At 51.4% G+C, this 57,671-nt stretch carries 44 protein-coding genes, 2 tRNA genes and 1 pseudogene (1 of these 47 only partly in view); 26 read left to right on the top strand and 21 right to left on the bottom strand.

What is annotated here, in order from left to right:
- Positions 1-43: 43 nt before the first annotated feature.
- On the bottom strand, positions 44-952 hold the full coding sequence (locus C2M34_RS05405; RefSeq protein WP_105215095.1) for a LysR family transcriptional regulator: 909 nt from the start codon (positions 950-952) through the stop codon (positions 44-46).
- 106 nt (positions 953-1,058) lie between these two features.
- Here C2M34_RS05405 and C2M34_RS05410 point away from each other — a divergent pair, with 106 nt between their 5' ends.
- From C2M34_RS05410 to C2M34_RS05425, 4 genes are all read left to right on the top strand, one after another.
- Entirely contained in the window at positions 1,059-1,913 is an 855-nt protein-coding gene (locus C2M34_RS05410; protein WP_105258260.1) for a type 1 glutamine amidotransferase domain-containing protein, read from the top strand.
- A gap of 15 nt (positions 1,914-1,928) precedes the next feature.
- Positions 1,929-3,083 (top strand): iron-containing alcohol dehydrogenase, encoded by a 1,155-nt coding sequence (locus C2M34_RS05415; protein WP_105258261.1) that lies wholly within the window; start codon positions 1,929-1,931, stop codon positions 3,081-3,083.
- Between the two features lie 100 nt (positions 3,084-3,183).
- On the top strand, positions 3,184-6,786 hold the full coding sequence (locus tag C2M34_RS05420) for an SNF2-related protein (RefSeq protein ID WP_105258262.1): 3,603 nt from the start codon (positions 3,184-3,186) through the stop codon (positions 6,784-6,786).
- A 5-nt stretch (positions 6,787-6,791) separates the two neighbouring features.
- Positions 6,792-7,361, top strand: coding sequence for a DEAD/DEAH box helicase (locus C2M34_RS05425; RefSeq protein WP_158681395.1), 570 nt, complete (start codon positions 6,792-6,794; stop codon positions 7,359-7,361).
- 69 nt (positions 7,362-7,430) lie between these two features.
- On the opposite strand, the gene C2M34_RS05430 is transcribed toward C2M34_RS05425, so the two are convergent.
- From C2M34_RS05430 to C2M34_RS05445, 4 genes are all read right to left on the bottom strand, one after another.
- Entirely contained in the window at positions 7,431-8,831 is a 1,401-nt protein-coding gene (locus C2M34_RS05430) for a fasciclin domain-containing protein (protein ID WP_105258264.1), read from the bottom strand.
- Positions 8,832-9,109: 278 nt separating this feature from the next.
- Positions 9,110-10,039 carry an SPFH domain-containing protein gene (locus tag C2M34_RS05435; protein WP_105201125.1) on the bottom strand — a complete coding sequence of 310 codons (930 nt, stop codon included), beginning with the start codon at positions 10,037-10,039 and terminating at the stop codon, positions 9,110-9,112.
- Between the two features lie 72 nt (positions 10,040-10,111).
- Complete coding sequence (locus tag C2M34_RS05440) at positions 10,112-10,966, bottom strand: MBL fold metallo-hydrolase (RefSeq protein ID WP_234398773.1); 855 nt, start codon at positions 10,964-10,966, stop codon at positions 10,112-10,114.
- Positions 10,967-11,096: 130 nt separating this feature from the next.
- Entirely contained in the window at positions 11,097-13,355 is a 2,259-nt protein-coding gene (locus C2M34_RS05445) for a penicillin acylase family protein (protein ID WP_105258266.1), read from the bottom strand.
- A 282-nt stretch (positions 13,356-13,637) separates the two neighbouring features.
- Between C2M34_RS05445 and nadE the strand changes: the two genes are divergently transcribed.
- The 4 genes from nadE to folX all read left to right on the top strand — a co-directional run bounded on the left by nadE (position 13,638) and on the right by folX (position 16,271).
- On the top strand, positions 13,638-14,471 hold the full coding sequence (gene nadE / locus C2M34_RS05450; RefSeq protein ID WP_105258267.1) for an ammonia-dependent NAD(+) synthetase: 834 nt from the start codon (positions 13,638-13,640) through the stop codon (positions 14,469-14,471).
- 164 nt (positions 14,472-14,635) lie between these two features.
- Entirely contained in the window at positions 14,636-15,343 is a 708-nt protein-coding gene (gene folM / locus C2M34_RS05455; protein ID WP_105201129.1) for a dihydromonapterin reductase, read from the top strand.
- An 11-nt stretch (positions 15,344-15,354) separates the two neighbouring features.
- A complete protein-coding gene (gene folE, locus C2M34_RS05460) occupies positions 15,355-15,909 on the top strand; it encodes a GTP cyclohydrolase I FolE (RefSeq protein WP_105201130.1) in 555 nt (184 codons plus the stop codon).
- Positions 15,909-16,271, top strand: a complete 363-nt coding sequence (folX, locus tag C2M34_RS05465; RefSeq protein ID WP_105201131.1) for a dihydroneopterin triphosphate 2'-epimerase — start codon at positions 15,909-15,911, stop codon at positions 16,269-16,271. The genes folE and folX overlap by 1 nt, the downstream gene beginning before the upstream one ends.
- A gap of 7 nt (positions 16,272-16,278) precedes the next feature.
- Here the strand turns inward: folX and C2M34_RS05470 are convergent, their stop codons facing one another.
- The gene (locus C2M34_RS05470; RefSeq protein WP_105201132.1) at positions 16,279-16,713 is read right to left on the bottom strand and encodes a YqaA family protein; all 435 of its coding nucleotides are present in this window, start codon (positions 16,711-16,713) and stop codon (positions 16,279-16,281) included.
- A 375-nt stretch (positions 16,714-17,088) separates the two neighbouring features.
- Entirely contained in the window at positions 17,089-17,460 is a 372-nt protein-coding gene (locus C2M34_RS05475) for a DUF4870 domain-containing protein (RefSeq protein ID WP_105201133.1), read from the bottom strand.
- Positions 17,461-17,604: 144 nt separating this feature from the next.
- On the opposite strand from C2M34_RS05475, the gene C2M34_RS05480 reads away from it, so the two are divergent.
- Together C2M34_RS05480 and C2M34_RS05485 are read left to right on the top strand one after the other, a co-directional pair.
- Positions 17,605-18,075 carry a DUF2721 domain-containing protein gene (locus tag C2M34_RS05480; RefSeq protein ID WP_105201134.1) on the top strand — a complete coding sequence of 157 codons (471 nt, stop codon included), beginning with the start codon at positions 17,605-17,607 and terminating at the stop codon, positions 18,073-18,075.
- Between the two features lie 115 nt (positions 18,076-18,190).
- Entirely contained in the window at positions 18,191-18,643 is a 453-nt protein-coding gene (locus tag C2M34_RS05485; protein WP_105201135.1) for a c-type cytochrome, read from the top strand.
- A gap of 60 nt (positions 18,644-18,703) precedes the next feature.
- Here C2M34_RS05485 and C2M34_RS05490 read toward each other — a convergent pair whose 3' ends face one another.
- On the bottom strand, positions 18,704-22,087 hold the full coding sequence (locus tag C2M34_RS05490; protein ID WP_105258268.1) for a S8 family serine peptidase: 3,384 nt from the start codon (positions 22,085-22,087) through the stop codon (positions 18,704-18,706).
- A gap of 197 nt (positions 22,088-22,284) precedes the next feature.
- Positions 22,285-22,920 (bottom strand): cytochrome b/b6 domain-containing protein, encoded by a 636-nt coding sequence (locus tag C2M34_RS05495; RefSeq protein ID WP_105258269.1) that lies wholly within the window; start codon positions 22,918-22,920, stop codon positions 22,285-22,287.
- A gap of 82 nt (positions 22,921-23,002) precedes the next feature.
- Here C2M34_RS05495 and C2M34_RS05500 point away from each other — a divergent pair, with 82 nt between their 5' ends.
- Entirely contained in the window at positions 23,003-23,722 is a 720-nt protein-coding gene (locus C2M34_RS05500; RefSeq protein WP_105258270.1) for an AzlC family ABC transporter permease, read from the top strand.
- The gene (locus C2M34_RS05505) at positions 23,719-24,018 is read left to right on the top strand and encodes an AzlD domain-containing protein (RefSeq protein WP_105201138.1); all 300 of its coding nucleotides are present in this window, start codon (positions 23,719-23,721) and stop codon (positions 24,016-24,018) included. The genes C2M34_RS05500 and C2M34_RS05505 overlap by 4 nt, the downstream gene beginning before the upstream one ends.
- 146 nt (positions 24,019-24,164) lie before the next feature.
- Here the strand turns inward: C2M34_RS05505 and C2M34_RS05510 are convergent, their stop codons facing one another.
- Positions 24,165-24,353 (bottom strand): PA3496 family putative envelope integrity protein, encoded by a 189-nt coding sequence (locus C2M34_RS05510; protein ID WP_105201139.1) that lies wholly within the window; start codon positions 24,351-24,353, stop codon positions 24,165-24,167.
- 480 nt (positions 24,354-24,833) lie between these two features.
- Between C2M34_RS05510 and C2M34_RS05515 the strand changes: the two genes are divergently transcribed.
- Positions 24,834-25,616 (top strand): YggN family protein, encoded by a 783-nt coding sequence (locus tag C2M34_RS05515; protein WP_105258271.1) that lies wholly within the window; start codon positions 24,834-24,836, stop codon positions 25,614-25,616.
- On the opposite strand, the gene C2M34_RS05520 is transcribed toward C2M34_RS05515, so the two are convergent.
- Positions 25,613-27,076: an aminotransferase-like domain-containing protein gene (locus tag C2M34_RS05520; RefSeq protein WP_105258272.1), complete on the bottom strand. Its 1,464-nt coding sequence runs from the start codon at positions 27,074-27,076 to the stop codon at positions 25,613-25,615. The two genes, C2M34_RS05515 and C2M34_RS05520, sit on opposite strands and share 4 nt — an antisense overlap.
- Before the next feature lie 97 nt (positions 27,077-27,173).
- Here C2M34_RS05520 and C2M34_RS05525 point away from each other — a divergent pair, with 97 nt between their 5' ends.
- Positions 27,174-28,088, top strand: a complete 915-nt coding sequence (locus tag C2M34_RS05525) for a DMT family transporter (RefSeq protein WP_105201142.1) — start codon at positions 27,174-27,176, stop codon at positions 28,086-28,088.
- Here the strand turns inward: C2M34_RS05525 and C2M34_RS05530 are convergent.
- On the bottom strand, positions 28,085-28,945 hold the full coding sequence (locus C2M34_RS05530) for a diacylglycerol/lipid kinase family protein (protein WP_158681396.1): 861 nt from the start codon (positions 28,943-28,945) through the stop codon (positions 28,085-28,087). The genes C2M34_RS05525 and C2M34_RS05530 overlap by 4 nt on opposite strands.
- A gap of 276 nt (positions 28,946-29,221) precedes the next feature.
- On the opposite strand from C2M34_RS05530, the gene C2M34_RS15750 reads away from it, so the two are divergent.
- From C2M34_RS15750 to C2M34_RS05545, 4 genes are all read left to right on the top strand, one after another.
- Positions 29,222-29,362, top strand: a complete 141-nt coding sequence (locus tag C2M34_RS15750) for a hypothetical protein (protein WP_199774431.1) — start codon at positions 29,222-29,224, stop codon at positions 29,360-29,362.
- A 181-nt stretch (positions 29,363-29,543) separates the two neighbouring features.
- A tRNA-Ser gene (locus C2M34_RS05535) sits at positions 29,544-29,634 on the top strand.
- Between the two features lie 23 nt (positions 29,635-29,657).
- Positions 29,658-29,750: transfer RNA gene (locus C2M34_RS05540), tRNA-Ser, on the top strand.
- Positions 29,751-30,547: 797 nt separating this feature from the next.
- Complete coding sequence (locus tag C2M34_RS05545; RefSeq protein WP_105258273.1) at positions 30,548-31,057, top strand: DUF4124 domain-containing protein; 510 nt, start codon at positions 30,548-30,550, stop codon at positions 31,055-31,057.
- On the opposite strand, the gene C2M34_RS05550 is transcribed toward C2M34_RS05545, so the two are convergent.
- The gene (locus tag C2M34_RS05550; RefSeq protein WP_105258274.1) at positions 31,040-32,149 is read right to left on the bottom strand and encodes an aminotransferase class V-fold PLP-dependent enzyme; all 1,110 of its coding nucleotides are present in this window, start codon (positions 32,147-32,149) and stop codon (positions 31,040-31,042) included. The two genes, C2M34_RS05545 and C2M34_RS05550, sit on opposite strands and share 18 nt — an antisense overlap.
- A gap of 3 nt (positions 32,150-32,152) precedes the next feature.
- A complete protein-coding gene (locus tag C2M34_RS05555; RefSeq protein WP_105258275.1) occupies positions 32,153-33,325 on the bottom strand; it encodes a PrnB family protein in 1,173 nt (390 codons plus the stop codon).
- 317 nt (positions 33,326-33,642) lie between these two features.
- On the opposite strand from C2M34_RS05555, the gene C2M34_RS05560 reads away from it, so the two are divergent.
- Positions 33,643-34,983, top strand: a complete 1,341-nt coding sequence (locus C2M34_RS05560; protein ID WP_105258316.1) for an alpha/beta hydrolase — start codon at positions 33,643-33,645, stop codon at positions 34,981-34,983.
- On the top strand, positions 34,976-36,124 hold the full coding sequence (locus tag C2M34_RS05565) for a GNAT family N-acetyltransferase (RefSeq protein ID WP_105258276.1): 1,149 nt from the start codon (positions 34,976-34,978) through the stop codon (positions 36,122-36,124). Before C2M34_RS05560 ends, C2M34_RS05565 begins: the two co-directional genes overlap by 8 nt.
- On the opposite strand, the gene C2M34_RS05570 is transcribed toward C2M34_RS05565, so the two are convergent.
- The 5 genes from C2M34_RS05570 to C2M34_RS05590 all read right to left on the bottom strand — a co-directional run bounded on the left by C2M34_RS05570 (position 36,101) and on the right by C2M34_RS05590 (position 44,187).
- Positions 36,101-36,694 carry a DUF938 domain-containing protein gene (locus tag C2M34_RS05570; RefSeq protein ID WP_105258277.1) on the bottom strand — a complete coding sequence of 198 codons (594 nt, stop codon included), beginning with the start codon at positions 36,692-36,694 and terminating at the stop codon, positions 36,101-36,103. The genes C2M34_RS05565 and C2M34_RS05570 overlap by 24 nt on opposite strands.
- Positions 36,684-38,750, bottom strand: a complete 2,067-nt coding sequence (locus C2M34_RS05575) for a S9 family peptidase (RefSeq protein ID WP_234398770.1) — start codon at positions 38,748-38,750, stop codon at positions 36,684-36,686. Before C2M34_RS05575 ends, C2M34_RS05570 begins: the two co-directional genes overlap by 11 nt.
- 123 nt (positions 38,751-38,873) lie before the next feature.
- Positions 38,874-39,479, bottom strand: coding sequence for a chitin-binding protein (locus C2M34_RS05580; RefSeq protein WP_158677980.1), 606 nt, complete (start codon positions 39,477-39,479; stop codon positions 38,874-38,876).
- Positions 39,480-39,879: 400 nt separating this feature from the next.
- Positions 39,880-43,020 (bottom strand): efflux RND transporter permease subunit, encoded by a 3,141-nt coding sequence (locus tag C2M34_RS05585; protein ID WP_105215129.1) that lies wholly within the window; start codon positions 43,018-43,020, stop codon positions 39,880-39,882.
- 9 nt (positions 43,021-43,029) lie between these two features.
- The gene (locus C2M34_RS05590) at positions 43,030-44,187 is read right to left on the bottom strand and encodes an efflux RND transporter periplasmic adaptor subunit (RefSeq protein ID WP_105201151.1); all 1,158 of its coding nucleotides are present in this window, start codon (positions 44,185-44,187) and stop codon (positions 43,030-43,032) included.
- Positions 44,188-44,574: 387 nt separating this feature from the next.
- Between C2M34_RS05590 and C2M34_RS05595 the strand changes: the two genes are divergently transcribed.
- Complete coding sequence (locus C2M34_RS05595; RefSeq protein WP_105258279.1) at positions 44,575-47,097, top strand: zinc-dependent metalloprotease; 2,523 nt, start codon at positions 44,575-44,577, stop codon at positions 47,095-47,097.
- Positions 47,098-47,159: 62 nt separating this feature from the next.
- Here C2M34_RS05595 and C2M34_RS05600 read toward each other — a convergent pair whose 3' ends face one another.
- Both C2M34_RS05600 and C2M34_RS05605 read right to left on the bottom strand, forming a co-directional pair.
- Positions 47,160-47,774, bottom strand: coding sequence for a PQ-loop domain-containing transporter (locus C2M34_RS05600; protein ID WP_105258280.1), 615 nt, complete (start codon positions 47,772-47,774; stop codon positions 47,160-47,162).
- A 286-nt stretch (positions 47,775-48,060) separates the two neighbouring features.
- Positions 48,061-48,915 (bottom strand): D-hexose-6-phosphate mutarotase, encoded by an 855-nt coding sequence (locus C2M34_RS05605; protein ID WP_105258281.1) that lies wholly within the window; start codon positions 48,913-48,915, stop codon positions 48,061-48,063.
- A 207-nt stretch (positions 48,916-49,122) separates the two neighbouring features.
- On the opposite strand from C2M34_RS05605, the gene C2M34_RS05610 reads away from it, so the two are divergent.
- The 5 genes and pseudogenes from C2M34_RS05610 to C2M34_RS16040 form a co-directional block, all read left to right on the top strand.
- A complete protein-coding gene (locus C2M34_RS05610; protein ID WP_105258282.1) occupies positions 49,123-49,617 on the top strand; it encodes a MarR family winged helix-turn-helix transcriptional regulator in 495 nt (164 codons plus the stop codon).
- Between the two features lie 227 nt (positions 49,618-49,844).
- A complete protein-coding gene (locus C2M34_RS05615; protein ID WP_105258283.1) occupies positions 49,845-51,164 on the top strand; it encodes a porin in 1,320 nt (439 codons plus the stop codon).
- A gap of 118 nt (positions 51,165-51,282) precedes the next feature.
- A pseudogene (locus C2M34_RS05620) lies at positions 51,283-51,675 on the top strand (YbaN family protein); the annotation flags it as partial.
- 276 nt (positions 51,676-51,951) lie between these two features.
- Positions 51,952-54,294, top strand: coding sequence for a hypothetical protein (locus tag C2M34_RS05625; protein WP_199878775.1), 2,343 nt, complete (start codon positions 51,952-51,954; stop codon positions 54,292-54,294).
- 18 nt (positions 54,295-54,312) lie between these two features.
- A protein-coding gene (locus C2M34_RS16040; protein WP_105258286.1) for a S8 family peptidase crosses the window boundary here: on the top strand, positions 54,313-57,671 show its 5' portion. Its footprint extends 376 nt past the window's final position; only the first 3,359 of its 3,735 coding nucleotides appear in the window; its start codon is at positions 54,313-54,315; the stop codon falls past the right edge of the window.

Genomic DNA, 57,671 nt, shown 5'->3' on the forward strand with positions numbered 1-57,671 from the left:
ACTATTGTGGTGATAATCTCACCAAAACGAAAGGGTTAACTCCTTATTCGCGATGAAATGCATAGCGATTGATATTGGAAAACGCCATCAAAATATCGCGGGCATAATTCACCCTGGGATGAGCCAGGGCGCCCTTGCGCCAGGCCAGGTAAATATTATTCTCCGGCCCTTCGGGACCCAGGCTGACCAGGCGCCCGCTGCGCAGGTCGTCATAACATAAATAATCGGGCAATACCGAATAGCCCACGCCGGTGCGCACTATGCCGGCCAAGGCGCGAATATCCGGACAAGTAGCAATAATCTGCGAGCGGCAATGGGCCTTGAACACCACATCAAAATACTCGCGGATCAACGGCAACTGGGGACTGTAAGCGACTACCGGCAAGGTGTTGAGCAAATTGGCATCCATCTCCTGAGTCGGCAATGAGTCGGCCAGCAGTTTATGCGTCACTAACATCAACCGTTCCGAGTCCAGCACCTGATAGTCATACATGCTGCTATCGGGCAAGGAGGCGGTAATGGCCAAATCCGCGACGCCGTTATCCAGGGCCGAATAAATCTGCTCCCTATTACCGGGCAAAATGCTGACATCGACATGGCCACCCTGCAGCAGGTTGGCCAACTGGGCCGAGGCCACATAGCTGATGTATTCCGCCGGCCCGGCCAGGGTTATAGTGCCTCTCACCTCACTGGAGCGGCTGCGGGTGGAGGCCATTTTCTGCTCTATGGCATCAAAATGACCGCCGATTTGCGCCGCCAGCTCATGGGCTAGGTTGGTCGGCTCAACACCACGATGACGCCGGGTGAACAGGGTCTTGCCCACGGTGGACTCGACGCTTTGGATATGCGCGGTTGCCGCCGGTTGAGACAAACCAAGGTTTTTCGCCGCCCGGGAAATATTCAGGCAACGATACACCTCAACAAAGGTACGAAGCTGGACAAAGTAAGACATCAGATATTTTATACCTAACCCAAATTAAACTGAATTCTACTTATTATAGAGCTTAACTATACTGGATACATCTTTCACCTAACTTGGTTATCAACCAGAGGCACAGATGAGCTTTAAAAAAATTGCCGCGGTCTTCGCAACCGCTCTGTCACTGACGGCCACCAGCGCCGCACAAGCACAAGAAAATAGCGAACAGATACTGGTGCTCTTATCCAGCGAAACCCAGATGCAGCTTGCCGATGGCAGCAGCTATGAAACCGGTTATTACCTCAATGAATTCGGGGTGCCAGCGGACGAATTACTTAAGGCCGGTTATGAACTGGTTCTCGCCACACCCAAAGGCAACGCGCCGGCGGTTGATAAAAATTCGGTGCAGGCCATGTATTTTGGCGATGACGAGGCCGAAATGGCACGCATTCAAGAGGTGATCGCCAACCTTGAGGGGATTAACGACACTCACACGTTGAAGGAAGTGATCGAACAAGGCCTGGATCAATACAGCGGTGTCTTTATTCCCGGCGGCCATGCGCCGCTAATCGATTTAGCCAACAATGAAGATGTTCGCACCATATTGCAGCACTTTCATGAGCAAAGTAAGCCAACAGCGGCTATCTGCCACGGCCCCATTGCCTTGCTATCGGCCCAGCAAAGCCCAGCGGAGTACGAGCAAAACATTGCTCAAGGTGCCGAGGCACAAGCAACTGACTGGCTGTATGAGGGTTATAGCATGACCATCTTCTCTAACCCTGAAGAAGCGACTTTTGAAGCCTCATTAAATGGTAAGAAGCTACGTTATTACCCGGCAAAAGCCATGGCCACCGCGGGCGGCAAGATGCAATTTGCCGCCGATTGGCAACCCAATGTGGTGATCGATCGCGAGTTAATAACCGGACAAAACCCGTTTTCAGACAAGCAACTGGCTAGCGCATTGATTTCTGCTTTGCAGCAGCGCAGTAAATAAGAAGTAGGAGTTACCATGTTAAATTTTGAGTTTAAGAACACCACGGAAATTCTTTTTGGCCAGGGCCAAGCCAAGCAAATCACTGCGCGCCTGGCACCCAGCGACAAGATTTTATTCTTATATGGTGGCGGTTCGATTAAGAAAAATGGCGTGTATGACGATGTTGTCAACGCCCTGGAGGGGTTCGATTTTGTTGAGTTTGCCGGAGTCGAACCCAACCCCACCTATGAAACCCTGAGCGAAGCATTAGCCGTGGTAAAGGAGCACAAGATCACCTTTATTCTCGCGGTAGGCGGCGGCAGCGTTATCGACGGCGCCAAATACATCGCCGCCGCGGCGCACTATGAGGGCGATGGCTGGGATATTCTCGTCAATGGCGCCGAGGTAAAAAGCGCGCTGCCCATAGGCGCGGTACTCACCCTGCCGGCAACCGGCTCGGAAAGTAATGGCAACTCAGTGGTTACCAAGAAGGCGACGCAACAAAAACGCGCCTTCGGCACACCCATAGTGCAGCCACAATTTGCCGTGCTCGACCCCACCTACACCTATTCGCTGCCGCCTCGTCAGGTAGCCAACGGTGTGGTCGATGCCTTTGTGCACGTGATTGAGCAATACCTCACCTACCCGGTCAATGCGCCGCTGCAGGACCGCTTTGCCGAGGGCATTTTATCGACCTTGATCGAGCAAGGCCCTCTGGCACTGGCCGAGCCACAAAACTATGATGTGCGCGCCAATGTGATGTGGTCCGCCACCATGGCACTCAATGGCTTAATTGGTCAAGGCGTCCCGCACGACTGGGCCACCCATATGATAGGTCATGAACTCACCGCGCTGTACAACCTGGATCACGCACAAACTCTGGCCATAGTGCTACCGGCGCTGATGTTCGAGAAAAAAGCGCAAAAACGCGAGAAGATCCTACAACTGGGTCGTCGTGTATTTGCCCTTGAAAATGCCGACGAAGAGGCCTTGATTGATGCCACGATCAAAGCAGTTCAGGACTTTTTCGAACAAATGGGCGTTAAAACACGCTTAAGCGATTACGGCCTTCAGGAGCAGGCTGTGAGCGAGGCGGTAGACAATCTGCGCCGCAATGGCCTGACAGCACTCGGTGAACACGGTGATATTACCCCAGAAGTGGCCACCAAGATCCTGACGTTAGCGCTTTAAAATCTTGTCTTCAAAGGCCGCCTAGCGGCCTTTTCTCTTGCCCATCCCCCATCGCTTTGTTAGCGTGTTCGCTACTTAATCAGTACCTTCTAACCCCTTAATGCGCTTTATTACCATCACCGCCGAACTCAACGAGGCCATCGCCTCCCTGTTACACCGTTTTAATGAGTGTGGCTCAGCCCATCAACATGTGGCGCAAGCGCTGGCGGTGATCTACAAGCCCATAGAACTGCATGCCCTGGGACGCATTTTAGCGCACAGTGAATTACGCGCCCTTGAGGAAATTACCGATAAGGCACTCAAACATATCATCGCCGATTTATGCACCCTGGAGCTAGTACAACAAAGCCGTCACGGTTACATCATCAATCGCCTGATTGCCAATGCCCTAGTAAAACGCTGTATAGGCAAAAATCTATTTGTGACTCTGCTTAGCGCCGCCGAGCAGGTGGCTCCCGTACTTAACAGCTACCAATGGCAAGACAACACCACGGATAAACGCCGCTTGCTGCGCGATATGTATTTCCTTGGTGAGCAAGGGCGAGTGAAGGAACTGATGGAGCTGACGAAAAATCCCATGCAGCTTGATTGGCAACGCACGCCGGCGCTATGCAGCCTGGTGTTTTACCCTTTTAATCTTGATGAATTTAAGACCCTGGATGAACGCCTGCAGTATCAGGCCTTTGCCACCTTGCTGGCGGCACACAGGCAAAAAGGGCAAAGTACGGCGCAGCTTTTACATTGGCTGCATCAGGCCTGCGACGCCTTGCCAAAAAACCGCTGGCTACACTACCTAAAGGCCGAGCAATACCTGCTCGCGGGGCAACTGGACAAACTAAACGCACATCTCGATGAGCAAGACAATTCTCTCTACAGCCTGTTGTTGCGTGCCAGCTTGGCATTTTTGCAGCAGCAGTATGCCAAGGCGATGCGCCTGTTTACCCAGGCTGAGCTGGAAAAAGGTCGCTATCAAAAACGTAAAAAGCCCTATATCGAGGGGCTGTATGGCCTCTTCTATCAGCTCACCTTGCTGGCATTGGGCAACGGTCAGCAAGGTGATACCTCATCCTGGCAGACGCTGCAAACCCAACTCGACAACCAACAGCAAGATAAACAACGTGGCGAGTTTGCACTGACCATTGATTTGGTGCTGCGACGCCTGTTACTGCACCTGCGAGGGCGCGATAACTACCTGTTTCGCCAAGAATATCTTAGCTACTGCCAAAAGGGTGAGCTTAACTATTACCTCTACGTGTGTTTTGCTTTAGCGGCTTACACCTGGAGTATGCGCACACCCGAGCCCTGGCTACTGGCATTAAAAGCCGAGGCCGAACGCTTTTTTGAGCATATTCAATGGCCGCTATTTACGTACTTTTTACGACAAATTTCCGGCGATTCGCCGAATTTTACGTTCAATATAACGCAATTAATGCGTTCTCAGGAAAGCTGGGATATTGCCCTTGAACAATTATTGGCACTGGATACCCCGGCGGCACAAAACAGCGAAGAGCCAAGCCGCGTCGTCTGGCAGCTGGATATTGGTCGTTTCGAGTCAAGCCTCAAAGCAAAAGAGCAAAAACGCACCAAGCAGGGCTGGAGCAAAGGCAAGGCGCTGAGCTTAAAACGCTTGGTCAATGAGCCCGATCACTTTCATCTAAGCGAGCAGGACAAGGCCATTTGCGCCCATATTGAAACCAGCACGGGCAAGGATTATTACCGCAGCAAAGAGTATCGTCTCAACCTCAGTAGCGCCCTCCCCATTGTTGTTGGCGCCGATAACTTGGTCGATGGTGAAGGCCGGCCCCTGGAGTTGGTACAGCGCGAACCGACCATTCGTATCGTCGCCCATGGTCCTGATTTAAGCGTAAGTATCGCTCATCTTCCCGCGTTAACCGCGCACTCGGAGCCCCCCGTGGTCAGCCTAAAACACGTCCGTGACGGCTTAGCAGAATTTAGCATTTTCAACGCCAATCACCTTAAGGTCGCCAAAATTATCGGCGAATCCGGGTTAGTGATTCCGGCACATGCAAAACAAAAAGCCATAGACAGCATTCGCGCCATAGCGCCACTGATCAATCTCGAGTCGGATATCGAGGGGATTGGCGAAACCCTCACCCAAACCGAGCCAGATAAACACCTGGTGGTCAACATCACGCCACTGAAAACCGGGCTGAACTTCGACTGTGTGGTGATGCCTTTTGGCGAGCATGGTCCGACGATGAAGCCTGGGCTGGGCAGTCGCCATGTCAGCGCCCATATCAAGGGCAAACGCATCGCTCTGGAGCGCGATCTCGCCTATGAGCAGAGGTTACTGGAGCAGCTGGATAATCAATGCCCGGATTTTCAGGCCATGCAGGACACCTGTTTAGCTCAGACGGATTGGCAACTGGCACTGGCCACCCTGGAGCAGCTACAACTGGCCCTTAGCAAACCCAACGTAGAGCTGCCAATCAAGCTACGCTGGCCGCGGGGCAAAACGCTGCATATGACCAAGCCGCTGAAAAGTGAAAATATTCAGTTAAGTATCAACCAACATAATGAGTGGTTCGATATTAGCGGCAGTGCCACCTTGGACGATGGCAAGATCTTGGAGTTACGCCAGCTCCTCGATGCCCTGGCCACCAGCGGCGGGCGTTTTATTACCTTGGAAGACAACCGCATTCTCGCCCTCAGTGAGCAGTTAAAAACCCAGCTTGATGTGCTCAACGGCGCCGCCGACCAAGGCTTCTATCATCCGCTGAGCAGTCGCCTTATTCGTGACCACACCACAGGCATGCGCATGCAAACCGTGCCCGGCTGGGAGCAATTACATCAACGCATGAGCGAAGCTAACGCCTTAACCCTGACCCTGCCCAATACCCTGCAGGCGCAACTGCGCGACTATCAGGTCGACGGCTTTGATTGGGCCATGCGCCTGGCCCATTGGGGTGCGGGCGGCTGTTTGGCGGACGACATGGGCCTTGGCAAAACCCTGCAGGCGCTGGCGGTACTGGTGGCACGCGCGGCAAAAGGGCCGACACTGATCATCGCCCCCACCTCGGTCTGTTTTAATTGGCAAAAGGAAGCGGCGAAATTTGCCCCGACCCTCAGGGTGCAGCTCTTTAGTGAGTTAAAAACTGCCGAGGCGCAACAAGCAGCCATAGAGCAAAGCGCCGCCTTCGATTGTTTGGTGATCAGTTACCAGCAAATGCAGCGTCATATTGAAACGCTGGAAAAAATTCGCTGGTGTACCATTGTCGCCGATGAGGCTCAGGCCCTGAAAAATCCGCTGGCCAAGCGTACTAGAGCCGCCTATGCCCTCAAGGGCGATTTCCGCCTGATCACCACGGGCACACCCATAGAGAATAACATCACCGAGTTGTGGAGCCTGTTTCGATTTATCAATCCTGGGCTGCTCGGCAACTTAAAACGTTTTGGCCGGCGCTTTGTGCTGCCCATCGATAATCAGCAGCAGGAGCCCGCCAAGGCACTCAAAGCCAAGCGCATACTTAAAGAGCTGATCAAACCCTTTATTCTGCGCCGCCTGAAGTCCGAGGTGCTAACCGAACTGCCCGAACGCACGGATATCGATCAATTGATCACCCTCAGCGAGGATGAGCAGCACCTTTACGAAGCCCTGAGACAAAATGCCCTGGAACAATTAACGCAATTACAGCAGCTAGATAACCCGGGGGAGAACGCATTCAACTGCTGGCCCAGTTAACCAAGTTGCGCCAGGCCTGCTGTCATCCACAATTGGTGGCCGAGCAAAGCACGCTAACCAGCAGCAAGCTTTCGGCCCTGGGGCACCTACTCGAGGAACTGCGCGACAACCATCATAAGGCGCTGATATTCAGCCAATTTGTTGGTCACTTGCAATTGATCCGCGAGTACCTGGAAGAACAGGGGATTGGCTATCAGTATCTTGATGGTTCGACGCCTGCGGCGGCCAGACAAACCCGCATTGACGCCTTTCAAAATGGCGCTGGCGAGGTGTTTTTGATCAGCCTTAAGGCCGGTGGTTCGGGGCTCAATCTCACCGCCGCCGACTATGTCATTCATATGGACCCTTGGTGGAACCCGGCGGTGGAGCAGCAGGCCTCGGATCGCGCTCATCGCCTCGGGCAAACCCGCCCGGTTACCGTCTATCGCCTGATTGCCAAGGGCACCATAGAAGAGAAGATCCTCGCCCTGCACCAACATAAACGGGCGCTTGCCGACAGCCTGCTGAGCGATTACGACACGCCGCAATCCCTCTCGGTTGAGGAAATGATGGCGACCTTAAAGGAAGTGTTTTAAAGGCGGTTCCCATCCATAAAAAAGGCCCGCATACAGAGCGGGCCAAAGGTGCTCACAATAATTACTGAACTAAGGTGTGGGCGTCAACACGGTATCGATCACATGGATCACGCCATTGTCTGCGGCAACATTCGCCGTGGTTACCTGCGACTGGTCGATATACAGCATGTTGTCTTGAATTGACAAGGTGGCCACATCGCCATTGGCCATGGTGATATCCGGATTGTCCGAGTTGGCTAGGGCAATCGCCGCATCCGATTGCACGGTTGCATCCGGGAACACATGGTATAAAAGCAGATCCGACAAGGCTTCGGCGTCGGCAAACAAGGCCTCTACGGTCGCTTCGTCTAACTTATCAAAAGCCGCGTCGTTGGGTGCAAATACGGTGAATTCGCGCTCCATATCGGCCAGTACTAGGTCCAATCCAGTGGTTTGCAGTGCCGCAACCAGGGTGGTGAAGTTGCCATCGGCAACGGCAATATCAACAATTGACTGAGCGGGGGCCGGTACTTGCACATCACCCACGACCACAGTGTCTAATACATGGATAATGCCGTTGGTTGTCATGATATCCGTCATGGTCACGGTAGCGTCACCAAATTTAAGGGTGTCGGATTCGGGGTCGATCATAATATCAATCATGTTGCCGGACAGGGTTTCGGCTTGCGTGCCATTCAGGCTGAAGGCGGTCACTGCATCAACCTCGCCGCTGACCACATGCTGAAGCAAAATTTCGCTCAGCACCTCGGTATTGTTTAACAGGGTATTGATGGTCTCTTCGCCCAACGCCGCAAAGGCATCATCGGTAGGCGCGAAGACCGTATAGGTTTCACTCTCATCGCTTAGCGCGGCGACCAGATTAGCAGCCTCAAGGGCGGCGACCAGAGTTGTAAAGTTACCTGCGGCGACGGCCGTTTCAACGATATTCATGGTCGGCATCTCGTCGCTTTGCGCGGGCGGCATCAGCACCGCATCGATCACATGGATCACGCCATTGGACGCCTTAATGTCTACCTGAGTGACGGTTGCGGTATTGACCAGCAGATCATCTCCCGAAAAGGATAAGCCAATCGATGCACCATTGACCGTTGCCACGGTTGAGCCCGCGGCAGAAATGGCGGCACCCGATTCAACGCGAGAGTCGAGTACATGGTAGGTTAAAATCGTCGATAAGGTATCCGGGTCTTCAAGCAGTGCATTAATGGTGTCTTCGCCCAGCAAGGCAAACGCATCATCGGTTGGTGCAAAGACGGTGAACTGGGCGTTCATGTCGCTGAGCGTGGCGTCCAATCCGGTTGCTTTAAGGGCGGCAACCAGGGTTTCGAAATCATCCGATGCAGCGGCCACATCCACCACGGAAGTTTGCGGCTGTTCCGGTTGTACTGGGGTTTTGTCGTTGTCATCGCCACTACAGGCAGCAGTAAGTACCAACAAACTGGGTAGCACTAGGGTTTTAAGTAGTTTATTCACGTTTTAATCCCTCATTAGTGTAACTGGATAGCCCTTGTTACTACGAGGGGGTGAGTAAAAAGCGATCAAAAAATTTACTGTTTTTTCTTGGAGCTAGCGTAACCATTTGAAAATTTTGGTAATTATCGAGAACTGGTAGTGCTTAAAAAGAAGGGGAATTACCTAAAGTATTAACATGGCTCAGGCGAGCATTTGCCGAAGAGTTCGCTGCAGAGCTCGTCGGGGGTGTAGGTATAGGCATACCGCACTAATCATCTTAATGCAGTATGCCAAGGCACTTACTTTTCTTTCATATTCCAAAGAATACCCTGATCCGAACCCATAACCGTGGTTGGCATTTGTCCGTTCCATGTTTGTGCACGCATGTACTCAACCAAGGTGGCGTTGTTCTTAATGGCTTCGGCTTTCTTTTGCATGGCTTCGGCTTCAGCCAAGCCCTTCATACGAATGGCTTCTGCCTCGGCCTGGGCTTCAACCTTGATCGCATAGGCCAGACCGTCGGCCTTGGCCTTGGCGGCATCACGTTGCGCATTAGCGGTATTAACTTCTTGTTGCGCCTGCAGATTCTGGCGCTCTAGCTTGTGCTTTTCTGCCGCCGCCAGGTTTTTCTCGGTTTGCTTGGTTTCGATGGATTGAATGTATTTAGGTGGCAATACCAGGTCTTCAATTTGCGCCGAGTCCAGTTTAACCGGGTAGCTCTTCATTTCTTCCAGCAATAACTCTTCAATGCGGGCAATTACCTGCGAGCGGTTTTGGATCAGCTCTTCGGCCTTATAGCGCGCCAGAGCATCCTTAGTCGCGGAACGCAATTTAGGGTCAAGAATACGGCTTTCGAACTGAGTCAGGCCGCCATAGCTTTTGAATAGATCAAAGGCTTCCTCACGATTGACCGTCCAGTTGATGCTCACTTCTGCGGTCAATGGCATCTGCTCATGGGTAGCGGCGCGCAGTTTTTCGACGTTTTTACGGGTACGTATCTCCAGCATTTCCACCGTATCGACAAAGGGGATCTTGGTATGCAGACCAGGGTTAACCTGCTCGGTGGCCTCACCAAAGCGCTTGATAATACCGACATGACCTTCATCCACGGTATACATGCTCTTGAACCCCACAAGCAGCAATACCAGCACCACGAAAATAGCACCGATCAGTCCCTTCTTTTTGCCTACCGAGGCTGTGAGATCAGGCAAGTTATTGTTGTTATTCATCCTTTATACTCCTTGTGGTTAAGAACAAGGAGTATAAAGTAAGCGATTACAAATGTTAAATTAAGGTTTCAACTATTCACCGCCCAGGCTGCGATAAAACAGGGTGATCACCCGCTCTTTCGGCAACCAGTCCGCATATTTTAAATTCAGTTCGGCAAAGGGGTCGGCGGCGATTACCGCATCCAGAGTCTGCTCTTTTTCCATGGCCTCAAGCATAAGGGCTTTGGCCTTGGCCACCAACGCCTGATACTGCATTAGTCCAGCCTTGTCGCTGATGGGCCCGTGTCCGGGGATCACCTGGGTGCTGTCGTCAATTTGCTCTAGCACACTTTGCAGCGCCGCTAAAATACCATCGACACTGCCCCCACCATCGACATCAACATAAGGCAGACCACCGGTATTGAAATAGATATCTCCCATATGCACTATATTGGCGTCGCTGAAGAACACCACCGCATCGCCATCGGTATGGGCGTGGGCATAATGCACCAGGCGCGCATGCTCACCATTAAAGTGCAAAGTCAGGTCGGCACCAAAGCTCAGGCGTGGTAAAAATTCAGAGCCCGCGCCATGCTTTTCTTCCAAGCGCTTGTGAACATTATGGTGGGCGATAACATGGGCCCCCGCCTGCGCAAACACCTCGTTACCACCGGTGTGGTCGCCATGATAATGGGTGTTTAGCACAAATTCCGCGGCATTGGGGTTGAGCTCTTTGAGCTTGGCTTTGATTTGCGGCGCCAGCTTGGCGAATTGGTCATCGATAATATAGGTGCCATCGGCGCCCACATGGGCGGCAATATTGCCACCGCGGCCAAACAAGACATAAATATGCTTGTCCAGTTGCTGAGTGGTTACCTCAACATCCTCTGCCTGTGCGGTCTTTACCGTAAGCGCGGTGACCACTGTGGCAACCAGAACCGCAATCATCATGCTGTTTTTACTCATTATTGTGTCCTTATGTAGCTTTTTAGCGATAATCCTAGTCTAGTTTATCGCCGCCAAATTGCGCGCACAGATAAGAGCCGAAACCTCACTTGGGTTGCGACCGCTGATAGACCTAACGAGCCGGACGGATCTCCAATCTGTGCTCTGGCGCGCCGGGTAGCAGGGGCGTGGCCTGGTGCGTGGCATATTGCTCATAACCGGCACGGTAAAAGGCCGACAAGGGATGCGCCGACTGGCCGCCGGGAATGGCCATAATCGCCTGCTCTAACCTTCCCGGTTGGGCAATAAAGCGTTGTGAGGCACCAAAGTCGGTGCGCTGTACCGCCGGCATAAAGCTATCGCCAAAGGCCTCAACTTTAGGCATGTTCAACCAGCTCCCCAGCTGCGGGATTTGCTTGGCAAAAGGATGTTTCAGCTCCATGGCGTTGACATTACCCCAGCGCCAATTCGCCGTGTCTTCACCAAATTTACTGCGCAGACGCGCCAGCGCCAGATTAAAGCTCTTACTTAACAGCTGCTGTTTATCGGCAAAACCCCAGACACTTGGGTTGTCCAACAACTGCCAGGTGGCCGGCTCTAAATTGCGCTTGATGGGACCAAGGGAGAGCTCATGCTCCGCCAATCTGGCCTCAATATCGGCAAACAGGGTATCCATCACGGCGCTGCGAAAATAGCGCACCAGGGTATAACCTATGGAGTCGGCGCAGGCACAGCCCTGCCACTGCTCAACCAGAGCTAAATTCTGAGTACTGCCTTGCTCTTTGAGCGTTGCAACTAACAGCGCCTGCCACTTAGATAAGAAGCGCGCCTCATTATCGAGCTGCAAGGCTAAGAACGCCTGCTCATCAAAGGTGTTTTGGGCAAAAAGGCGGTCGCGTATTTGTTGCTGGCGGGGCCCTAGGGCATAGCCACCATCACCCAAACGGGCGTGCTCCTGAGTTGATATTACCCGCGCATTGGCGCTCCACAAACGACCCGAGTTAGGATTCATTACCCGTGGGCGCTGCGGTTCATTGTGGGACCAGTCGGACTGAAACTCTTCGGCAGCCAGAGCAATATCGCTTGGATTGGTACGCGCGGCAATGGCGCCCATGGGCTGCCAGCCAATTTGCCCTTGCTTATCCACCACCATTAAATTTTGCACCGGCATACCGGCATCATCGGCAATTTGAAACGCTTGGGTGACAGAGGAGGCAGTGGCGAGTTCCGCCAGATCCAGGTTTACCGCGTAGTCATAATGACCGACCCAACTGAGGGCATAGCGCTGGCCGCTGACCTTTTGCACTGGGCCATAATCACTCATTAAAAAACGGTATTCATAGGTTTTGCCACCGGCAATAGCGATAGTTTCCTGCACAGTTTCCAGCTTGGCATCGGCATTCAGGCGAACCCAATCCGAGGTATCCACATAGGCATTGGTAAAGCCCCAGGCAATATTATCGTTACTGCCGACAACAATCGCCGGCGCCCCAGGAAGCGACACTCCGGTGACCTGAATATCGGCGATATTTAACTGGGCGCGATACCAAATAATGGGCACGGCTAAACCCAAGTGCATATCATCGGCGACCATGGGCTGGCCGCTGCTGGTTAACTCCCCGGAGACCGCCCAGTTATTGCTGCCCACCTCTCGCGAGGCGATAATTTCTGGCACAGAGGCGGTAAGATTTGCTGCAGACAGCATGGGAATGGCCAGTTCTTTCAGGTTTATTTCGCTGCCATCCAGCGCCGATTGGTAGGGACTGGGCTGGGTTAAGAATTCACGCATTTGCGCGGAATAAAGTTGTTCAATTTGCTCCAACACCATATCGCGATCAAAGGTGCCAGCCTGCAAGTCCAAGTACATGCTGTAGATCACCAGCAGGCTATCCTCTGGCTGCCAGGGTGTGACCTCGGCGCCGGTCAGCAGATATTCAAAGCCCTTTAACGACTGAGCTTGCAGCGCCTCGTTGACGCCACGGCTGTAACTGCTTAACAAGGTCTGCTGAGACTTGGGCAATTGCGCAAAAATACGCTCACTGCGCTGGCGCAGCTGATGAAAGCGCATTTTTTTATCCAGCTCCAGTGCCGCCTCACCAAACAACTCGCTGAGCTCACCGGCTGAATTGCGGCGCAATAAATCCATTTGGAAAAATCTGTCCTGACCATGGGCAAAGCCCAGGCCATAGGCGGCATCATTCATGCTTTGTGCATCGATAATGGCCTGCCCCAAGGCGTCACGTTTAATGGTAACCGTGCTCTCGATCGCATCACTGCTACCACGGCCATCCAAGGTCGGTAAACTCAGCGACAGCAGGCCGTAAACCAGCGCGGTCACCAACAGCAGCCCTATAATGGCCGTCATTAAAATGCGCTTTCCCCATTTCAACATGTGTAACTTACCTATTTGTTAGCGTTTTTATTATTTTGAGCATTAGTGTATGACATTTTTTCAGCTTTGTTGGTGTCTTTTAATTGTGCGCGGGAATTAGGGCAAGGAGCAGCGCTCGGTATTTAGTTTTGGTTCTGCGTCGACAAGGGGGGAACAGGTTACCATTGGCTGCCTTATACCTTGGCGGCAAAGGCCGAGCTACAAGAGCTCCGCTGCGCGCTTTAACTTTTGGTTAAATACTTACATAATAGCGACTCACCATTGAGCTCAAGCGGGGGAGTTATGCGAGCCGAAATCGTTGCCGAAATGAAGGTGCAACCAAGCATTGATGTTAACCAGGAAATTGCCCGTCGTGTGGCATTTATTAAGCACCGTCTGCAGCAGGCCCATTGCCATAGTTTGGTTTTAGGCATTAGCGGCGGCGTTGATTCCACCACCTGTGGTCGTTTGTGCCAATTGGCGGTGAACGAACTCAATGACGAGCATAACACCCATCAGTATCAGTTTATTGCCGTGCGTCTGCCTTACGGCGTCCAGGCCGATGAACATGAGGCCCAGTTGGCCGTTGATTTTATACAGCCTAGCCAACGCGTGACCGTAAATATCAAACCGGCCAGCGATCATATGCATGATGAGGTTTTAGCAGGCTTGGCCGCGGGTACCGAGCTGGCCCTGCCGGCGCAGACCCAGGTGGACTTTATTAAGGGCAATGTGAAAGCACGCCAACGCATGATAGCCCAGTATGAGATCGCCGGCCTGACTCAAGGCCTGGTAGTCGGCACGGATCACAGCGCCGAAAACCTCACCGGCTTTTATACCAAATTTGGCGATGGCGCCTGCGATCTAGCGCCTTTATTCGGCCTATCCAAACGCCAGGTGCGCGCTTTGGCCGAAGCCTTGGGAGCGCCAAGGGATCTGGTGTACAAGGTTCCTACCGCGGATCTCGAGTGCGACCGCCCAGGACTGGCCGACGAGGTCGCCCTTGGCCTGAGTTACGACCAAATTGATGACTTTTTAGAAGGCAAACCGGTGAGCGCCGAAGTTGAAGCGCATATTATCGGCATCTACCAGCGCACCCAGCATAAGCGCCAACCCATACCTACCATCTACGATTGATCTGCTCGGGCACCGGTGTCTTGTCGGTGCCCTGCTTAGCCACCCGCCCAATAGCTTTTTCTTTGCTAACACAGTGATCGCCCACGCATTTGTATACGTAAACACTGCAATCACGAACTCATTTGTTTATAGTAAAGGTTATACGCTTTTAGCCTTTGGAAATTATGTCTTTTCCTATTTTAATTACCGGCGCCGGGCAGCGCATAGGCCTTGCTTTGGCCTCCCATTTGCTGGCCCAGGGTCACGACGTCATTATTAGTTACCGCACCCGGCATCCGGCAGTGGACGAGCTGGCGGCGCAAGGGGCAACCTGCATTGCCGCAGACTTTAACGACGATCACAGCATTTTGGAGTTTATTGACGAACTTCGCCGTCATACCAGTGGACTGCGGGCGATCATTCATAACGCCTCAAGTTGGGACTGCGAGGCCAACAACAGTGATTATGCCCAGCTGTTCGATGCCATGATGCGCATTCATGCCAAGGTGCCCTATTTAATCAATCAGTACTGCGCCGATATGCTGGAGCAGGCCGAGGGCTACGCCGATGTGATTCACCTGACCGACTATGTGGTCGAAACCGGCAGCCCCAAACATCTGGCCTATGCCGCCTCCAAGGCTGCGCTCGACAACCTGACCAAGTCGTATGCCGCCAAATGGGCGCCAAAGATAAAGGTCAATGCCATTGCCCCGTCGCTGATTATTTTCAATGACCATGACGATGAGCAGTACAAGCAAAAGACCTTAACCAAATCCCTAATGGGCATAGAGCCCGGCTGCCAGGAAATTATTGCCGCCGTGGAGCTGCTGCTCAATAGTCATTACATTACCGGGCGCAGCCTCGCCATCGACGGCGGCCGCCACCTAAAATAGACGAGAACAGTATGCAAGACGATTTAAAACACAGCTTTAAGCAGATCATCAGCGCCGTTGGCGAAGACCCTCAGCGAGAAGGCCTGCTCGACACCCCGAAACGCGCCGCCAAGGCCATGGAATACCTTACCAAGGGCTATCGACAAACGCTTGAAGAGATCACTAACAATGCGGTGTTCTCTTCTGATGCGGATGATATGGTTCTGGTGCAGGACATTGAGCTTTATTCCATGTGCGAGCACCATTTACTGCCCTTCGTCGGTAAGGCCCATATCGCCTATATCCCGGATGGTAAGGTGCTGGGGCTATCGAAATTTGCCCGCATCGTCGACATGTATGCGCGCCGCTTTCAAATTCAGGAGCAGCTCACCCATCAGATCGCCAAGGCGGTTGAACAGGTGACTGGCGCCAAGGGCGTGGGTGTGATCATTGAAGCTCAGCATATGTGTATGATGATGCGTGGCGTGGAAAAGCAGAATTCAAAAATGCGTACGTCCGTGATGCTGGGCAATTTCCGCACCGACTCAAAAACCCGCAACGAATTTTTACAGCTGGTGAAAAACTAATGACCAACGCCATTATCAATGTCACCAACCTCAGGCTGCGCACCTATATAGGTTTTAATCCCGAGGAGCGGGAAAAGAAGCAGGACGTAGTGATCAACCTGGAGATTCATTACCCGGCTGATAAGGCCTGCGAGCAAGATGAAGTAGCTCAGGCGCTCAACTATAAAACCATCACCAAGGCGGTGATCGAGCTGGTAGAGCAGGGGCATTTTCTGTTATTGGAAAAGTTGGTGGCGGAGATTTTGGCCTTGTGTCATAGCCACCCCAGCGTGCACTACGCCAAGGCTAGAGTCGATAAACCCCATGCCTTGCGTTTTGCCGATTCGGTGTCGCTGACCTTGGACTGGCAACGCCCTCAGTAGCGAGCGCTTAGAGGAACTCTTCAAGCCCGAGCGCCATCAGGATCACCAGCAGATAGCGGGCGCCTTTGCCTATACTGACCAGCAGCAGAAACAGACTAAAGCGCACCCGAAATACGCCGCCAATTAAGGTCAGCGGATCGCCAACCACTGGCAGCCAGGCAAACAGCAAACTGTATACACCAAAGCGATTAAACTGCTGCTGCGCCCTGGCCATGCCCTTGGCGGAAACGGGAAACCATTTTCTATCGGCAAAGCGAGTCACCTGGGTTCCCAGGGCATAGTTCACACAACTGCCCAAGACATTGCCAAAGGTGGCGCTGAGCCAGAGTAAGGGCAAGGACAACCCGCCCTTAACCACCATGGCGCTGAGCATCAGCTCCGAAGAGCTAGGCAGCAGAGTGGCAGCAATAAAGGCGCTCAATAACAGGCTTAAATAGGCCATAATTCCTAGGGTCTGTTGACCTTTGTTGTTTGTTTCTGCAGCAGTTTGTAGTGTATTTATACAAGGCGGCACATGTGTGGTGTAGTTATTCTCGGCTTTGGCTCCTGCGTCGCTCTACCGCCTACATCCATGTAGGCGTACATTAACATATAACAACACAGTAGAAATGCGCTACAAGCGCTGCCCTACGGGTTCATCTAAACGCATCCTGCTCTGTGTTGCTCGCTATGAACATAGAATGACTATGCAGCATAACGAGCGTCGTGATCAGAATGCGTTTAGATTGAACATAAAGTAAACCGCAAAGATAAACAGACCCTAACTAACCTTCACCGCCAAGCATCACGCTGGGCATCCTGCTACCGATCTCACCATTTATAAGAATTTAATGGTAAAAGGATAACTAAACTCTTTGCCCTCATAGGCCTTGATCGAGGCCACAATCACCATGATAAAGGAGAACAAGGCGACGATTGGCAGCAGCAGAATACCCACGGCGACAAAAATCAAAATAAAACAAACGATATAGGCGATCAGCATGGTGAGCTGAAAGTTCAATGACTCGCGGCCATGACGATCGACAATAGGCATCTCTTCTTTTTTCACCAACCAGATAATCAAAGGGCCTAAAATTGAGCCAAAAGGTACGATAAAACCGGCCAAAGCCGCTAAATGGCACAACATCGCCATGCTCTTCTCATCGTTGCTTTTCGCCGTGTCATTTTTTTCAGGTAATACGGGTTCCATGTTCACTCCTGTGATTGTTGTTAAGTTACTGAGATTCTCAGTTTTATTGCCTAGTGTCCAGCTTTTCGCCAGAGCAAAATTCTATCCTTCATCGGCAATTACCGCTAGACTAACGACATTGTCATTCTTTCAGTGAGAGTCAGTGTGAACACAGATGTCGTTAATATTCTCACCATGGCAAAGGTGATTCAAACCGCCGTTGCCCCGGTTTTCCTTATCACGGGTATCGCCGCCACCTTGGGGGTACTATCAAATCGTTTAGCGCGCATCACAGACCGGGCTCGCACTCTTGAGCGTAAACTAAAAACTAGCAGCGATGAAGATTTTAACCGCTCCCTGACCACAGAATTGCGTGCCCTGCTTAAACGCGCCCGCTATATTCATCTGGCTTTTAGCTTAAGCGTACTTAGCGCCACCTTGGTAAGCGCCGTGGTTATGCTGCTTTTTATGGCTAATATTCAATCGGTTAACCTGGGAACCGCGATAGCCTTGTGCTTTATGATTGCCATGGTGCTGCTGATCCTGGCATTTATTTCCCTGCTTGCCGAGGTTTATCTTGCCTTTAGAAGCATGCGTCGGGGGATGATTTTTGCCGATATCGACCTAGGCGAGTAAATACTTCTTCACAGTGCTGACAGGTCTGTACAATGCTAATTACCGAGCCAGGCTTGTCTTCGCTGCATCCCTTAGGTAAAAAGGGACACAACTTTTATAATAATGGACTAATGGAATGAAACTACACTCTATTATCACTGCAATCGCGCTGGCTGCCAGCTCATCATCAGCCTTAGCAAGCTCGGTTTTTGAAAAACCTGAAGATGCTATCGACTACCGTAAATCGACATTCTCACTGCTCCGTGTACAAATCGCCGATATGGGTGACATGCTTAAAGGCAAGGTACCTTTCGAGGCCGAGCGTTTTGCCATGCGTGCTAACAATGCCGCAGCCCTTTCACAAATGCCTTGGGAAGCCTTCGGTGCCGGCACTGACAAGGGCGACACCAGCGCACTACCAGCTATCTGGGAAGACCGTGCGACCTTTGATGCTAAAGCAGATGCCTTTGCAAAATACGCACAAGAGCTAGCGGTAGCAGCACAAAGCGGCGATAAAGAAACTATCGTACCAGCTTTCCAAAACTGGGCGAAAGGCTGTAAAGACTGCCACAATTCGTTTAAAGACTAAGCTCTTTAAGCAATAAAAAAACGGCGCAATAAGCGCCGTTTTTTGTGCCCAAATATTAGCTTAGCCGCGACGACGACGTAACCATAACGCCGGTGCCATCAGCAGAGTCAACCAGGCCCAAGTACCTGAGCTAGTGCTCTTCTTAGGTTCAACCTTAGGCTGTGTTGTCGGCTGCTCAGAAATCTCGTCGGCCAAGTTGTTCACCTTAACAACAACAGTTGCTTCATTTGAAATGTGGCCAAAGGTGTCGGTGGCAACCACTGTCAAAGTGATCTGCTCAAGGCCAGCGTCAAAGTCCAACTGCTCGGCATTGGCCACAAGCACTTCGCCCATGTCATTAATTTCTACCGCCGTTGAAGTAGAGCCGGTGACGATAAACTCAGAGATAGCACCGGCCAGCGGCGCATTACGCATTGCCGATAGAGTACCAATTACTGTGCCATCAACAGTGTTTTCATCAACGCTGAATTCGGCATCGGCTAGGCTTGGTGCCACTTTCATATCGTCACCAATCGAAGCGACAACCGGGGTCGAGCCTGAAGCAGACAAGATGGTGAAGTCAGCATCGGTAAATAGCAATTGCGCCGATTCACCCGGAGCCAGACTTGCAACTTCATTACCCTGTGCATCTACAGCCATTGCCGCAACATTTGCTAGGGCAAAGTCGTAACTACCTTGCACACTGTCTACCGCATTGGCACCTGAACCATCATAGTAACCTTCGCCTACCCTAAAGCGGACGGTGGCATCAAGAGTACCCAGCTCTGCAGCGGTTAGACCATAGTCTTCAAGACAGTTTTGCAGGGTTACATAATTGGTTCCGCTATCAAAGTACAGGTTGCTCAATGAGTAAGTTGGCACAGAGTAAGTAACCGGAATTGGCGGTAACGGCACAGTAGTTTCAAATGAGCGGTAGCTCAATGAATGCACACGCGCATCCCATACACCATCGCTTTCTAAGTCGAAATCGGCGGCAAAGTTACCGATAAAGTTAGAGGCAATAGCCTGGTTCAAGACTATGGTAGTAAACACACCGTAGCCAGAATCACAGAAGGATGTGGGTACTTCGAAAGTTTCAACACTGCCAGAAACTATGTCCAGACGCTCGCTGTCACCAACCGCATCGGTGGCAACATTTGCAATGATCATAGGTATAAAATCGGTAACACCTTCGTTGGTAACCGTATATACCACACCTTCTTCGGCCTTTTGCGCATCTAATACAGGTTTTGCTGCGGCACGTGGCAGCACGTGATATACCAGATGTAAGGCATGCTCACCACCTTCATTGAATACCAGGGCACCGTCTAGCTCAGATTTGGTCAGTAACGGACCTGCCTCACTTTTCCAGGTGTTAGAGAAGTCCACGCCCCATTGCGGCAACTTGGCAGGGTCTATGGTTACGGTTACATCGAACTCAACAGTTTGACCTGCTGGCACAGTCACTGACGAAGGGTATTCCGCCATGATGGCGCCAGACTCCGCATCATCCGCATAGCGCTGCTGCCAAGCCAGATCGTATGTTTTCGCCGTATTTGAGAAGTTCTTAACCTGTACCGTCTTGGTCATGGTGGCCACTTCTGCCAGGCTGTGTAAACCAAACGATAGTGCTGCCTGACGGGTGTCTTTAGCCCAGGCAGCTACCGGTAAGTTGGCTGCTTTTTCAACATCTACCAGACCCGCCCCAATAATACTGATTGGTGCCAGCTCGGCATTTTCATCCAGCTCTCGTGGTATCATAGTGACATCCATGTTCGCCGCATTCATAAGCGTTGCTTTTAGTTCAAAGGCATTACGCTCTGGTAGAGCTTCTTTCAGGATACTCATAGCTCCCGCCGTAATTGGTCCGGAGAATGAAGTACCGTTAGCACCACTTAAACCATCGCCCGTACCTGGATGGGCGGTCATAATATTTACGCCAGGAGCGGTAATTTCCGGCTTAAGCAAGCCGCTTACCGAAGGTCCACGTGAGCTGAAGTCAGCAACAGCACCGGCGGTGGTCGCCAGCGTTAATTCAACAGCAAAGGCTGCGCCTTCTTTAAGCTGTAAACCTGTAGCCTTGTTCACACCCACAGATGGGATGGTAACCGCTGCATCGAAGCCGCCCATAGGTGCCGGGGTGCCGTCATCGCTATTGTTGGCGATAATAACAAAGGCCGCGCCCTTTTCCTGCGCCGCCAATACCTTAAGGGTGAAAGCACAACCGCCACGATCAAGAATCACCGCCTTGCCGGTAAAATCAACATCATCGGCAAAAGCAACACAAGCGGTTTGATTCGATTCCGGGTAAACAACTTCAATATCATCGCTATTAAAGCTGCCTACACCCGGACCAAAGCTGGCGCCCTGGAATACCGCTTCGGCACCGGCTACCGTACCCTTGGCAATGCTCACTTCTTCCGCTGGATGCGTCATCGCGCCCACAGAAAGAGCGTGCTCGGTCGTGCTCGGACCACCAACAATGTATGGAATATCGCCATCGTTACCGGCAGAGACCACCACATTGGTGCCCAAGGCCACGGCGCGGTTAATAAACAGGCCTACGGCGCTTTCGGCGATATCGCCAAAGTCACCACCGAGTGACATATTGATCACATCAACCCGATCTTCAATATCCATGTCTTGGTTAGGATCCATAGCCGCTTCCAAGGCCATAAGCTGGGCCTTACCCGAACATCCACCTGCACACACGGAATACACGAATAATTCAACATCTGGGGCAATACCGGTTACCGAGTGAGATACATGGGTACCGTGGTTAGTGCCATTGTCGATTGGATCTGGGTCCATATTGACGAAGTCATAACCGCCTTTAACTATACCCTGCGGCCAGGTGACTGATTCATCGGCAATGGCTGCGGCATAGGCCTCAAGCGTACCTTCACCCCCAAAGGCAGCATGAGTGTAGTCGATACCCGTATCTAGTACGGCCACACGTACGCCCTTACCGCTGGCAAGACCGTTTTCAACCAAGGGCGTGGCCTTAACATAATCGGCGCTGTCTGCTACCGCCAGCTCGTAATCATAAACGGGATATACGGCTTTAACGTCGGTATGGTTTTCCAACTGACGTATATCGGTTTCCTGGCCATCAACAACCAAGGCATTAGCAAGCTTAGAGGTGCGGGTAATAACCTTAAGGTTTAAATCCATGCTCTGCATATCGCTCATTACACGCTGCTGCATATCGCTAATGTTGGCACTCACAGTGGCCTGTTGCGACTTATTAACACCGTAGAGAGACTGACCATTTAATTCGACCAACCAGGCAACCGCAGTTTTTTCTTGTTGTTTAAATTCAGCGACCTGACGCTCTACATTCACCTTGTACTGAGAATCCAGAGTCTTAGCTTGCGCTTCTAGAGTGGCACTTACAGCCGGGGCGCTCATCAGCGCAGAAGAGATGCCTAACGCAATTGCGCTGCGGCGAAGATTTTGCTTCATACAAATACCTGTTTTAATTGTTAGCATTACTGCTTTATTGTTGCTGGCGGACAATAATGCCAAAACAGGTACGTTACAATATGGTAAACATGTAAACAGAAGATAAAGGCTTACGTGCGGGGCATGACCCCGCATTTAGTAAGCCCTAGCGGCTGTTCATAGTTTTGTAACAGATCGTAAACAGCCGCCATTCGTCGCTATAGCAGAGTTTGTAGTGGCTCATAACCCCAGGTTGTTAGCAGCACACCCAATAAAACGGCAAACAGAGCAAAAGCCGGCCAACTTGCTTTTAGCTGTGCAGCGGTACTGACTTGCTTATTGCGTCCGGTAACCATAGCCGGCACCAGTTTTTTGCCGCGCAGGGCGTAAACAACAATGGCAACAAGATGCAGGCCGATGGCGATCAGCAGCCAATCGAAATTCTGATGATGCAACGAAGACGCCCATTCAACCCAGTCGTAAGACACATATTGCACCAAAGGACCATCAACCATGATGTCATCTGTGGTCATCAAGCCGGTCGCCAACTGCAACAGAATCAATGCAAAAAATACCAGCACCATATAGCTGCCAGCGGCGTTATGCCCGGGAGTTAAATGCTTGGCTTGTAAAGCCTGAACAACCGCTTTGGGGCCATGAAATAGCGCCGATAAGCGCGCTGTGTCACTGCCAACCAGACCCCAGATTAAACGCGTAGCCAAAAGCGCCAGGGTGATATAACCGAGCACAAAGTGTAGCTCCATGGCTCCTTCCTCGGCGGAGAAATACAGGCCGACCAAACAACTTACCAAGGCCCAATGAAAAAAACGTATATATCCATCCCAAACTTTCATAACTGCTCCACTTCTTTTGCAATAGCCGCGATTATGCCAAACTCTAGCGTCGGTGCGAAATCAACTCGGTTAATTTTTATCTATGAGCAAGTCTACTCATATAAAACGCGGTACCAAACTGCAGCAAAAAGCATTTATCAAAGGGCAACTCGATATGATGCCTCTTAACCTGGCGGTACTGCCCTGGGGGCTCTTGTGCGGCTCTTTGGCAATGCAAAACGGCTTTACTTTAATAGAGGCTCAGCTGATGTCTTTACTGGTTTTTGCCGGCTCGGCCCAGTTGGTGGCCATTGAGCTTATCGCCAACGACACCCCTTTGCTGACCATAGCCATCACCACCTTCATCATCAGTTCTCGGCACTTTTTATATGGCTTGGCCATTCGCCAAAAGGTCATTGCTCAACCCTTGAGGTGGCGCTTACCTGTCAGCTTTGTGCTGACCGATGAGCTCTTTGCTTTTTCCCACCACCCAAAGGCCTATCAAACCAAGGCACGACTCATTTATGCCCTCAGTGCTGGTTTTAGCTTTTATGTTGCCTGGAATATTTGGACCCTGCTGGGCATAGTGGCGGGACAGTTGCTGCCTGACTTAACCAATCTTGGTCTCGATTTTGCCATTGCCACCACCTTTATCGCCCTAGTGATCCCGGCCATTAAAAACTGGGCAACTCTGGCCTGTGTACTGGCTTCGGGGATAAGTGCTGCGGTGCTCAAGTCCTGGCAAGTAGAATTATGGCTGGTGTTTAGCGCCCTCATCGGCATGAGCGTTGGCTATGTGCTTAGTCGCGGGAGGGTGCGATGATCACCACCATATTACTGATGGCGGCCATTACCTTTGGCAGTCGTTATTTATTTTTACACCGTGCCCTGCCATTTCGGGTCGGCGCAAAAATGCAGCGTTTTTTAAGCTTTAGCGCCCCGGCCGTGCTTACCGCCATCTGGGTACCCATAGTGGTTTTACCTGGCAATCAGTGGCAGTTGAGCTACCAGAATCCGTATCTGGTTGCGGCCCTTGTCGCCATTATTACCGCCTACAAAAGCCATAGTATCTACGCCACCACCCTGCTTTCCATGGCGGTCTTTTTTGCGCTGCGATAATACCAATTCACTTAAATAGCCAACGCTATATCTGCTCACATACTTAACAGCATTGGTATAACAAAAAAGGGGCCGTAGCCCCTTTAAAGTCTTAAAATAGTCTCGGCTTAATTACACCAAGACTTCATAGGCCAAAGGCCCGTTATTTATTCATTTAAATACTCGTCAAAGTCATCGCTGCCGAGATGCTTTCTCAGCTTGCGCTGTTCTAAATAATCGTCCAGCTTCTTTTTTACCTTGCGCTTGCGACGGTCGTTTTGATTGCGTCCCATCGCTTCATATTCATCTGCAACAAATTCGTCTTCAAACGCATCATAGGAATATGTTTTACCCACAATACACTCCAATAAATCTAAATCAGTTATCACCGCTCCCCAACTTAGGTGCGGCGAATTCAGGGCTAGGCGCCTTCGAGTGAATAAATAGCCGCTAAATCGCAAACTGGAAAGTGAGATTTTTTTATCGTTTCAATAAACATAATTGATTAATAATTATACCGCCTTAATTCGTAAGGTTATTCCACCTTGGATAGCCCGTTGTGGATCCGCCTTTGCCGCCAGGGTCCTAGGTCGGCTTTTGCCGCCATGGACGGCGGTACTAGGGTGACGCAGGAGCAGTTACCTAGCAGGCTGACAATTGAGCAAATGTTTTAATCCACGGCAAAGTTAATTTCACTAAAAGTTAGTAAAAGGCACTAAACAAGGCATTGGCAGTACACAAGAGGAAATTATAAGGCTATGATTTTCATCATCTTTATTATTTGGCACCGAAATTGTATTAGTCATAGCGTCAACAGAATAACAGGAATTATCACCATGAAAACCAGCACGCTAGCCATTATCTCTGCCATTAGCCTTTCTGGCACCGCCATCGCCGGGGAAGCCAATTCGCTTTCGTTTGGCTCTGAGCAATGCAACATTGAATTTAAAAACGATGTACGCATCGAGCCGCAGCGCTTACAGATCACCAATGCCAATAACCAGCACCTGGTGTACAGCTCAGGTCTGCTTGAAGTCGATGGTCAACCCGTTGAGTTAAATGCCGAGCAACAACAGGCCCTGGACGATTACACAGATAAGGTACGAACCTATATGCCCGAGGTGGCTCAAATAGCCCTGGATGGCGTTAAGATCGCCGGCGTTGCCCTAGAAGAAGTCGGCGCCGCATTTGGCATCAGTCACAATGAGGCGCTGAGCGATATAGTTGAAAATATCGGCATCAATATTGAACAGACCTTCTACCAGGACGGTGCCTTTGTAATGGGCAAACAAAGCTTTGAACAATTAGGCAATGATATTGAAAGCCAGTTTGATGAAGACTTTGAACAAGCCGTAGAGCAGGCCATGGTGCAGTCTATCGGCAGTATTTTTATCGCTCTGGGCTCTGAGTTATTAGGCTCAGGCGGCGACATGGATGAATTTGAGCAACGTATGGAGCGCCTTGGTGAGCAGGTCGAGCAAAGAGTTGAGCTGCAAGCCTCGCAAATAGAGCAACGTGCGGATGCGCTATGCCATTCATTTAGCGAGTTGGCGCAACAAGAAGCTCAGCTGCTTAGCATGATCCCCGAATTGAGAGAGTATCAGCTGCTAGGCAACTAAGCTTTAGCCTTCGCCTTACCCTTTTGCACTTGCAGGCAGAGCGCCCCTAAGCGGGCCACTGCCTTTTCTATTTCCTCGCTCCATTGCACCCCAAAACTCAGGCGTAAACACTGGCGATATTTGTCGGTGGCGCTAAAAATAGCTCCCGGAGTAATGCTGATCCCCGCCTCCAGCGCCAGGTGGAACAAGGCAACAACATCATACTGCGACGGCAGTTGCAGCCACAATACACAGCCTCCCTGTGGATTGGTCATTCGGGTGCCAGGCGGAAAATGCCGCTGCACCAAGGCCCGCATCCGCTCTTTATTGAGCGCCAGGCGCTGGCGCATCACCCGCAGATTTTTATCGTAATCGCCGCTATTCATAAATTCGTACAGGGTCCACTGATTCATCAGTGACGACGCGCAGCTCATGGCCCGCTTTAAACGCCGCGCCTGAGGCGCAAACTTGCCGGCTATCATCCAGCCCACGCGATAGCTTGGCGCGGCGGTTTTTGACAGCGACGAGCAGGTGATCACCTTGCCCTTGGTCGAATAATACTGAGCAGGTTTGGCGCCATCGGGCTCGTAGGCAAGCTCCCCATACACATCATCCTCAATTAGCACCGCACCTTGATCCTCCACTAAATGCACCAGACGTCGGCGTCGCTCCTCTGGCATTTTCGAGCCTAAGGGATTGCTAATACTGGTGGAAAAGATGCAGGCCTTAATATCATGCTCGGCAAACGCCTGCTGCAGATCTTCGACACACACCCCTTGTTGCGGGCACATGGGAATTTCTATCACCTTGAGTCCCAGACTCTCCAGCATTTCGATAATGCCAAAATAACAGGGCGACTCTATGGCCACTATATCCCCCGCCTGAGTGACACACTGCACAGCGATATGCAGCGCTTCCTGGGCACCATTGGTAATGATCAACTCATCACTGTTAACGCCGATGGCAAAATCCAGGTAACGGTTGATGATCTGCTTTTTTAGCGCCGCAAAACCATCCAGGGGGCCATAATTGATAGCCTTATGCCCGGCCACATTCATCACTCGCCGCATGGTCCGGCTCAGCACCTTATCGGTGGGGTTTACCGCCACCGGGTTGGCTATCCCCAAGGGCACCACGGCGGCACGATGCAAACTGTCAAAAACCTGCTCAATCAAGGCCTGTTTATTAACCGCTACCGGCTGGCGCGCCAGTTGAATACGACGAGGCTGATGACACTGCTCTGAGCCGGCATTAAGGTAAAAACCGGACTTTTCTCTGGCGCTGATCACCCCCTGACGTTCAAGCTCTTGATAAGCCTGCTGAACGGTGGGAATACTAATGGACAACTTTTGTGCCATAGCACGCAAAGAAGGCAGCTTTTCACCGGCACCCAAGGTGCCTTGCGACTGCATATCTTTAATCAAGTCAATGACTTGCTGATATAGGTAGATATTACCCTGCTTATTTACAATGCGAGACATGGCTGATCTGTATAGGTATAAAATGATGTTTTCTGTTTATGTACAGTATACAGAATAACTTTAAAATACCAGCTTTAGTCGCCTTGAGAAAAACGCCATGAACAACGTCCTGCTGTATTTTTTTACCGTCCTGATTTGGGGCTCAACCTGGCTGGCCATAGAATTCCAGCTTGGCGATGTAGCGGTGCAAGTTTCGCTGTTTTTACGCTTTGCCATTGCCGCCGTCATTATGTGGGCTTTTGTACTGCTTAAAAAATTGCCGATGCGCTTTAGCGCCCGCGATCATGGCTTTTTTACCCTGTTGGCCCTGTGTAACTTTGGCGCCAACTATCTGATCCTCTACTGGGCGCAGCATTATCTCACCTCGGCAATGAGCTCCATCGCCTTTAGCACCCTGCTGTTGATGAATATCATCAACACCCGATTATTCTTTGGCAAACCCATAGCCAAACGCATCTACTTTGGTGCCCTGCTCGGCGTGGTAGGCATAGTGATCTTGTTCTGGCCGGCCATCGCCACTTTGGATCTCGGTAATGAGTTATTAATAGGCCTGTTATTGTGTCTTGCTGGCACGCTTGTAGCGTCCATAGGCAACATGGTGAGCGTACGTAACTCCCAGGCTCAGGTAGGCGTGCTGCAGGGCAATGCCTGGGGCATGTTATACAGCACCCTGGGACTGGCACTGTTCGTTTTAATCAGCGATGTTAGTTGGGACTTTAGCACTGCCGGCACCGCGTATTGGTTATCCCTGCTGTATCTAAGCACCTTCGGTACAGTGATCGCTTTTGCCTGTTACTTTGTCTTACTGAAGAATATCGGCCCGGAAAAAGCCAGCTATGTGATAGTGCTCTTCCCTTTGGTAGCTGTGATTCTAAGCACCCTGTTTGAAGGTTTCGTATGGCAGCTTAATACGGTATACGGCTTTGTGTTTGTATTACTGGGCAACGCCATAGTGCTGACCCCATTCGATAAAATAGGCCTCTTTTTCAAGCGCACAGAGGCACCAGCCTAGACGGGCATCACAAAGTTCAGGGCACCGCGCTGCACACTAAAAAGTGCGGGTGTGGTGCCTATATACTCTCCATCCGCCTCTATGCCTATATTTGCGGTGTGCACATCAAGCTGGGATACAGGGGTTATATTGACCTGCTTAAGCCGGGTATGAGCGGCAAAATAGCTAAGTATCAGCGCCTGAATTTGCCGCCAAAACGGCGCCGCTCCTATTTGCACGCAACTTAATTGGCCATCGCAAATATTCGCCTTGGGCGCCAGACACATGCCGCCGCCAAAGTAACGGCCATTGGCTAAACACATCATCAGCAACCTGTGCTCTTGCGCCTTGGTAGTCGAAAACTGCAATAACGAGGGGGCGTAGCGATACAGCATTTTAATCCCCTGCCAGGCATAGTTCAGGTGCGCCCAACGGCCGCGCTTATTTTGACTGGCGGCAACCACGGCAGCATCATAGCCAACGCCGGCGATATTGATAAAGTAGCGCTCATTAACCTTACCCAGATCTATGGCCGAGCTGGCATGTGTTAATGCGGCTTCGATCCATTGCTGCTCAGAGCAACGCCACTGGCGAGCAAAATCATTACCACTACCACAGGGAACCAGGGCTACTTCGACCTCGCTATAGGCGAAAGCATTGGCGGCCAGATTAAGTGTACCGTCGCCACCAAGTGCAATTACTCGTTTGGTATTGGGAATATAGGTTTGCAGCCCCTGTAAATCGGCGTAAAAGTCGCCACTGGTAGCCACCTCAACATAGGCATATGACAAGGAATGCAAACGCTGGCGAATAGCTTTTAATTGCGCTTTTGCCTGCAGCGGATGATACAAGAGCAAATACCTGGTTTGATGGTTCAAAATGCCAACCTATAACAAATATGATTTATCTGAATAAATATGCACGATATTTTAAAAAATCACTTACCTCAAGATAAAAAACCTTGGTTATTGGTCTATTAGCGCATTTCCCACCTAAATATTCATGCATAAATCTTTTTTTTGAAACTTAATAAAACATTAATCGCATTAATTAAACTTATCCGAATGGGCCAAAATATATCGTTTTATTTTTAACCACACCGGTTGCACAATAGCCTTGTTTTCAACCACAGGCACAACCCGGAGCAAGCAAACATGAACCCAGTAAACACCCTAAATCAAACAGCAGCCAACCATGTAGCAACCAAGCCAAGCAAGCGTAAAGCTAAAATGATGGCCAAGCTAAACCGCTTTGGTAAAGAGCTAGCTCTTAGCGGTGTTGTGCGTTACAAGTAATTAATTACACTAATGTTACTTTCTGGTATTAAAAACAACCAGCAGGTGCTAAGACCCAACCAGCTTAGCACCTGAAATCCTCACTTTTTTCTTGCTAGCGCCCTGAATTAGCACAAAAATCAAGCAAACGATTCATTATCTATTTACACTGGCCACAAGCCTCAGTATTATCCTACCCCATGGAGAGATGGCTGAGTGGTTGAAAGCACCGGTCTTGAAAACCGGCATAGGTTAATAGCCTATCTAGGGTTCAAATCCCTATCTCTCCGCCAAATTTATCAAACTGATTCGCGCCGGAGAGGTGGCCGAGTGGCTGAAGGCGCTCCCCTGCTAAGGGAGTATAGGGTTTGTAGCTCTATCGAGGGTTCGAATCCCTCCTTCTCCGCCATTAGTTTTGGAAAAAACCGCGCATTGTCGCGGTTTTTTGCTTTTCGGCGTTCAGTCGCAAGCGTCCGGCCTTCGGCGTCTCTGAACTGCGAAGTAATACTTCGGTTTCTGAGACCCTTCTCCGCCATTAGTTTTAAAAGAACCGCCTTTACGGCGGTTTTTTATAACTAAATTTCGAGCAGGCGGACTTGGTTCGAACCCTTGTTCGACAAAATGTCAGGAACATTTTGAGCCGCGCAGGCGCCCGTAGGGGCGAGTGCATGGAGGCACGAGCGCTCATCCCGCCTTCGGCGTCTCTGAACTGCGAAGTAATACTTCGGTTTCTGAGACCCTTCTCCGCCATTAGTTATAAAAGAACCGCCTTTACGGCGGTTTTTTTATAACTAAATTTCGAGCAGGCGGACTTGGTTCGAACCCTTGTTCGACAAAATGTCCGAAACATTTTGAGCTGCGTACGCGCCTATAAGGGCTAGCACAGGGACGTGCTAGAGCTACAAAATGTCCGGAACATTTTGAGCCGCGCAGGCGCCCGTAGGGGCGAGTGCGGCTGCAAGCGCAGGAGGCACGAGCGCTCATCCCTCCTTCGGCGGTCTGTCGCAAGCGTCCGAAGTTCAATCGCGCCCCCACCTCCTTAACTAAAGCTTAATTAGAGCTTGGTACTATCGGCAATATACCTATACACAGCACCCACTCTGTCAGCGGAAATAGCCGCTACTAATATATTGATTGTTAACGGGGTGTTGATTTCCCAATGGAAAGTTCTAGAATCTTATAACCCTAACCATACGGACATGTCCTATGAAATACCCAGTTATATTTGCCGCGGCTCTTTGTTTGACCACCTTGCCCAGCTATGCGGCGGTTTATAAATGCACCATCAATGGCGTGGCAACCTTTAGTCAGCAGCCCTGTGGCAAAGACGCGCAAATTATTAAGGTGCGTTACTCTGGCGCTAAAACAGTGACGGCCGTGACCAGCGAAGAAGACGATTCTCAACAGCCTAATGTGAGTGAGGTAGACAGCTACCTGAAGTCGCAAGAATACGACCGCCGCATCGCCATGCACCAACGTAATATCAGTGACTACGAAACGCGTATGGCTGAAGATCTGGCGCAGCTTGAGAATATAAATCAAGCAACCGCCAACTATTTAGGCGGCGACTCTATCGACGATGCGAAGAAGCAGCAGGCAACCATAGTGCGCGCCAATTATCACGCCCTTATCGAAAATGAAAAGAACGCGATCAGCGAATTGCAAAAGTACAAAGAAAATATCAACGCGGCGGCCAAGTTAAATAAACCGCTTTAACGCTGATACCAGCTGCGCCACATCCTGTTCGTCGTTATAGATGTGAAACGACACTCGGGCCCCTAGGTGGCGCGCGTCAACGCTGATATTGTGTTGCTTTAATTCCTGCATCATCTGCTCTTGCCTGTCGCCGGCATGAAGAATCAGGGTACCGCTGCGCCGCCGTGCATCCAGTGGTGATGCCGCCAGGGGGGCACATTCTTCAAGTAATTGCCCTTGCAGCTTCAGGTTATGGGCGCGTACCTTGTCGATGCCAAAGTCATTAAACCAATTGATACTGTGCGCCGCTAACACATAGGGAGCGACGCTGGGTGTACCTCCCCAAAAGCGCAGCGCACTGTCGTGGTAAGCAAAGTGATGGATATCGAACTCGAATGGATTGGCATGGGAGAACCAGCCTACATCCTTAGGTTCACAGCCAGGTAATTGCTCGGCGCTCAGCCATAAATAGGCGGCTCCCGGGCCACCGCACAGCCATTTTACGCTCGATCCTATTAGAAAATCCGGTTGCACCCGGGCCAAATCCAGGGGGATCACCCCGGCGCCCTGAGCCACATCAACCAGACTTAAGATGCCCAGCTCCTTGGCGGCGGCCACTATATCGGCCACCGGCGCCTGACGCCCGGAATTGGAATACACCTGGCTGATAAAGACCAGATCCATAACCCCTTGCAAATGTTGCTGCCATACCCGGATATCGCTGATGTCCTCGGAGGCGGGAATAAAGACGATTTCGCTGTCCGGAGTCAGAGATTTTTGCAACGCAAAACCCATGCTGGGAAAATCCTGTTCCGACATCAGCACCTTGCACTTGTTCTTACGCAAACGCGGGTGCGCCACAACCAACTTGCTCAGGGCGCTGGAAAGATTCACCTGAGGACAAAACAAGCTGGCCTCTGAGTTAAACAGGCGTGCTAACGCGACGGTAAAATCCTGCACTGCCCCGAGCCACTGTGGCCATGGCTCGTTTTGCTCCTGCTGCCAGGGAGCGAAAAAATGCTCATGAAATTGTTGCTCCGTCGAGCGCAGCGGACGACCCACAGAGTGACTTAAGAAATAAGGCCCTGCGGGCAAACGAAACTGAGTTTTCAAAACTTAATCCACCATCTTGGTTAGTCGCTGCACATCGTCGTAGCGGGTAAAAATATCATCGCGAGGACGCGCGGCACGGCGGTCACGGAGTGTTTCCAATTGCGCCAGAAGCACGGGCAAGGGCGGACCACTGGCGGTCACCTTATCCTGATGTTCGGCACCGAGCTGCTCATTCGGCACGCGAATATACTTCTCCACCAACTGATTATGGTGCTGAATGGCGGTTTGCCCATGCAGTTTGCACACGCTTAAAAATGCCTTAAGGTTATCCTGAAACCAGCTGGCCTTATGATGCTGCTCACCCACTTTCAGGAACTCATCCATAAAGGAAGGTAAACGCATACAATCGCGTAAGATACGCTGATCTTGCGGCATCATATAGAGAAACTTATCCACCAGCAGCTGCGAATAGCTGACTTCATTGGCCTGACACAGGCCCAATAGCATATCAATCACGTTTATACCGGCAAAATCGCCGGCATTAGCGCCACGATACACCTCTTTACCGACACGATATGGCTTGTAATAGGGGCGCACACAGTAAAAGAATCTATCTGTATCAAGATGCAGGAAGAGGTAGCGGTTGCTGGTCATCACATCCTTTAGGGCCTGCTCGGCTACGGCCAATAGATCGGCGGCTATGGGGTGAGAAATCCCCAAGGGCTGCAAACGCAGCAAGGCATCGGCGGCGCGCTTATAGGCCAGGATCCCCTTGGTGTTGTAATCGACAAAAAGCTTTTCATCGGCCAAGTCGGTAAAGCGTTTATACACACCGTTTTCGGCGCTGTTATGGGTAGTTAAATGAGCAGTTGCAAAACGCGGCGTGACACCAATCGAAGCGCCTATATGCATGGCCAGAGTAGAAGCCGCCGTCAACGGCGATTGGGTTTCCCGCGATGGTTCGGTAATTTCATGGCGCCGACAGGCGGCCATATACAAGCCCACATTGCCTAGCAGATCAAACGCCTTATCAAAGCCCTGATCCGTATTACCTTCATTCACCAATTGCTGGATAAGCGCATTACCCTGCGCCACCATGGCTTCTTTAATTTCCTCGCCGACTCCGACAACATTGGCTCTGTCTTCCTGCTGCCAATATAAGTCTTCCAATTCGTTATTCAGGACAACGAAGTCGGTGCGGATCCAACGATCAAACGCGACTGAGTGACCAATCATAATGTGCTCATAAATTAGTCAATTATTATTACTAATTTAGCATAACTTTAAAAGTGAAATGACTTAACTTTTGCGACTCATGCCGCAGCATTGATAAATAAACACCCAAAAACAACGTGGCTCATGAGCGACTCCAGCCAAATAATTAAAATCGCCTCATGGCCTGCTGCACTTAGGGCCCGCACTTAGGGCCCGCACTTAGGGCCCGCACTTAGGGCCCGCACTTAGGGCAGGCGATTAGGGCCCGCGATTAGGGCTAGGCGTAAAATCACCGCTTTGTTATGCTGCCCGTTATAAATTATCTAGAGATCAAAGCGATGCGTTTACTGTTATGTTTCCTGCTCGGCCTAACCAGTTCTTTTAGCTGGGCACAGACCTGCCTTAGCCATATAGATGATATCGACTACATAATGGCGGCCAAAAAGAATGGCAGCCATCGCTTTGCCCAAGATGCCTCTGTGCAAGCACTCGACCTCGACTCTCTGCCGCCATTTAGCGCCTATCTGGCCTCGGCCCGAGACTGGATTGACGCACGTAACCCTAGGGCCAGCCTGCCTTGCCCGGTACACACAGAAACCGTTAAGTTACTGCAAGCTCAAGGCGCTCTGGAAGCCGACTTGACCGTGAGCGATCTGCTGAGCCCTTTTGAGCTGCGCCATCCAGGCAGCAATAAGGCCGTGCTTTTATTGCATGGCCTGACCGACTCCCCCTTTAGTTATCATTCCCTGGCGGCATTTTTCCATCGCCAGGGCTTTAATGTTCGCACCGTATTACTGCCCGGTCATGGCAGCGCCGCCAGCGATCTCCAGGAGGTGAGTTTTAAACAGTGGCAAGCCCTGACCCGCTATGCCATTGAGCGCACCAGCAAGGACTTCGAACAGGTTATTATCGGCGGCTACTCCACCGGTGCCGCCCTCGCCCTGGCTAACTTGATTGAACGCCCGGTGCCACAGCAGGTGCAGGCGCTGATGCTCTGGTCACCGGCAACCGAGCCCCATAACAAGCAGGGCTGGCTGGCAAAATGGATAGACCGCATTCCCTTTGTAAACTGGATAGATAAGGACGCGGATATCGACTTTGCCAAATACGAGTCCTTTCCTTTTGCTGCCGCCAGCCTAGGCCATGAGGCTATGCGCCGCATCGATGCTAAGCACCTAGCCAAGGCAAAACTGCCCGACTTGCCGCTTTTTGTCGTCCAAAGTGAGGTGGATACCACCATAGATTCCCAGGCCACTTTGGCCCTGGTGAAGGCCTGGCATAATCCTCAGATGCGCCCAAACAGCGCCAAGGACATGCTGATTTATTACGGTAACCCCCAAACCGCCAAACGCTATTTGGGGAAGGATTTCCCGCTGCGCAGCTACGCCTGCCAGGCCAATCAGCCTCCCTGTAATAAGATCATCGACTTATCGCACATCAGCGTGGTTAATGCGCCAAATCACCCCTATTACGGCGCCCAGGGGCACTATCGCAATTGCGGTTCCTACCTGGAAGATGATACGGCTTATCGCCGCTGTAAAACCCAAGCTCAGGTGCTAATCGGCGAGCGCAGCGAGGAAAATCTGGCCAAGGGACCACTTAAGCGTCTGACCTATAATCCTTTTTATGCCGAGCTGGAGCAGGATATGCGCACCTTCCTCGGGCATTTACATGAGTAACTTCAGCGTTTGCTTTTTTTCCAGCGCCCAGGCCTTGGGTAAATCGGCCTGGCAGGCGTTTTTTGATGCAGCCGAAGATCCCTTTACCAGCTATGAGTTTATTGATGCCCTAGAACAAACGGGCTGCGCCAGCGCTCGCACTGGCTGGCAACCTCACCACTTGGCGCTTTACCACAAGCAAGAGCTGGTTGGCCTCGCCATAGGCTATGTAAAAAGCCATTCCTACGGTGAGTATGTATTCGACTGGGCCATCGCCGAAGCCTATGAGGCACATGGCTTTAACTATTACCCCAAGTGGCTGTGCGCCGTGCCCTTTACGCCAGTGACAGGCACGCGCCTGGCCCTAAGCGATTCGGTAAATAAAACACAGGCGTTAGCGGCCATTCGCACCACTTTGGATGAGCAGGCGCTGCAACTGGGCTGGTCCGGCTGGCATATCAATTTTTGCTCGCAGGCCCAGGCCGAGCAATTGCAGGAGCAAGGCCTGGCAAGACGCACCACGGTGCAGTTTCAGTGGCATAACCCAGGCTACCAGGACTTCGATGAATTTTGTCGGCAATTAAAGGCCCGCAAACGTAAAAATATAATCAAGGAGCGGGCTGCTGTCGCCAAGGCAGGGCTTAGAATTGAGGTTGCCAGCGGTGATGAAATTACGTCGGTGCATATGCAGGCGCTTAGTGCCTTTTATCAGCGCACCTACCTCAAACGCTCGGGTCATCTGGGCTATCTAAATGCCGACTTTTTTACCCGGCTAAAACAGAGCATGAGTGAGCATCTGGTGGTGATAAGCGCCTATGACGGCGAGCAAATGGTCGCCGCCAGCCTGTGTCTGCGTGGCCAAAACACGCTTTACGGGCGTTACTGGGGCTGCCTTGAGCACTATGACCGCCTGCACTTCGAGCTTTGTTATTATCAAGGCATAGAATATTGCATAAATCAGGGGTTGGCGTACTTTAACGGCGGCGCCCAAGGGGAGCACAAACTTGCGCGAGGCTTTACCCCGCAGCTGACCCATTCCTGCCACCGCTTTATCAACAGCCCATTTGCTGCCGCAATTGATGACTTTATCGTCCGCGAAACGCGACAACACAGCCTATATTTGCAGCAATGTACCGGGTTATCTCCGTATAAAGTGCAATAAGCGATTGTTGGCGGGCATGGCGATATCGGCAGCCAATTCCAGCCCGGCGGCTGCGGCCAAACTCACCACCCATTGCTGGTCACGCAAACCGCTTAAGGGGTCGCGCTCACGCAGACTGGCATCGAAGCGGGCATTGCTGTCGCTGGTGTAGGCACCGTTGTAATTAAAGGGGCCATAAATGCACAAGTTACCGCCTTGACTAAGGTGCTGCTTAACGCCATGGAAAAATGCTCGCACCAACTCCTCGCTAACAATATGCAGGGTATTGGCGGTGAAAATGCCGTCAACTTGCGCTAACGGCCAGCTTTGTCCGAGATCCAGCGCCAGCGGTGGCAAAATATTGCCTCTCTCGGCAGTGCCGATAACCTGCTTGATCAGCTCATGGTTATAGGCTAAATCGCTTGTTTGCCAAAGTAAGTGCGGCAAATGCGCGGCAAAATGCAGCGCATGCTGGCCGGTACCAGAGCCAATTTCCAACACCCTTTGGGTCTGAGCAAAGATTTGCGTCAACTCGGCGAGAATCGGCCCCTTATTGTTCTCACATGCCTGGGATAAGCCGCTAATTTTCATAATCTAAGGTCGTTAAGAAGAAATTAAATTCCAGTGCCTTTTCCGCCAGGCTTTTAAAGCGTCCGGACGCACCTCCATGACCACTCTCTAAGTCGGTTTTAAACAGCAGAAGATGGTCATCGGTTTTGTATTCACGCAGCTTGGCCACCCACTTCATCGGCTCCCAATACTGCACCTGGGAATCGTGCAGGCCTGTAGTTACCAGAATATGGGGATAGGCCTGGGCACGAATATTATCATAGGGTGAATAGGCGGCTATGGTGCTGTAGTCCTGCTCGTAATTTGGGTTGCCCCACTCGTCATACTCATTGGTAGTCAGCGGAATGCTGGTATCAAGCATGGTGGTCAGCACATCCAAAAACGGCACATGACAGCCGATAGCACGGTATAAATGCGGTGCCTGATTGACTACGGCGCCCATCAAGAGGCCACCGGCGCTGCCGCCACTGGCAAAGATCTTATCGGCGGCACCATAGCCCTGCGCCACCAGCGCCTGAGTGACATCGATAAAGTCGTTAAAGGTATTTTGCTTATGCGCCAGCTTACCGGCTTCATACCAGGCGCGCCCCAACATTTCGCTGCCACGAATATGGGCGATGGCATAGACAAAACCACGATCCAGCAGGCTTAAAATGCTGCTCGAGAAACTGGGGTCTATGGTGATACCGTAGGCACCATAGCCATATTGCAACAAGGGGTTAGTGCCGTCTTGGGTGAAGGTATCGCGGCGATAAACCAGGGATACGGGCACCTGCACGCCATCCCGCGCGGTGATCATCAGTCGCTCGCTTTGGTAATCCTCAGCGTTAAATTCGCCCAGCACCTCTTGCTGCTTCAACAGCTTGCGCTCCAGGGTATTAAGGTCAAATTCGTACAAACTGCCCGGAGTGGTCAGGCTGCTGTAGTAAATGCGCACGCTGCCTACATCCGGCTCTGGGTTCATCCCCATACCGGCGTAATAACAGGGATCGCTAAAGCTTAGGGTCTGCCCTTCGCCCTGCATTTTGCCCTGCTGATGTTGATACACCACAAAGCGGATCTGACCCAGCTCCCGCTCGGTCACCAGCCAGTAACTCTTAAAGAGATCGACGCCCTCAAGTAGAACATTATCGCGGTGGGCAATAAGCTCCAGCCAGGTATCTGGGTCGGCTATGGTGCTGGCATCCGCCTGCATCAGGCGGAAGTTTTTCGCGCTTCGGTTAGAAACTATATAAAAATGCTCACCGAGCTTATCCACTTCGTACAGATGGCCCATTTCGCGGGGCATTAGAGGCTTAGGTTGTGCTTTGGGATCATTTGCATCAAGCACATAAGTGTGACTGGTTTCGGTGGCTTCCAGGTCGATAAAAATCAGGCTTTCATCGCGACTTTTTCCCAGGCCCATATAAAAGCTGCGGTCCAGCTCTTCATACACCAGTTCATCGTCACCTTGGGCGCTACCCAGGTGATGGCGAAAAACCTGAAAGCCCAGGAGGGTTTGCGGGTCTTTCTTAATGTAATAAAGGGTGCGATTGTCGTTAGCCCAGACCACTTGTCCCTCGCACTCAAGCAGCACATCATCGAGCAATTCACCACTTTGCAGGTCTTTTATGCGCACCTGGTAAATACGACGGCCACTGGTGTCTTCACAATAGGCAAGAAGTTGTTCGTTTGGGCTCACCGCCATATCGGCTAAGTCATAAAATTCATGACCTGCGGCGAGGGTGTTCACATCGAGAAGCAAGGTTTTATTGTCGCCGCTAAAGCTGCTGGCGCGATAATGCTTGGCGTATTCGTCATCTCCGGATACTTCGCTGTGATACCAGTAATGGCCATCGCGCACCGGCACAGTGTTATCGTCTTTTTTGATGCGCGCCTTAAGTTCGGCGAAAATCTGTTCCTGTCGGGCTGCACTTGCAGCTAACTGAGCATCGCAATAGGCGTTTTCTTCACGTAAATGTGCGAGAACTTCCGGGTTTTGGCGCTGATCGTCGCGCATCCAATAGTAATCGTCTTGTCGTTGTTGGCCATGCTGAGTAAGCAAATGGGGGATTTTTTTGGCGATGGGGGCTTGCACGCGCAACCTCAATACACTGATACTGGACGCTCAGTGTATCATACCCATTCTCTTAAACAGCTAATCATTCTAGCGGGCTAAATATCATGCTAACGGCGTTGGTATCACTTGTGCTTTGCGCGACTATGACTCTATTTCTTGCCAGGCGGTGTGCCAATTCAGGCCTAAGCCGGGTTCATATTGCTCGTGATTATTTCCGCCTAAGCGGCACAATTCAGTGTAGGGCCAAGGTTTACAGCGATAAACCTTGCCGGTGGCCAGGTGCAGAACACGATCGCCGGCGCAATAGAGTTCATGGTCGACGGGAAAGATATGATCATAACCCTGGTTATTATGCTGACCCCTGTGCTGCTGTTTCGCCGCACACTTGTAGTTAATAACCACCTCACAGATACCACTGTTTGAACAGGCAAAAATTTCATTGCCACGATACGCGGTGATGAGCCCATGTTCGGTTAATTTACCCGCTTGCATCAGGGGTATATGGGTATTGATATAGTGGGCAAGGTCGCGAGTCCAGTTTTGCGGCTCGCCATGCAGATCGGACTTAATATGCAGCTTAAAACTCAGTCCTTGAACCAAACCTTGATGATCGTACACCTCAACTTCGACAGTATCGCCGCAAAATAGCTGCGTATAACTGCTTAGCGTACCCACACTGAGCCAACTGGCTGCAGGAAGAACTCCGCCCATGTTCGAGTATATGTCTGTATGTTCGGCTAATTGCAATTTGTTACCCCTTGCTTAGTCAGCGACCAAAGCACACTTAGAACCAGGATGCGTTAAACTTTTAAGCTCACTTTGGGCTTGTTGGCCTTAGCTCTTATCGTTAAAGAACCTTCTGACCATACAAATTTACTCCCAAGACTATCAAAAGATAGAAGCGCGAATCTTAACGCACCCTGAAAGCGGGTAACTTTCTCTATTTAACCTGAGGTTTGGATAAGGGATGAGCTAACTTATTGTTTTTAAATTTCACTATAAATTACACCCTTGTCTAGCCAGAGAGTTTTAGAGACAACCAGGCGAATTCACTTCCAATAGCTAGCTATTGGAAGTGAATTCAACGCAGTTAGCGCCAAAACTGGCTGCTAGAAAGGCATTAACTATCCGAAGCTCAGGTTATTTATTACGCTTTACTCACCTTGCCTTTGTGCTGCCTCGGTACCTTGCCTCTGACACGCTGCCACACCCAGCGGAACGCGGCCCGTATATCACCGAGGATAACGTATAAACAGGGCACCAGAATAAGCGTAAGCAAGGTGGCGTATAGCACAGCGAAGCCCAGCGCCACCGCCATGGGGATCACAAACTTGGCCTGCAAGCTGGTTTCAAACATGATCGGCAGAACCCCGGCAAAGGTGGTTATTGAGGTCAGGGTAATGGCGCGAAAACGTGCACAGCCGCCCTCGACCACGGCTTGTTTTACCGTATAACCTTCGCGGCGCGCCTGGTTCACATAATCTGTCATGACCAAGGAGTCGTTGATCACCACCCCGGCGGCGGCGATTAAGCCAAAAAATGACATGGTGCTCAGATCGAGACCAAACCAGAAGTGACCCCAGAGAGCTCCGGTTAAGCTGAAGGGGATCACCGACATCACGATCAGTGGCTGGCTATAGCTCTTAAGCGGTACCGCCAAGAGGATGTAAACAATGATCATCCCGGCAATAAAGAAGAGAATTTGTTCATTGGCCTGAGCCTGTTGCTCTTCGATGGAGCCGCCCAGTTCGGTTTTCACCGATGGGAACTGCTCTTTAAGTTGCGGCAACAAATCTTCTTTAATGCGTTTGACCACCTCGGTGGGCTCGACCCTTTCCTCGTCTATGCTGCCATAGATATAAACGGTGCGATAACCCCCTTCACGGCGAATGTAACTGATCCCCGGACGTTCCTCTAGCTCCACGACATCACCAAGCAGTACTTCCTGGCCCGCCGGAGTCATCACCACCGCATGCTTAAGGGAAGCAAAGGCTTCACGGGTCAGCTTGGGGTAACGCACCATGACCCGCACTTCTTCACCGTCGCGGATCACTCGCTGGGCCTCGCCACCGTAGAAACTGGCGCCGACCTGACTGGCAATATTCTGCAGGTCCAAGCCGAGATCATAGGCCACCGGCTTAAGGCTCATCTGCACTTCTTTGCTGGCCGGATCTATGGTGGAACTGATGTCAAACAAGCCCTGTTGTTGCTGCAACATGGTTATAAACTGACGACCGGCGGCATTGAGGGTGTCTATATCCGAACCAAATAGCAGATAACCGAATTCGCCATCACCACCTGGGTTACCATTCACGTCATCATAAATGGTCAGCGACTTCACCCCGGCAATTTCCGGCATGGCTTCGCGCCAGCGCCGCGATAACTCAAAGGCATCAAATGGGCGCAGGTCTTCATCCACCAAAGGCGCTAATACCTGAGCCTCGGTACGACCCTGGTTGAATACCAAGAGGCTGCGTACCATTTTTTGGCCAAATTCCTGTTCGATTTGTGTGTCCACATCGAGCACCATGCGCTCGATTTTCTGAATCGCGTTAATGGTCTGAATATCCGAGGCATTGTCGTTCATTTCCACCCTGATTTGCGGGAAATCATGAGGCACCTTAGGCGTTGGCACCACACGAATATGGTTGCTGCCAATCAGCGTAAAGCTCAGGATCAACATGCCTAAAAACGCGATAAAGACCACGTAGCGCCACTCTATGCTCTTCTCCACGCAGCGACGATAAGTGCCATTCACAAAGCCAAAAAACTTATCATTAAAGCGGGCGCGAAAACCACTTGAGCTGAGAGGGCCAAAGCGGGTATGGGCTATATGCGCCGGCAAAATCAGCTTTGACTCGATCAGACTAAAGGCCAAACACGCCATGACCACCACCGCGATGCCGAAGAAAAACGCCCGCTCCGGGCCGCTCGATAAGGTAAAGGGTGCAAACACCGCCATGGTGGTCAACACCCCGAAGGTCGCCGGGGTGGCCACGCGCTGGGCACCACGTACCACATTGTCGACGCCACCACCTTTTTTCTCGATCTCAGAATAGGCGCTCTCGCCTATGACTATGGCGTCATCAACCACTATCCCCAATACCATAATAAAGGCGAACAGGGAGACAATATTAATACTGATGCCAAAGATGGGCATGGTCATCAGCGCTCCTAAGAAGCACACCGGCAGACCTATCATCACCCACAATGCCAGTTTAAAGCGCAAAAACAGGGTCAGCATCAAGGCCACCAGGATGGCCCCTTGAAGCAGGTTTTTCAGCATCATATCCAGGCGCGCATTGAGGTAATAGGTCATATCCATCAGCGGCTCTATGGTCACCCCGGCAGGCAGGGTTTTATTCTTTTGGTCGATATAGGCCTTAACCGACTCCGCTACGGGGATCATGTTTTGCTCTTTGGTCGCCTTAACACTCAGGTAGATGGCATTTTTGCCGTTGAACTTGAAGTAACGCTCGCCTTCAACAAACCCATCCTTGATTTGCGCCACATCCTGCAGCAGCACCTTGGCACCATTGGCCCCTACCTTTACCGGAATATTGCGAAACTCCTCGCCGGAGTAGGACTGAGCCTCGACCCGTACGGAAATAATGCCTGCATCGGTACGCAGCTGGCCGGCGGAAAAATTGGCCGAGTAACGGCGCACCGCATTGGCTACATCACTCAAGGTGAGGTTATAGCGGCGCAGGGTATCGGGTTTGATTTCGATGGCAATTTCGTCCAGCGGCACATCGTTTTGCACCAGAGACACATTGCCTAGTTGCAGCAGTTCATCTTCAATTTCATTGGCAATGGGCTTCAGCTCGGTCAGCGGCAGGTCGGCCACCAAAGACATACCTATCACATCCTGGCGAAATTCCACCTGACTTATGGTGACCGGCTCCATCCCCGCCGGGAAGGTGGCGATGCCATCGACGCGCAGCTTCACCTTGTCGAGTACATCGCTGAGCTCGGCATCCGGGTCTATCTCTAACGAGGCACGTCCGGAGTTACGGAAGGCGCGATAAACACCCTTGTCTATCTCGGTCACATCCTTGAGCGACTCTTCGATTTTGATCAGTATGCTTTCTTCGATTTCCTGCGGCGAGGCGCCTGGATAGTTGGCGGTCACATTGATGTAGTTAATTTCAATATTAGGGAACATCTGCCGCTGAATAGTGAAATAACTGACGATCCCCATAATGATGATAAACACCATCATCAGGTTGGCAGCCACGGAATTGTTAGCGAAGTAGGCGATAATGCCGGTTTGCTTTGGCGTTTGCATGGGCCTCTCCTACAGCTGGTCGTTGCTTGGGCTGGTACTCACCTGCCCGGCGATACGTACTTCCATGCCCTGCTGCGGATATTCCGGCAAGGTCAGCACGATGCGATCGCTGCTTTGCAGACCTTCGCTGATTAAGAAAAACTCATCTTCTTCGCGCACCACGGTAACCTGACGCGGCTGCAGCAGATTGTCCTTGTTCACCACCCACACGGTTTTATTGTTCACCAGCTCCTGCGGTAAGCGGAAAATCTCACGCAGGGTTTGCCCCGGAAATTGTACCTGTACATAGCTGCCAAATTTGACCTTGGGTTGCTGCGTGTGAATGGCATAGGGGTCATCCACACGCACCACCAAGTTGCTCATACGCGTGGCGCTATCGACTATCCCCAAATCACGGTCAATCACCGCACTGCGGCTATAACCACCGAGTCCTTCCTGGGTAATGGTGGCCTCAATACCGGCAACACGCGGTGGTAAAAAGGCGCTGTCGAAGCCGGCGATGGGCAGAATGATCTCCGCCGTCTCGATATTATTAAGCTCTGCCACCTTGCTGCCCGGGCTGACAAACTGGCCCTGGCCAATGTCGCGGGAGATCACCAGGGCATCATAAGGAGCACGCACTTCGCAGTTAGCAAGATCACGCAGCGCCCGCTTGAGCGCCGCTTCCGCCGACTTAACAGCAGCCTGAGCACTCAATACCTGAGGTTCGCGCAAGAATAGGGCCGAGCGCTTCACGCCTGGGGTGCGGGCGGCTTCGTCTTTGGCCACCTGTTGCTGCGCCTGCTCTTCAATCAAGGCCGCCTGTGCTCGCGCTACCTCGGCCTCGGCCTGCAACACAGCCGCTTCATAGTTGTCTTTTTCTATGGTGAACAGCAGATCGCCACGGGCAACTATGCCGCCGGCAACAAAACCCTTGTTCCAGCTCACCACCTCGCCACTGACCTGAGCGGCAAGTAAAGTGTGTTCAAGCGGTCTAACCTCGCCATAGCTGGTCAGCAGCACTTGGTGATCGCTGGCGGCCAGAGATTTCACCTCGACTATAGGCCGGGTGTCGACCTGCTTGGTTTCATCCGGCTTTTTCGCCGTTGCCATGATACCGCTAGCGGCGGCCCCAGTGACCACAACAACTGCGAGTGCGACTAAGGATTTTTTTAATGCCTGATGCATGGCCGATCACCTTGATAAAATTATATTCAGCATATATTAACAACTTGGTTCTTTTTAGTAACTGCTCATTTGTAAGCAAGTATTAATTTTAGCAACATCAAATATCGACCGCTTTGTAATTGATTAACAAGGGCTTTCTACTTCGTCAACGGCGCATTTATCGCCCACTTATATGTCTTTGACAGCACCCCCACTAAGCAGCACCGAGCACCAATAATGCGATAAAACGCTCTTAGCCATACTTTGTTACAAAGTAAAAGTGCATATTTATCAAATGATTACTTGCAATATATCGGCTTTATACCGGCTTCTGTCTCATTCCCGGTTTTTTCGCCAGCCAGTTTCAGTACACTGCTTTGCTAACAACAAGCAAGATCAGGGACCCAAATGAAACTCTCTACCCTTACACTGGCCCTTAGCCTGGCGCTAGGCAGCCAGGCCACCTTGGCCAAAGATACAGAAGAAGAAAAAACTAAAACACTGGCGCAAACCACCGCCGACCATATCCTTTACGATGGCGTATTCGATTTTTATCAAGACCCGAAAAGCGGCGACAATCTAATGGTGATCACCGAGGCGCAGCTTAACAAGCCTTATGTTTATTTTGCCCATACCGTAGACGGTGTTACCGATGCCGGCCACTTCCGTGGCGCCTACCGTGAAACCAAGCTGATCGAATTTCGTCGCTACTTTGACCGCGTCGACATTGTTAGCAAGACCCCGCGTTACCAGTTCAACGACGACAGCGCAATTGCCCGCGCTGCTGAAGCCAATATCAGCGAAGCCGTACTCGCCAGTCTGCCGATTGAAGTGGAAGAAGCAGGTAAAATCGCTTTTAAAGTAGACAAATTATTCCTCAGCGAAGCGCTGCATAAGGTGTCGCCTTGGAGCAACCCGGACGACAAAGACGCCAAGAAGCGCTTTAAACTGGGCAAGCTGGACGACAAAAAATCACGCATTATTAAGCATCGCCCGTACCCAAATAATATAGATATAGTTGTCGATTATGTTTTCAACAATGACAACCCCAGCGTCCGAGGCTCAGCCGCCATCAGCGATCCACGCGCAGTTTCAATCAAGGTTCAGCACTCCTTTGTGGCATTACCACAAAACGATTACCAGCCACGCTACGACGATGCCCGCATCGGCTACTTTAGCAACCAGTTTGACGATATGACCTCGGCGGATTGGGCTCCTTATAAAGACGTGATCAAACGCTGGAACCTGGTGAAAAAAGACCCGCATGCCGAGCTATCCGAGCCGGTTGAGCCGATCGTCTGGTGGATTGAAAACACCACGCCGGTAGAATGGCGAGACACCATAAAGGAAGGCGTACTGGGCTGGAACAGCTCGTTTGAAAAGGCCGGTTTTAAAAATGCCCTGGTCGTGAAGGTGCAACCAGACGATGCCGATTGGGATGCCGGTGATATCAACTACAACGTGTTACGCTGGACCTCATCACCTCGCCCGCCATTCGGCGGTTATGGCCCGGCGCTGGCAAGCCCGCTCACAGGTCAAATCCTGGGCTCGGACATCATGCTTGAATACGTGTTTATGAAAAACCGTTGGATCTACGACACCCTGTATTCCCAAGGTGCGGCCAGCCTAGCTCAAAGCCCAGTCCGCGGCGAAGCCCACGGCGAAGATCTCAACTGCTCGCTGGGCCATGAATTACAACAAAACATGATTTTGGCCAGCACCCTGGCCAGCGGCGCCGACATCAGCGACAAAGAAATTCTGCGCCAGGGCCTAACGCAATTGGTGCTGCACGAAGTAGGTCATACCCTGGGTCTGAACCACAATATGAAGTCATCCATCCTGTGGGATGAAAAGCAGGTGCATGATAAGAGCCTGACTCAAGGCATAGTGACCGGCTCTGTGATGGATTACGCTCCTGCCAACATAGCACCAAAAGGCGTTGAGCAAGGCGACTTTTTCCAAACCAAACCAGGTCCTTATGACGATTGGGCGATTGAATTCGGCTACAGCCAAGCGCTCAATGAAGCTGAGGCCGAGCAAGCTCGCCTGGAGAAAATCCTGTCGCGCTCCGCTGAGCACAAGCTGGCCTTTGGTAACGATGCCGATGATATGCGTGCCCCGGGCCGTCATATCGACCCACGGGTGATGATTGGCGACCTTTCCTCAAACCCGGTAGCTTATGGCGCCGAGCGCATGGCACTCGTAGAAAGCCTGCTGGCCGAACTTAAAGCCAAAGCCCTAGTTGAGGGCGAAAGCCACCAGCAACTAGTGGTCTCGGCCAATATTCTCGCCGGCCAGTATAAGCAGCAGGCGGAAGTGATTTCTCGCCAGATCGGCGGTATTTATGTCGAGCGTAACCTGGTTGGCAGCGATGGCGGCAAGGCACCATTTACTCCGGTACCACTAGAGCGTCAAAAAGCGGCCATGCAGGTGTTAGCCGACAAGGTCTTCGCACCTAATGTTCTTAAAGACATGCAGCCTCTTTACAGCTACTTGCAGCAACAGCGTCGTGGCTTCAACCACTATGGTAAGAATGAAGATCCAAAAGCGCACGCCATGATACTGACCATGCAGCAAGGGGTGCTTAACCAGTTACTGCATAAGAATGTATTGCAGCGTATTTCTGACTCCAGCCTATACGGCAACGAGTATGATTTAAGCACCATGATGCAGGATCTTACTGCGGCTATTTTTGTTGATGCCAAGGAAGCCAGCAGCCTAAGCCATAACCTGCAGGTGGAATACGTAAACCGCCTAATCGCCATTGCCGGCGTGAAGAAGCCTAGCGGCTACGACAACCTGGCCAAGGCGGCAGCATTATCGCAACTGCAGCATATCCGCGACGAGAATGTCGCCTGGGGAGCCAGTGCGGCGGCCAAGGCCAATAAGCAGTATATTAACCTGCTGATCGACAAGGCATTAACCGTTTAAGCTTGCCAGCTTAGAGACAAAAAAGGCCACATTATGTGGCCTTTTTTATGGTCAATTCTGTACTAGGCCATGGCCGGGCGTTGGCGATAATATTGAATACAGGCCAACTGTGCCGCATTGGTTAAGAGGATCATCACAAAATTAAGCACATGAGCCACACTCGGCGTGCTCATGGCCAGCTCCGCCGCCAGACCAAGTACACCGGCAATAAACTGCAAAATAAAATACCGGGCACTCAGGTTAGAGACATCGCCACTGCGGATGGTTTTATAGGTTTGCGGCATCACGCGGATTGAGCTCATCAGTAACGCCACAAAGGTCAAGACATGGAGTAGCTCACCTGTATCAATCTGAGCACTAAGCAGCAAGGTAAAGGGCAGTAAAGTAGCCACTAGCAAGAGCAATAGTCGTGTACGCTGGCTATCGCTGGCGTTATAGCGGATAAAGTAATAGAGGATCAGCGCACTGAGCATGCCGGTTACCACGAATGGCAACACCATGGCGTAGCGCTCAAAAAACAGGTTAAAGGCGATAAAGTAAAGGCTTTGCGCCACTCCAAAGCTCATCATCAGCAGAGAGACCCCGGAAACACTGCGATTCCTACTAATTTTATTTAGCATGGGTAAAAAGCTAAAAGCCAGAATCAAGGACGCAAACAGGGCTAGATACTGAGTCAAGGCAACCTCTTTTAGTAATTAAAAAGTTAACCATTAAAAATCATAGTTAATACTAAGTTTAAATTTGTAAACTTATGATTTTTAACGATTTTAAAGAAGGCGCGCATTGTATATTTGCGTGATTTGTTGGCAAGCTTGGAGGGGTAGACGGTCAAGGAACCGCTGTAAATATTTTCGTACAAGGAAAATACAAAGCCCTAGGCAAAAGCCTTAGGCAAACACCCTTGGCAAAGCAGTGGGCTCAGCCAGTAGAGGATGGCCAAACCCAGGCGGGATAATGTCGAGCTTACCCCCAGCGAATAATAGTGCCCAGAGTATGGCTTTCGCCGGGAGCCAACTCCACCTTGTCATCCAGTACATTGGCCGCTTCCAGGCACAGCATGCGATGGTATTCATCATCGGCAAAGTTAGAAAGGCGCTTGGATTTGTCCACCCAAGGGTTCCACAGTACACAAGAACGGGAGTTCTCACGCTCTACTTCTATGGTGCCATCGGGAGTACGAATGCGCTGCAGCGCGCCAGCGCCGCTGTATACCATATCGGTTTCGCGACCAAAGCGTACCACCTCTTGCTGCTCGAAGGGGCCTTCACCAAACTCGATATAGTGCGCGCCTTGCAAGCCATCAACCTCGGTTTGAGTGATATCCGGGGTCGGGAAATAAGTGTGCAGAGCCTGAGTTAGCTGGATCGCATGATCATCCAGGTTGGTATTTGTTAAACGCACCTCAAGCTGTTTAGCACTGAGCACGTACTCAACCTTCAACTGGGTTTTATGGGGCCAGTATTCTGGATCGACCTGGGTCATGGGCAAGGACAAGCTGATGCGAATTTCATCCTGAGTTTCCTGTACCTCTTCGGCGCGCCATAGCAAGACGCGGGCAACGCCATGTATCGGCCAATCCGGATGCTGATGCACTCCAAACCAGGGCCAACAAATAGGAATACCGCCGCGCATGCTCTTACCACTTTGAAAGTCTTCTTGTTCGGATACCCAGATGAGGGCTTTGCCGCATGCAGGAGTGTATTGGGTAAGCTGTGCGCCCTGGAGGAAGATACGCGCCTGACATAAGGGCGAGTCCACCTGTAAGTACTCCAGGCCAGAATCACAATGGGTAATAGAAACACTCGATGAAAGCTGCATTATTCAATCCTTAACGATAAAGCGGTGCTGAGTCACCTTACCCAAAGTCCCGCACTAAATAAACATATGGGCAAAATAATTCATCACCCTGTCATCACCACAGCAACTCTGCAACGACTTCCGCTTAGTCGAACCCGTTTGTGCGCAGAGGGTGCTCGAGGCGCTTTTTACGGGTATAATGGCGGGGTTACATGTTGGAGATTGGAAATGCAAAAGTATGATGAGTTGTTAATTGCCCTACGCAAGGTTATTCGCGCTATCGATCTGCATTCCAAACAGCTGAATAAAACCTCGGGGTTAACCGGGCCTCAGTTGCTGATCATGAATGAAGTGGCACAAACCGACGGCATAACCGCCAGCCGCATCGCGCAAAATGTAAATTTAAGCCCGGCTACGGTCACCAATATTCTAGACCGCTTAGAGAGCCGCGAACTGGTAAGCCGGGTACGCAGCCAACTCGATAAGCGCCGTGTCAGCCTCTATCTAACCGAGCAAGGAACGGCCCTGTTGAACAAGGCGCCGCAGCCACTGCAAGAGCACTTTATCGACAAGTTCAGCAACCTTGCCGAATGGGAGCAAACCCTGCTGCTCTCGTCCATGCAGCGCATAGCCGCGATGATGGATGCCGATAAGATCGATGCCTCACCTCTGCTCGAAGTAGGCGCCATCACCAAACCCTTAGATTCAAACAAAGGCGAATAATCCACCATTAACCTAAGCTTTTGCTTTTGTTACACTAATTAATCATCTTTGGGCTCGATAAGAGGCCTGGTCAAGGCTACCGCTTGTTCTCGGTTGAGAAACTCGGTTGAGACACTCTGTTGAGGCACGTGGTTCCAAACGACCAGTCGCCCCGGAACCGGGCCTACCTTCGTAAAAACCCGAAACTTAGTCTAGGCTAGGGGAACGGGCCACAACAAAAGGTTATTATGATTAATTTCAACAACACAGCATTGGCGGTAAGCTTAGCCCTGACATCTGGCTCGGCACTGGCCAACCCTGAATTGGAGGCAATGAAAAAGCAACTTGAGCAAATGCAGCAACAAATGCAACAGTTGCAGCAAAAGCTCGAAGCGGCAGAACGCAAATCCAAACAGCAAGAACAAGAGCAACAGCAAATCACTCGGCGCATTGCTAAACAAGAAGAGCAACTGGAACAGAGCGTAGCGCAACAAAGCGAAGAGAAAAAAGATGGTATTCGCATTGGCGGTGCCGTACGTACCAACTACAGCCACACTTCCTACGACGACGACAATAAAAACCGCGGCGGCGACTTCGATTTCGATATATTCCGCGTTAACTTCGCCGGTGATATTGGCGATGTGGAACTCAATGCCGAGATCCGCTTCTTCGACTATATGACAGCGGTAAAATATGCCTATGTGGGTTATGATTTTGCCGACGACTGGCAGGTGCAGGCGGGTATTACCAAGGTACCTTTCGGCAACTGGCCTTATAACTCGCACAACTATTTCTTCGGCACCACCTATTATGTGGGCCTGGAGGATGATCACGATCTTGGCCTGCTGTTTAAACGCAAAATTGCCGACAACTGGCAGCTCGACCTCGGCTTTTTCAAAAACGATGAACTCGGTGGCGTCGACGGCTATGTCGATAACCGCAGCGATCGCTACTCCTACGATGTGGTTGGTTTTCGCAGCGCCGATGAGGGCATTTATGCCGAACCCACCAATGCCATTGGCGAATACAACACCTTCTCCGGCCGCTACGGCTACCACCTTGAACATGAAGGTGGCAAAACCGAGCTAGGAGTGTCTGGTTTACGTGGCGATCTGCATGACGGCGACGATCGTGTGGGCGATTACTATGCCTGGGCGGTTCACCTCAACAGCACCCTGGGACGCTGGAATTTACAGTTACAGCATGGTGAATATAACTATGATATCGACAATGTCGATCGCATGGCGGTAGGCGCTTACTCCTTTTACGACAGCATCGCCGCCGAGGCAACCATGACCAATGCCAATATCGCCTATAGTCTGCCGGTAAAATGGGGCGCGGTAACCGGACTGCAGTTTTATAACGACTACGGCATCATCTACGACAAATCCGATAACAGCGCCGATACCTGGATGAATGTCACCGGCTTCTCGGTGGCCGCCGGTGGCTTGTTCACCTATTTCGATCTGGTGCATGCGAAGAACCAGCCGTTTGTTGGCGGTTCCATCGCCGGCGACAGTGACGAAACCGAACGTCGCTTTAATATCAACATCGGATATTACTTCTAAAAAAAGGGCCGCGAGGCCCTTTTTGCTGTGCAAGCCACCGCCATCCAGCCAGGCAAAAAGCCATAGCGGCCTCAACCCAGCTTTAGTACACTGCCCTTAACAGGGGTTGCGGAATCGAATGGTGAGCCTGATAACTGTCCTTAGTCGGCATCTAAAACGCTACAAGAACCTTGCCTTACAAGCGCTAGGCCTAGGCTTTGTCGGCCTGGGCATAGTAGGAATTGCCCTGCCGGTGATGCCCACCACCATCTTTTTTATCGCCGCCCTGGCCTGCTTTACTCACTCTTCCCCGCGCCTCGAGGCCTGGCTGCTTGAGCACCCCAGGTTCGGGCCTATTCTATCGGCTTGGCGCCAGCATAAGGTGGTGCCAACCAAGGCCAAATGGCTGGCGGCCCTAGGCATGAGCATCGGCCTGTATATGATGATGTTTTCGACCGCGCCAAGCTATGCCGTGGTGCTGGTGGCCGCTATCGAGGCCTGCGTACTGGTTTATTTAATTCGGCGCCCAAGCTGTGCCGAGTCTTTATACCGAAGCTCCCCGCAATTAACCGCCTTTCTGATCATCATCTTCCTCACACACCACTTATTTTTACTCTACTTAACAAGATATTAAGTTACGAAAAAACAACATTATCTCTTTCTAATTCCACTCCCTAGTCACAACGCATTAACGCCTTGTAGGACTTATTTCCCAGATGATTTGGGACCTTTGATCGATTACATCCGCTCCAGTGCTGATGAATAATCACTCAGTTATCAAAACAACAAGTCATTAACAGGAGTATCTATGAGGTTTCTTCTATCGGCAACAGCGCTCGCTGTTAGCATGAGCATGACACCACCAGTGTTAGCAAAATGGGGGAGTGATACTTCCTCTTTTGTGACAGCCACTGAAGGTGCCGCATCACATCAAACACTGGTTGATCATCAGGGTAATATCGTTATTGGTTACTCCGATCCGACAACCGGCTACGATTTTCTAATCAATAAGCTAGATCGCAACGGCGATTTCGCCTGGGAGCAGGGAGCAAAAACCCTCTACGAGCGCCAACAGTCATTCATCCTGACCTGGTCAATGATGTTAGATGACGAAGGGGCCATCTACACCGGCATTGAGGATTTAAAGGTGTACCCCTATGGCACCATGATTTTTAAAACCAATGCGGATGGCACCCCGGGCTGGGAGACACCATTCATACCTGCTCCCGAAGATGCAGGACGCACTTTACCTGTACACCTCACAAGCGCTGGTGACAAGCTCTTCTATGCTCTCGATTACGACACCATGGCTCGCTCCGCCAAGCTCGCTATTGGCATGTTCGACAAGCAAGGCAACGAGCTTTGGCGCACAGCGGAGCAAATGGGCTCAACACGCTTCTCCTCATTTACGCCGGTAAAAGATGGCCTTGTTGTTTTATTCACCGGAATCCGCGAAAGCGATGGCGCTAACTCTCTGTTTATCCAAAAATACGATTTTGATGGCAACCCGCTGTGGGGAGAGTCACCACAGCCCATTATGTTTGGTGATATCAAACTGCCACCCCGCTCTTTTGGTGCAGCTTCATTAGTCGCAGACGGCATGGGCGGTGTCACCCTGGCCTGGTCTCACCCAACGGAATTTAACAGTAACATTCTCTATCAACATATCGATGCCAACGGCAAATTGCAGTTCCCCAACTCGGGTTTGCGTTTGTCTCATGGTGATGACTTTTTATTCGATACTGTCGCGCACCCATCCATTGTTGCCACCGATGAGGGCTATGTGGTGACCTGGGCGGCACAGCTTTCGCGCACCAACTTCGGTAACTATGGTCTGTTTATGCAACATGTGGGTCATGATGGTACCCTGACTCTTGGTTCCGAGCCGGTGTCGTTAGCGCCTATCCTGTATGGCGACGAGCAAGATTCTGGTTATTATTCAGCAGGTTATTTGAGTCGCTATAACGACACTTTTTCCTGGGTTTACTCCAAATCGGAAGACTACACCTCGCAAACCGAAAACCTCTACCGCGTTGACTTTAGCCAGGACGGCCAGGTGTTCAATAATCAAGTCATTGCCGATGTTGAAGATGTGATCAACGGCCACAGTATTGCCCATTCCCCCTTTGGCGAAACAATTGCCAGCCTGCGTACCTCGTTCGCAAGCGATGCCCCGGTGCAAGTACAAAGTATTCGTCAAGATGGTGAAGTTGGCACTGAATCAGGCCTGCGTTTGGCGTGGCCAGACACACCGCTGCACACCAAGGAAGATGAAGCTTTTGCGTTTAACATCCCCTTTGTGGACGAGCTTCAAAGCGAATATAGCGTCACGGTTGCGAGCGTAAACACAGAAGACGACACCCAGTTCAGTGCACAAGTGAGCGCAAATACGCTTAATCTGAGCATCACCCCTGCCCCGGAATTTTCAGGGCAACTGCCGTTTGTGGTCACGCTTGCCGATAAAAACGACAGCAGCCGTTCAACCAGCATGACCTACACACTCAATATTGCCGCAATCAATGATGCGCCAACTATCGTGCTCCCGGAGCAGGTTCGGGCCGGCGAAGATGAAATGGTGGTGGTGTCTGCGGAAGTGACCGATCCCGACAATTCGTCTTTGGATATCGAATGGTTACAAACGAGCGGTCCCAAGGTCGATTTTGATCCGGCGGCGATGGAGCTTAAATTCACCAGCCCGGTGGTTAAAGAAGAAACCAGTCTGACCTTCGCCTTGGTCGTCGACGACGGCAATACGGTCACCACCAAAAACATCACCCTGATTATCGAGAACGATAAACAGCCCAGCTTATCAGGTACCCGCAGCGTGAATGTGGAAGAAGGCAACCACTTCAACATAGATCTGGCGCTCAGCGGCGCTAAAGGCCCGGTTAACATTGAATGGCAGCAAGTTAGCGGCCCAAGCATCACGCTCAGCAACAACCAGTCGCTTACCACTCAGGGCAGTGCTCCTTTTGTTGATAGCGACGAGGTAGCTACCTTGGCGGTGACCGTCATCGATGCCCATGGTGAATCTGCGACCCACCAGGTGGACGTCAATGTAACCAACAACAAATCGGGTGGCTCCTTTGGCATGAGCCTGCTGGCTCTATTCGGTGCCTGCTTATTCCGTCGTCCACGCCACGCCAAGTAACAAGTGAAGAGAATTATTATGAAGAAGTCATTAATCGCCATCAGCATGGCTATGAGCTGCATGGCCAGTGCATCAGGCTCACAGGCCCTATTCAGCAAACCCTTTTCTTTTGAAGACAAGGTCAACACGGTACTAAACAAGGACCACGAGGGCGCAACCAATCGTTATTTTGTGCATTTACGTGGAAAGCCCCTGGCATTTGCGGCCCAAAGTGAACCTTCGTTTAAAGGCAAGCTCGATACTCAGACTCAGTTTGCTCAACAATTTAAAGCGCAGGTAAAAAGCCAGCAGCAGGCCTTTCATCAATCGGCGCAAAGCCTGCTGGGTGAAAAGAAAGAGATCCTTTACAGCTACGACACCGTCTTTAATGGCGTGTCTATGGAGTTGACCGAGAAGCAGGCCGAAAAGCTGCTCAGCCTACCCAATGTTTTAAAGGTAGAACGCCAAATCAGCTATGAAATGCAGACCGATGTCGGTCCCGAGTTTATTGGTGCCAAGCCTATCTGGAATGGTGAAACGATGCAGGCCATCGGTGCCAAGGGCGAGGGCGTGGTTGTCGGTATTATCGACTCGGGCGTAAACACCGACCACCCTTCATTCCAGGCCACCGGCGGTGACGGTTATACACACACCAACCCGCTAGGCAGCGGCAACTACCTTGGTGACTGTGTAGAAAATAAAAGTCTTTGTAACGACAAGTTGATCGGGGTGTTCAGCTACGCCAGCATCACAGATAGCTTTGGTGACGTTCGCCCTCATGTGGGCGAAGACTACAATGGCCATGGTAGCCACGTAGCATCCACCGCGGCGGGTAATATCCTCACCAATATCCCGGTACACCAGCCGGGCAATACCCCCGAAAGTGATGGCATTCCCTTGGCAGGAACCAACTTCGCACAGATATCCGGGGTCGCCCCGCACGCCAACCTGGTTTCATTCCAAGTCTGTTTACCTGTTTCCGGGTGTGACATGGGCGCCATGGTGAAAGCGGTAGAAGATGCCATTAATGCAGGCGTTGACGTTATCAACATGTCTATTGGCCCCAGCGTTGAAGGCCCTCAACCTTGGAACTCGGCGTTAGACTTGGCGTTTCTATCGGCAGCCGAGGCGGGTGTTTTTGTTTCTTTATCCGCTGGTAACTCAGGTCCGGGAAGCAACACAGTCGGTCACCTGGCGCCATGGACAACGCAGGTTGCCAATGCCAGTCATGACCGAGTTGTGGAAAAAACCCTGAGTGCAGGTTCCGGTGTAACCGTGTCTTTCACCGATATCAAAGGCCTGGGTGGCTTTAGCGAAGCCGTGAGTGCGGAACTGGTGTATGCCGGTGATATTGATAGCTTTCGCAAGGAGTGTAATTTCTTTACCTGGCGCGACTACCCCGAACTAGAAGGCAAAATTGTGCTCTGCGATCGCGGTGGCATCAGCCTTTATGACAAAGTTGATCGTATTGCTCAACTCGGTGGTGTGGGCGTGGTGATCCGTAACGTCGACGGCAGCAACACAGAGCAATATTCAATTCCATACCCTATCGCAGGGATGCAAATTACCCAGTCTCAGGGTGAAGAATTACTGGCCTGGGCTCGCTCAGAGTCAGCGCCCGTGATCAGCATCAATGCCGGTGCTGCTACGAGAAAAAGCGACCAGGGCAACATCGTCAATATCAGCTCTTCTCGCGGACCTACCAGCTTTCTTCCTGAGTTGCTCTCGCCACATCTGGCCGCTCCGGGAACCGATATCTACGGCGCCTACGCCGACGAACAGCCGTTCAACGCAAACCCGACGCCCAGCGACTACAACTTCTTGTCAGGGACGTCGATGGCTTCGCCTCATGTTGCTGGCGCTGCCGCCCTTCTCAGACAAATCAACCCGAGTTGGACACCCGCGCAGATACAGTCTGCCTTGATGATGACGGCAAACAGTCAAATGACCCGCGCCGAGGATGGTCAATCCGCAGACCTGTGGGACCGCGGTGCCGGTATGATCCGCGTCGATAAAGCAGCCAACGCCGGTTTAATCATGGCGGTCAGCACCGAAGAGTTCATGGCGGCCAATCCGGCTGTGCAAGGCGATGTGAAGGCACTTAACGTCCCTTATCTTATCGACAGCAACTGCCCGGGCACCTGTACCTGGGAGCGAACCTTCACCGCGACTCAAGCGGGCACCTACCGCTTTAGTCAGAAGGGTTACAACTACTACATCAGCGAGATGACCTTTACCCCAGCCGAAGTCACCTTGAGTGCCGGCGAGCAAGTGACGGTGACAATTGCCGCCACATTCAGTGAATGGGCCGCTGACGAATGGATCGATGGCAATGTGCAGATAACCTCGGATGTTGTTACACAGCCCTCGTTAACCTTGCCTTTGCGCATTAAACCCTTGGTCGCCCATGTGCCAAGTACGGTGTCGCAAGAATATTACTGGCAAAACGCCGGGTTCGATATCAAAGACTATGCTTTCCGTCGCCCCGAGCAAATCTTTATCACCCATAGCCCACTTATCAAAGGGCAAACGACTGAGCTGAAAATTTCAGCGGATGATAACAACACGCCGTTCGACAGCTTCGACAAGGGCGCCGCATTTTTCATGTTAGATGTGGCTGAGGGTGCGCCGCTGGACATTATTATTGGTCGCTCGCAAGCAACGGATGCCGACCTGTTTGTTGGCTTAGACACCAATGGTGATGGCCTACCACAAGCGGTGGAACGCGTCTGTGTAGCCGCAAGCACACGCAATGTGGGTGAGCAGTGTACCCTAAGCGGCGATGCCCCTGGCCAATACTGGGTAATGGCTTGGAACTATGAAGGTTCGGGTGCCGAAGAAGACCTTATCGCCATCGACGTAGTGCGCAGCACACCGGAAAACTGGGTGTCGATGAATGTCTTACCGGCAACCAATAGCAGTGCCTTTGAAAAGATGCCCTTCACCATCTTGTGGGACAAGCAACTCGACGCCAACACCAATTATTACGGCAGCATCGAAGTGTTCGAACAAGACCAATACACGGGCATGTCGGTATCTCACGGCACGACCAGCGTGATTGTTAACCAACTTTCAAGTGCCATGACCTTAATCGCGGCCAGCACAGACGTCAGTACGGGTGTGCCAACAGAGCTGACGCTCACACTCGCACCTAACCCCCTTGATGAAGACGTAAGTTACACCGCCAATATCGCCCTGGCGCCAGGCTTTATTGCCAGTTCAGAAAGCGAACATGTAAGTGTTGAGGGTAACACCCTATTAGTCAACGCCACACAGCCGGCAAATACAACTGAGCCACTGGCGCTGATCCTGAGCCCCGTCCTGGCACAACCTCTTGAGGGAGAGTTCGTTCATACGTTTACCTTGAGCAACTCTAAAGGCGACAAGCTCTCTGGTAA

Origin of the sequence: Pseudoalteromonas sp. T1lg88, from assembly GCF_002964765.1 — a bacterium.
In the GTDB taxonomy this organism is placed as follows: domain Bacteria; phylum Pseudomonadota; class Gammaproteobacteria; order Enterobacterales; family Alteromonadaceae; genus Pseudoalteromonas.

Coding starts and splice junctions, on each gene's coding strand:
- C2M34_RS05565 (WP_105258276.1), top strand. CDS start 34,976: ATGAGTAACTTCAGCGTTTGCTTTTTTTCCAGCGCCCAGGCCTTGGGT.
- C2M34_RS05475 (WP_105201133.1), bottom strand. CDS start 17,460: ATGGAACCCGTATTACCTGAAAAAAATGACACGGCGAAAAGCAACGAT.
- folX (WP_105201131.1), top strand. CDS start 15,909: ATGACCAACGCCATTATCAATGTCACCAACCTCAGGCTGCGCACCTAT.
- C2M34_RS05405 (WP_105215095.1), bottom strand. CDS start 952: ATGTCTTACTTTGTCCAGCTTCGTACCTTTGTTGAGGTGTATCGTTGC.
- C2M34_RS05410 (WP_105258260.1), top strand. CDS start 1,059: ATGAGCTTTAAAAAAATTGCCGCGGTCTTCGCAACCGCTCTGTCACTG.
- C2M34_RS05415 (WP_105258261.1), top strand. CDS start 1,929: ATGTTAAATTTTGAGTTTAAGAACACCACGGAAATTCTTTTTGGCCAG.
- C2M34_RS05625 (WP_199878775.1), top strand. CDS start 51,952: ATGAGGTTTCTTCTATCGGCAACAGCGCTCGCTGTTAGCATGAGCATG.
- C2M34_RS05435 (WP_105201125.1), bottom strand. CDS start 10,039: ATGAATAACAACAATAACTTGCCTGATCTCACAGCCTCGGTAGGCAAA.
- C2M34_RS05495 (WP_105258269.1), bottom strand. CDS start 22,920: ATGAAAGTTTGGGATGGATATATACGTTTTTTTCATTGGGCCTTGGTA.
- C2M34_RS05555 (WP_105258275.1), bottom strand. CDS start 33,325: ATGATTGGTCACTCAGTCGCGTTTGATCGTTGGATCCGCACCGACTTC.
- C2M34_RS05525 (WP_105201142.1), top strand. CDS start 27,174: ATGAACAACGTCCTGCTGTATTTTTTTACCGTCCTGATTTGGGGCTCA.
- C2M34_RS05500 (WP_105258270.1), top strand. CDS start 23,003: ATGAGCAAGTCTACTCATATAAAACGCGGTACCAAACTGCAGCAAAAA.
- C2M34_RS05610 (WP_105258282.1), top strand. CDS start 49,123: ATGCAAAAGTATGATGAGTTGTTAATTGCCCTACGCAAGGTTATTCGC.
- C2M34_RS05615 (WP_105258283.1), top strand. CDS start 49,845: ATGATTAATTTCAACAACACAGCATTGGCGGTAAGCTTAGCCCTGACA.
- C2M34_RS05570 (WP_105258277.1), bottom strand. CDS start 36,694: ATGAAAATTAGCGGCTTATCCCAGGCATGTGAGAACAATAAGGGGCCG.
- C2M34_RS05590 (WP_105201151.1), bottom strand. CDS start 44,187: ATGCATCAGGCATTAAAAAAATCCTTAGTCGCACTCGCAGTTGTTGTG.
- C2M34_RS05505 (WP_105201138.1), top strand. CDS start 23,719: ATGATCACCACCATATTACTGATGGCGGCCATTACCTTTGGCAGTCGT.
- C2M34_RS05485 (WP_105201135.1), top strand. CDS start 18,191: ATGAAACTACACTCTATTATCACTGCAATCGCGCTGGCTGCCAGCTCA.
- C2M34_RS05490 (WP_105258268.1), bottom strand. CDS start 22,087: ATGAAGCAAAATCTTCGCCGCAGCGCAATTGCGTTAGGCATCTCTTCT.
- C2M34_RS05545 (WP_105258273.1), top strand. CDS start 30,548: ATGAAATACCCAGTTATATTTGCCGCGGCTCTTTGTTTGACCACCTTG.
- C2M34_RS05520 (WP_105258272.1), bottom strand. CDS start 27,076: ATGTCTCGCATTGTAAATAAGCAGGGTAATATCTACCTATATCAGCAA.
- C2M34_RS05515 (WP_105258271.1), top strand. CDS start 24,834: ATGAAAACCAGCACGCTAGCCATTATCTCTGCCATTAGCCTTTCTGGC.
- C2M34_RS05605 (WP_105258281.1), bottom strand. CDS start 48,915: ATGCAGCTTTCATCGAGTGTTTCTATTACCCATTGTGATTCTGGCCTG.
- folE (WP_105201130.1), top strand. CDS start 15,355: ATGCAAGACGATTTAAAACACAGCTTTAAGCAGATCATCAGCGCCGTT.
- C2M34_RS05440 (WP_234398773.1), bottom strand. CDS start 10,966: ATGATTGCGGTTCTGGTTGCCACAGTGGTCACCGCGCTTACGGTAAAG.
- C2M34_RS05470 (WP_105201132.1), bottom strand. CDS start 16,713: ATGGCCTATTTAAGCCTGTTATTGAGCGCCTTTATTGCTGCCACTCTG.
- C2M34_RS05445 (WP_105258266.1), bottom strand. CDS start 13,355: ATGTTGAAATGGGGAAAGCGCATTTTAATGACGGCCATTATAGGGCTG.
- C2M34_RS05560 (WP_105258316.1), top strand. CDS start 33,643: ATGCGTTTACTGTTATGTTTCCTGCTCGGCCTAACCAGTTCTTTTAGC.
- C2M34_RS15750 (WP_199774431.1), top strand. CDS start 29,222: ATGAACCCAGTAAACACCCTAAATCAAACAGCAGCCAACCATGTAGCA.
- C2M34_RS05420 (WP_105258262.1), top strand. CDS start 3,184: ATGCGCTTTATTACCATCACCGCCGAACTCAACGAGGCCATCGCCTCC.
- nadE (WP_105258267.1), top strand. CDS start 13,638: ATGCGAGCCGAAATCGTTGCCGAAATGAAGGTGCAACCAAGCATTGAT.
- C2M34_RS05585 (WP_105215129.1), bottom strand. CDS start 43,020: ATGCAAACGCCAAAGCAAACCGGCATTATCGCCTACTTCGCTAACAAT.
- C2M34_RS05595 (WP_105258279.1), top strand. CDS start 44,575: ATGAAACTCTCTACCCTTACACTGGCCCTTAGCCTGGCGCTAGGCAGC.
- folM (WP_105201129.1), top strand. CDS start 14,636: ATGTCTTTTCCTATTTTAATTACCGGCGCCGGGCAGCGCATAGGCCTT.